The sequence below is a fragment of the Streptomyces sp. NPDC017056 genome (genome assembly GCF_044332485.1).
GTDB lineage: Bacteria > Actinomycetota > Actinomycetes > Streptomycetales > Streptomycetaceae > Streptomyces.
This window is the reverse complement of record NZ_JBIRPD010000025.1, coordinates 56923-114593: the sequence shown is the minus strand read 5'-3', so window position 1 is coordinate 114593 and position 57671 is coordinate 56923. Positions and strand designations below refer to the sequence as shown.

45 protein-coding genes, 10 pseudogenes and 1 riboswitch (1 of these 56 running past the window's edge) are annotated in these 57671 nt (G+C 68.9%); of the genes and pseudogenes, 30 read left to right on the top strand and 25 right to left on the bottom strand.

Features of this window, described 5'->3' with window-relative positions; translation table 11 throughout:
- Together ACH4OW_RS34060 and ACH4OW_RS34055 are read right to left on the bottom strand one after the other, a co-directional pair.
- On the bottom strand, positions 1-1079 hold the 5' portion of the coding sequence (locus ACH4OW_RS34060; RefSeq protein WP_398031856.1) for a DEAD/DEAH box helicase. 412 nt of this gene lie to the left of the window's left edge; the window shows 1079 of its 1491 coding nt (coding positions 1-1079); its start codon is at positions 1077-1079; its stop codon lies off the left edge, out of view.
- A gap of 339 nt (positions 1080-1418) precedes the next feature.
- Positions 1419-1622: a cold-shock protein gene (locus ACH4OW_RS34055; protein WP_003985808.1), complete on the bottom strand. Its 204-nt coding sequence runs from the start codon at positions 1620-1622 to the stop codon at positions 1419-1421.
- A gap of 767 nt (positions 1623-2389) precedes the next feature.
- On the opposite strand from ACH4OW_RS34055, the gene ACH4OW_RS34050 reads away from it, so the two are divergent.
- From ACH4OW_RS34050 to ACH4OW_RS34035, 4 genes and pseudogenes are all read left to right on the top strand, one after another.
- Complete coding sequence (locus ACH4OW_RS34050; RefSeq protein WP_398031853.1) at positions 2390-3709, top strand: MFS transporter; 1320 nt, start codon at positions 2390-2392, stop codon at positions 3707-3709.
- 385 nt (positions 3710-4094) lie between these two features.
- The gene (locus tag ACH4OW_RS34045; protein WP_360136063.1) at positions 4095-4223 is read left to right on the top strand and encodes a hypothetical protein; all 129 of its coding nucleotides are present in this window, start codon (positions 4095-4097) and stop codon (positions 4221-4223) included.
- A complete protein-coding gene (locus tag ACH4OW_RS34040; RefSeq protein ID WP_360136065.1) occupies positions 4216-4467 on the top strand; it encodes a DUF6087 family protein in 252 nt (83 codons plus the stop codon). The genes ACH4OW_RS34045 and ACH4OW_RS34040 overlap by 8 nt, the downstream gene beginning before the upstream one ends.
- Positions 4468-4947: 480 nt before the next feature.
- Positions 4948-5346 (top strand): annotated as a pseudogene (locus ACH4OW_RS34035) (LysR substrate-binding domain-containing protein); the annotation flags it as partial.
- A 103-nt stretch (positions 5347-5449) separates the two neighbouring features.
- Here the strand turns inward: ACH4OW_RS34035 and ACH4OW_RS34030 are convergent.
- From ACH4OW_RS34030 to ACH4OW_RS34010, 5 genes and pseudogenes are all read right to left on the bottom strand, one after another.
- Positions 5450-5715 (bottom strand): annotated as a pseudogene (locus ACH4OW_RS34030) (transposase); the annotation flags it as partial.
- Positions 5716-5927: 212 nt separating this feature from the next.
- Positions 5928-6341, bottom strand: coding sequence for an amidase family protein (locus tag ACH4OW_RS34025; RefSeq protein WP_398031849.1), 414 nt, complete (start codon positions 6339-6341; stop codon positions 5928-5930).
- Between the two features lie 41 nt (positions 6342-6382).
- Positions 6383-7248: pseudogene (locus ACH4OW_RS34020) on the bottom strand (amidase family protein).
- Positions 7249-7354: 106 nt separating this feature from the next.
- Complete coding sequence (locus ACH4OW_RS34015) at positions 7355-7771, bottom strand: Dabb family protein (RefSeq protein ID WP_398031847.1); 417 nt, start codon at positions 7769-7771, stop codon at positions 7355-7357.
- Positions 7772-8224: 453 nt separating this feature from the next.
- The gene (locus ACH4OW_RS34010) at positions 8225-9109 is read right to left on the bottom strand and encodes a helix-turn-helix transcriptional regulator (RefSeq protein ID WP_398031844.1); all 885 of its coding nucleotides are present in this window, start codon (positions 9107-9109) and stop codon (positions 8225-8227) included.
- A gap of 347 nt (positions 9110-9456) precedes the next feature.
- Between ACH4OW_RS34010 and ACH4OW_RS34005 the strand changes: the two genes are divergently transcribed.
- Entirely contained in the window at positions 9457-10155 is a 699-nt protein-coding gene (locus ACH4OW_RS34005; protein ID WP_398031841.1) for a type 1 glutamine amidotransferase domain-containing protein, read from the top strand.
- Between the two features lie 346 nt (positions 10156-10501).
- Here the strand turns inward: ACH4OW_RS34005 and ACH4OW_RS34000 are convergent, their stop codons facing one another.
- From ACH4OW_RS34000 to ACH4OW_RS33990, 3 genes are all read right to left on the bottom strand, one after another.
- The gene (locus tag ACH4OW_RS34000) at positions 10502-11143 is read right to left on the bottom strand and encodes a class I SAM-dependent methyltransferase (protein WP_398031838.1); all 642 of its coding nucleotides are present in this window, start codon (positions 11141-11143) and stop codon (positions 10502-10504) included.
- Between the two features lie 40 nt (positions 11144-11183).
- Positions 11184-13232: a GNAT family N-acetyltransferase gene (locus tag ACH4OW_RS33995; protein WP_398031835.1), complete on the bottom strand. Its 2049-nt coding sequence runs from the start codon at positions 13230-13232 to the stop codon at positions 11184-11186.
- 89 nt (positions 13233-13321) lie between these two features.
- Positions 13322-15133 carry an ABC transporter ATP-binding protein gene (locus tag ACH4OW_RS33990; protein ID WP_398031915.1) on the bottom strand — a complete coding sequence of 604 codons (1812 nt, stop codon included), beginning with the start codon at positions 15131-15133 and terminating at the stop codon, positions 13322-13324.
- An 835-nt stretch (positions 15134-15968) separates the two neighbouring features.
- On the opposite strand from ACH4OW_RS33990, the pseudogene ACH4OW_RS33985 reads away from it, so the two are divergent.
- The 11 genes and pseudogenes from ACH4OW_RS33985 to ACH4OW_RS33935 all read left to right on the top strand — a co-directional run.
- A pseudogene (locus ACH4OW_RS33985) lies at positions 15969-16539 on the top strand (SDR family NAD(P)-dependent oxidoreductase); the annotation flags it as partial.
- 336 nt (positions 16540-16875) lie between these two features.
- Entirely contained in the window at positions 16876-19515 is a 2640-nt protein-coding gene (locus tag ACH4OW_RS33980) for an aldehyde dehydrogenase family protein (RefSeq protein ID WP_398031832.1), read from the top strand.
- A gap of 5 nt (positions 19516-19520) precedes the next feature.
- Positions 19521-21230: a thiamine pyrophosphate-binding protein gene (locus ACH4OW_RS33975; RefSeq protein ID WP_398031829.1), complete on the top strand. Its 1710-nt coding sequence runs from the start codon at positions 19521-19523 to the stop codon at positions 21228-21230.
- Positions 21227-22504 carry a beta-ketoacyl-ACP synthase II gene (gene fabF, locus ACH4OW_RS33970; RefSeq protein ID WP_398031827.1) on the top strand — a complete coding sequence of 426 codons (1278 nt, stop codon included), beginning with the start codon at positions 21227-21229 and terminating at the stop codon, positions 22502-22504. Before ACH4OW_RS33975 ends, fabF begins: the two co-directional genes overlap by 4 nt.
- An 11-nt stretch (positions 22505-22515) precedes the next feature.
- Entirely contained in the window at positions 22516-24507 is a 1992-nt protein-coding gene (locus ACH4OW_RS33965; RefSeq protein ID WP_398031824.1) for a condensation domain-containing protein, read from the top strand.
- A complete protein-coding gene (locus tag ACH4OW_RS33960; protein ID WP_398031821.1) occupies positions 24504-25754 on the top strand; it encodes an aminotransferase class I/II-fold pyridoxal phosphate-dependent enzyme in 1251 nt (416 codons plus the stop codon). The genes ACH4OW_RS33965 and ACH4OW_RS33960 overlap by 4 nt, the downstream gene beginning before the upstream one ends.
- Before the next feature lie 47 nt (positions 25755-25801).
- Positions 25802-26044 carry an acyl carrier protein gene (locus ACH4OW_RS33955; protein WP_360136091.1) on the top strand — a complete coding sequence of 81 codons (243 nt, stop codon included), beginning with the start codon at positions 25802-25804 and terminating at the stop codon, positions 26042-26044.
- 49 nt (positions 26045-26093) lie between these two features.
- Positions 26094-26855 (top strand): SDR family NAD(P)-dependent oxidoreductase, encoded by a 762-nt coding sequence (locus tag ACH4OW_RS33950; RefSeq protein ID WP_398031818.1) that lies wholly within the window; start codon positions 26094-26096, stop codon positions 26853-26855.
- Positions 26856-27339: 484 nt separating this feature from the next.
- Positions 27340-28596: an MFS transporter gene (locus tag ACH4OW_RS33945; protein WP_398031815.1), complete on the top strand. Its 1257-nt coding sequence runs from the start codon at positions 27340-27342 to the stop codon at positions 28594-28596.
- Complete coding sequence (locus ACH4OW_RS33940) at positions 28548-28796, top strand: hypothetical protein (protein WP_398031813.1); 249 nt, start codon at positions 28548-28550, stop codon at positions 28794-28796. The genes ACH4OW_RS33945 and ACH4OW_RS33940 overlap by 49 nt, the downstream gene beginning before the upstream one ends.
- A gap of 258 nt (positions 28797-29054) precedes the next feature.
- Positions 29055-29801 (top strand): DUF5131 family protein, encoded by a 747-nt coding sequence (locus ACH4OW_RS33935; RefSeq protein ID WP_398031810.1) that lies wholly within the window; start codon positions 29055-29057, stop codon positions 29799-29801.
- Here ACH4OW_RS33935 and tcmP read toward each other — a convergent pair.
- Positions 29774-31021 carry a three-Cys-motif partner protein TcmP gene (tcmP, locus tag ACH4OW_RS33930; RefSeq protein WP_398031809.1) on the bottom strand — a complete coding sequence of 416 codons (1248 nt, stop codon included), beginning with the start codon at positions 31019-31021 and terminating at the stop codon, positions 29774-29776. The two genes, ACH4OW_RS33935 and tcmP, sit on opposite strands and share 28 nt — an antisense overlap.
- A 661-nt stretch (positions 31022-31682) precedes the next feature.
- A riboswitch (cobalamin riboswitch) is annotated at positions 31683-31913 on the top strand.
- Between the two features lie 710 nt (positions 31914-32623).
- Between tcmP and ACH4OW_RS33925 the strand changes: the two genes are divergently transcribed.
- The 6 genes from ACH4OW_RS33925 (at position 32624) to ACH4OW_RS33900 (ending at position 38205) form a co-directional block, all read left to right on the top strand.
- On the top strand, positions 32624-33718 hold the full coding sequence (locus ACH4OW_RS33925) for a hypothetical protein (protein WP_398031807.1): 1095 nt from the start codon (positions 32624-32626) through the stop codon (positions 33716-33718).
- A 44-nt stretch (positions 33719-33762) separates the two neighbouring features.
- Positions 33763-34905, top strand: coding sequence for a 3-dehydroquinate synthase family protein (locus ACH4OW_RS33920; RefSeq protein ID WP_398031804.1), 1143 nt, complete (start codon positions 33763-33765; stop codon positions 34903-34905).
- Positions 34895-35809: a hypothetical protein gene (locus ACH4OW_RS33915; protein ID WP_398031801.1), complete on the top strand. Its 915-nt coding sequence runs from the start codon at positions 34895-34897 to the stop codon at positions 35807-35809. Before ACH4OW_RS33920 ends, ACH4OW_RS33915 begins: the two co-directional genes overlap by 11 nt.
- Positions 35806-37014: an MFS transporter gene (locus ACH4OW_RS33910; protein ID WP_398031799.1), complete on the top strand. Its 1209-nt coding sequence runs from the start codon at positions 35806-35808 to the stop codon at positions 37012-37014. The genes ACH4OW_RS33915 and ACH4OW_RS33910 overlap by 4 nt, the downstream gene beginning before the upstream one ends.
- Positions 36995-37537: a flavoprotein gene (locus tag ACH4OW_RS33905; protein WP_398031797.1), complete on the top strand. Its 543-nt coding sequence runs from the start codon at positions 36995-36997 to the stop codon at positions 37535-37537. The genes ACH4OW_RS33910 and ACH4OW_RS33905 overlap by 20 nt, the downstream gene beginning before the upstream one ends.
- A gap of 365 nt (positions 37538-37902) precedes the next feature.
- The gene (locus tag ACH4OW_RS33900) at positions 37903-38205 is read left to right on the top strand and encodes a hypothetical protein (RefSeq protein ID WP_398031796.1); all 303 of its coding nucleotides are present in this window, start codon (positions 37903-37905) and stop codon (positions 38203-38205) included.
- Between the two features lie 221 nt (positions 38206-38426).
- Here ACH4OW_RS33900 and ACH4OW_RS33895 read toward each other — a convergent pair whose 3' ends face one another.
- The 4 genes and pseudogenes from ACH4OW_RS33895 to istA form a co-directional block, all read right to left on the bottom strand.
- Entirely contained in the window at positions 38427-38609 is a 183-nt protein-coding gene (locus ACH4OW_RS33895) for a hypothetical protein (protein WP_398031794.1), read from the bottom strand.
- A 64-nt stretch (positions 38610-38673) separates the two neighbouring features.
- Entirely contained in the window at positions 38674-39468 is a 795-nt protein-coding gene (gene istB, locus ACH4OW_RS33890) for an IS21-like element helper ATPase IstB (RefSeq protein ID WP_398031912.1), read from the bottom strand.
- A gap of 387 nt (positions 39469-39855) precedes the next feature.
- Positions 39856-40152 (bottom strand): annotated as a pseudogene (locus ACH4OW_RS33885) (Mu transposase domain-containing protein); the annotation flags it as partial.
- A gap of 69 nt (positions 40153-40221) precedes the next feature.
- Entirely contained in the window at positions 40222-41019 is a 798-nt protein-coding gene (gene istA, locus ACH4OW_RS33880; protein WP_398031792.1) for an IS21 family transposase, read from the bottom strand.
- Positions 41020-41170: 151 nt separating this feature from the next.
- Between istA and tpg the strand changes: the two are divergent.
- Positions 41171-41482 (top strand): annotated as a pseudogene (gene tpg, locus ACH4OW_RS33875) (telomere-protecting terminal protein Tpg); the annotation flags it as partial.
- A gap of 28 nt (positions 41483-41510) precedes the next feature.
- Here tpg and ACH4OW_RS33870 read toward each other — a convergent pair.
- Positions 41511-42277: pseudogene (locus ACH4OW_RS33870) on the bottom strand (transposase).
- 178 nt (positions 42278-42455) lie between these two features.
- Positions 42456-43520 carry an aldo/keto reductase gene (locus ACH4OW_RS33865; protein ID WP_398031791.1) on the bottom strand — a complete coding sequence of 355 codons (1065 nt, stop codon included), beginning with the start codon at positions 43518-43520 and terminating at the stop codon, positions 42456-42458.
- A 117-nt stretch (positions 43521-43637) separates the two neighbouring features.
- Between ACH4OW_RS33865 and ACH4OW_RS33860 the strand changes: the two genes are divergently transcribed.
- On the top strand, positions 43638-44474 hold the full coding sequence (locus ACH4OW_RS33860) for a helix-turn-helix domain-containing protein (RefSeq protein ID WP_398031790.1): 837 nt from the start codon (positions 43638-43640) through the stop codon (positions 44472-44474).
- 132 nt (positions 44475-44606) lie between these two features.
- On the opposite strand, the pseudogene ACH4OW_RS33855 reads toward ACH4OW_RS33860, so the two are convergent.
- A pseudogene (locus ACH4OW_RS33855) lies at positions 44607-45130 on the bottom strand (hypothetical protein); the annotation flags it as partial.
- Between the two features lie 294 nt (positions 45131-45424).
- Here ACH4OW_RS33855 and ACH4OW_RS33850 point away from each other — a divergent pair.
- Positions 45425-46003 (top strand): hypothetical protein, encoded by a 579-nt coding sequence (locus tag ACH4OW_RS33850; protein ID WP_398031788.1) that lies wholly within the window; start codon positions 45425-45427, stop codon positions 46001-46003.
- An 884-nt stretch (positions 46004-46887) separates the two neighbouring features.
- Here the strand turns inward: ACH4OW_RS33850 and ACH4OW_RS33845 are convergent.
- From ACH4OW_RS33845 to ACH4OW_RS33835, 3 genes and pseudogenes are all read right to left on the bottom strand, one after another.
- Positions 46888-47208: a hypothetical protein gene (locus tag ACH4OW_RS33845; protein ID WP_398031786.1), complete on the bottom strand. Its 321-nt coding sequence runs from the start codon at positions 47206-47208 to the stop codon at positions 46888-46890.
- Between the two features lie 284 nt (positions 47209-47492).
- The gene (locus tag ACH4OW_RS33840; protein ID WP_398031909.1) at positions 47493-47810 is read right to left on the bottom strand and encodes a S8 family serine peptidase; all 318 of its coding nucleotides are present in this window, start codon (positions 47808-47810) and stop codon (positions 47493-47495) included.
- Between the two features lie 29 nt (positions 47811-47839).
- Positions 47840-47980 (bottom strand): annotated as a pseudogene (locus ACH4OW_RS33835) (peptidase M8); the annotation flags it as partial.
- Positions 47981-49133: 1153 nt separating this feature from the next.
- Between ACH4OW_RS33835 and ACH4OW_RS33830 the strand changes: the two are divergent.
- Positions 49134-49960, top strand: a protein-coding gene (locus ACH4OW_RS33830; RefSeq protein ID WP_398031784.1) for an IS5 family transposase whose coding sequence is annotated in 2 segments (ribosomal slippage) — positions 49134-49500 and positions 49500-49960 — 828 coding nt in all. Because the reading frame shifts where the segments join, the coding sequence is not laid out codon by codon here.
- Positions 49961-50526: 566 nt separating this feature from the next.
- Positions 50527-51411 carry a tetratricopeptide repeat protein gene (locus ACH4OW_RS33825; protein WP_398031783.1) on the top strand — a complete coding sequence of 295 codons (885 nt, stop codon included), beginning with the start codon at positions 50527-50529 and terminating at the stop codon, positions 51409-51411.
- A gap of 109 nt (positions 51412-51520) precedes the next feature.
- On the opposite strand, the gene ACH4OW_RS33820 is transcribed toward ACH4OW_RS33825, so the two are convergent.
- Both ACH4OW_RS33820 and ACH4OW_RS33815 read right to left on the bottom strand, forming a co-directional pair.
- Entirely contained in the window at positions 51521-51826 is a 306-nt protein-coding gene (locus tag ACH4OW_RS33820) for a hypothetical protein (protein ID WP_398031781.1), read from the bottom strand.
- A gap of 49 nt (positions 51827-51875) precedes the next feature.
- Positions 51876-52217 carry a DUF5713 family protein gene (locus ACH4OW_RS33815; protein WP_398031779.1) on the bottom strand — a complete coding sequence of 114 codons (342 nt, stop codon included), beginning with the start codon at positions 52215-52217 and terminating at the stop codon, positions 51876-51878.
- 1029 nt (positions 52218-53246) lie between these two features.
- Here ACH4OW_RS33815 and ACH4OW_RS33810 point away from each other — a divergent pair.
- Positions 53247-53552: a hypothetical protein gene (locus tag ACH4OW_RS33810; RefSeq protein WP_398031777.1), complete on the top strand. Its 306-nt coding sequence runs from the start codon at positions 53247-53249 to the stop codon at positions 53550-53552.
- 303 nt (positions 53553-53855) lie between these two features.
- Here the strand turns inward: ACH4OW_RS33810 and ACH4OW_RS33805 are convergent.
- Positions 53856-54124 (bottom strand): annotated as a pseudogene (locus ACH4OW_RS33805) (transposase); the annotation flags it as partial.
- A 763-nt stretch (positions 54125-54887) separates the two neighbouring features.
- Between ACH4OW_RS33805 and ACH4OW_RS33800 the strand changes: the two are divergent.
- Together ACH4OW_RS33800 and ACH4OW_RS33795 are read left to right on the top strand one after the other, a co-directional pair.
- Positions 54888-55373 (top strand): hypothetical protein, encoded by a 486-nt coding sequence (locus ACH4OW_RS33800; RefSeq protein ID WP_398031776.1) that lies wholly within the window; start codon positions 54888-54890, stop codon positions 55371-55373.
- A 275-nt stretch (positions 55374-55648) separates the two neighbouring features.
- On the top strand, positions 55649-56026 hold the full coding sequence (locus tag ACH4OW_RS33795; protein ID WP_398031774.1) for a CHAT domain-containing protein: 378 nt from the start codon (positions 55649-55651) through the stop codon (positions 56024-56026).
- Positions 56027-56572: 546 nt separating this feature from the next.
- Here the strand turns inward: ACH4OW_RS33795 and ACH4OW_RS33790 are convergent.
- Complete coding sequence (locus ACH4OW_RS33790; protein ID WP_398031772.1) at positions 56573-57490, bottom strand: EamA family transporter; 918 nt, start codon at positions 57488-57490, stop codon at positions 56573-56575.
- Positions 57491-57671 lie beyond the last annotated feature (181 nt).

The following is a 57671-nucleotide window of genomic DNA, read 5'->3' as shown; positions in this document are numbered from 1 at the left end:
ACGTTGACGTGCCCCGTCTTGAACTGCGCCAGCGTGCGGGTGCGCTGCGGCTGCGACTTGCCGCCGTGCAGCGCGGCGGCCCGTACCCCGCTGTTGAGCAGGTCCCGGGTGAGCCGGTCGACGGCGTGCTTGGTGTCCAGGAACATGATCACGCGGCCTTCGCGGGCGGCGATCTCCGTGGTGGCGGCGTGCTTGTCGGCGCCGTGAACGTGCAGGACGTGATGCTCCATCGTCGTGACCGCACCGGCCGACGGGTCGACCGAATGCACGACCGGGTCGGTGAGATAGCGGCGCACCAGCAGATCGACGTTGCGGTCCAAGGTGGCGGAGAACAGCATCCGCTGCCCCTCCGGACGCACCTGGTCGAGCAGCGCGGTGACCTGCGGCATGAACCCCATGTCAGCCATCTGGTCGGCCTCGTCCAGCACCGTGATGCCCACGTGGTCCAGCCGGCAGTTGCCACGGTCGATGAGGTCCTTGAGCCGGCCCGGGGTCGCGACGACGATCTCGGCCCCGTCCCGCAACACGCCGGCCTGCCTGCCGATCGACATGCCGCCCACCACCGTGGCCATCCGCAGCTGGACGCAGCGGGCGTACGGCGTGAGCGCATCCGTCACCTGCTGCGCCAGCTCGCGGGTCGGTACGAGGATCAGCCCCAGCGGCTGTCGGGACTCGGCACGCTGGCCGGCGGTGCGGGCGAGCAGCGCGAGGCCGAAGGCGAGGGTCTTGCCGGAACCGGTGCGCCCGCGGCCCAGTACGTCACGGCCCGCCAGGGAGTTCGGCAGCGTCGCGCCCTGGATGGGGAAGGGGGTGCGCACGCCCTGCCTGCCGAGTTCGGTCAGGAGCTGCTCGGGCATGCCGAGATCGGCGAAGCTGTCAACGGCGGGCAGCGCGGCAGTGATCGTCTTGGGCGGTGCGAACTCGCCCTGCACTGCGGCCGGGCGGCGGCCGTGACCGCCGGAACGGTTCGGCCCGCCGGAACGGCGCGGCGTCGAGTCGGAGCGGCCGGAGCTCTTTCCAGCGGCGGTACCGGCCCTGCGGGTGCGGTTAAAACGGTCGTTCGTGCGGGTGCGGTTCATGCGGAACCTTCCTCGATACGGCGCATATCAAGGAATCCCCGCAGCGATGGGCGCCATGGAATTTCAAGTATGGACCGATAGTAAAAACGCATCTGGCCGATGGGAAGACGCGCGGGCGCAGGTGCTGAAATAGGTGACGCGCCGGAATGCGTAAAAATCGGGCGCCGACTTCGGTAGCCTCCTTCAGGGCGCCTCTGCACCTCTGAACGGGGATCCATGCGTGGCGGGGCTACGGATACCTCCGCGTCGCCTCGCCGGTGATGCCGCTGTGAGAATTAAGTGCGACTGGGGCCCGCACCCCGAAGGATGCGGGCCCCAGCTGCAAAGTGTGCGTCAGTGTCAGGCCGGAACGATGTTCTCGGCCGTCGGGCCCTTCTGGCCCTGCGCGATGTCGAAGTTCACCTTCTGGCCTTCGAGCAGCTCACGGAAGCCCTGGGCGGCGATGTTCGAGTAGTGGGCGAACACGTCGGGGCCGCCACCGTCCTGCTCGATGAAGCCGAATCCCTTTTCCGAGTTGAACCACTTCACGGTGCCAGTAGCCATGCCATATCTCCTTCGGGGCAGTACATCGGCATCCGCACTGTGCGGACGCCGTGTCGCCGCAATGATTACCCCGCCCGGAAAATGACCGGCAATACAAAAATGCTCCCGCCGACTGGAGCCGAGCGGGGGCACTTGAAGTTCGGGAACCACAACTGCAACTGAGATCGACAGTAGCACGCCGCAACGGCCCCCGCCGCTTGAATAATCCCACTCCGCTCGCTACGGCAAGAACTCTCACTACACGGCCCGTCAAACTCTCACTTCGCGGGCGCAGATATTGGCCAACCCGGAGTACAACCTCCAGAAAAAGCGAAGATTGCAGCCGCGAGCGGGACTTGTAGGCTGCGCTGCCACCCGGCCCTCCGCTGGACCTCCACCAATCTGCGCTGCGTAAGCTCGTCGCCAGCTGTCCGGGAACGAAACCAGCGCCGATTCCAGGGGCCCGAGCCGGCTGCTGCACCGGTGACACAGGGCGCCTTCTGCGAACTACGTGTTCAGCCTGCTTGGGTTGCGCGAGGGGCGAGCGAAACCGCCTTTCGCGTCGGGCCGCTGACGGCTAGGGTTCCGGCGTAGCAGCGAGTCACCCACGAGGAGCGAAGACATGCCCGGCTTCCCGAGCGCGCGTTGACGTTGTAGGCCGTCACCGGTCTGTCATCGCGTGCTGCCCTTGATGTTGCGGCATAGCGAGCCTTTCCCCTGCCTGAACCGTCGGCGCACCTGCATGCGCTCGGTGGCGGGCCTCGTTGTCGGCAATCCAAGGGGTCTCCGTGCCGTCCGCTTCCTCCGCTGTATCCGATTCCGGTCGACCTGTTCCGTCAAGCCTGTGGCGGGACGCCGACTTCCGCAGACTCTGGGTGGGGCAGACAGCCTCCCAGTTTGGTGAACAAGCAAGCCTGGTGGTTCTGCCGCTCTTCGCCGTCCTGGCGCTCAACGCCAGTGCCGGGCAGTTGGGCGTCCTCCGTGCGGTGGGGCAAGCGCCGATCCTGGTGCTCTCGCTCTTCGTCGGCGCGTGGGTGGACAGGTGGCGGACCCGCACGACGATGGTGCTCACGGACGTCGGTCGGGCCCTGGTCCTGGGCGCTGCCGCCATGGCTGGCTTCCTCGGCTGGCTCGGCTTGCCCGGCCTGCTTGCGCTTGCCTTCGCCGCCGGGTCCCTGTCCGTGTTCTTCGACGTGGCATACCAGACGTCTCTCGTGCGGCTGGTGGAACGCGACCAACTGGTGCCAGGCAACAGCGCGCTCGAAGGCAGCCGGTCCGCGGCGCAGATCGGCGGTCCAGCTCTCGGCGGTGCGCTGGTGTCCCTGCTGTCGGCGCCGATCGCTGCCGCCTCCAGCGCGATGCTTTTCGCGCTGTCGTTCCTGTCGATCCGGCGGATCCGCCAGATCGAATCGATCCCGAAACGCCTGGAACACCACCCTCGGGTGAGGCGGCGGATTCATCAGGGCCTGCGTTTCGTCGCTGGCGATACCTCGCTTCGGACCGTGTGCCTGGCCTCAGCCGCCTTCCAGTTCTTCTTCGCGGCCGTGATGACCGTCTATCTGCTCTTTCTGCCTCGGGAACTGCACCTGTCGGGCACCGTCGTAGGGCTGACGCTTGCGGCGACGGGGCCGGGCGCGCTCCTGGGCTCGGTGCTGGCCGCCCGGCTGCCGAGCCGGTTCGGCTATGGCGCAGTGCTCGTGTGCGCGGCGGCACTCGGCGACGGCGTGTTCCTGGGCGTGCCCACGCTGAGTGACTCCTCTGTGGTGACGGTTCCCGCGCTCCTTGCGGTCAGCTTCGTGTTCGGGCTCGGCGGCCAGTTGGTGAATGTCACGGTCATGGCAGTCCGGCAGGCCGTCACTCCGGACGGGATGCAGGGCCGCGCGGCCGCGACGATCACGTTTGTCGGCATGGGGCTGACCCCGCTCGGTTCTCTGCTCGGCGGATTCCTCGCGGAAGAGTGGGGGCTGCGCCCCAGCCTGCTGGTGACGGCCGCAGGCATGATGCTGTCCCCGGTAGTGATGGCTTTCTCCCCGCTCGCACGCCTGGGACGAGAGCTTCCGGCCTCCCCTGACGCGCCGCCGGCGGCCGCCCACTCCCGGCCAAGCTGATCTCAGGGCCCTCGACCTCGCCGAGCCGGCCCTCGCGCTGAGCTTCGGCGCTCCGATCGGTCAGGTTGTCGCGAATCTCGATCAGCCGGTCTCGCTGGGAGGGCTCGGGCTGGAGGAGCGAGCATCGGACGCAAGCGTGCTCGTGGATGCACGAGGTCCCGAACGCCCTCGCGCAGGTCTCCAGGGAGAGCCTGCGCTTCTCGAAGAGGTAGATAGCGTTGTAGCCATCGTGGTGTTGATGTCGGAGTGCGAAGGATCTTCATCACCGACGCGGTCCGCAGCGGCCTACCTCCCGGCGGCTCGCCGCCCCGCTGCGCGAGGTATCCGCCCCACGCAGTGCGGCGCAAGCATGGCCACGGCCGGGTACGCACAGGACACTGGTGCCATGCCCCGCGAGGACGCCGGCCAGGACGGCGAGGTCACCGAGGCCGAACGGGCCGATATGAGTGACCTGTCCACCATGGACGTCGACGAGCCGGGGAACGAGGGCGGCCAGGAGGACGACGATGAGTGACCGGCGCGCGGAGATCAACCTCAGGTGGGGGCAGCGTCTGCTGGCCCGCACCTACCAGCCTGGCAGGATGCGCGCCGTCACCCTCCGCGAAGGGCCGCCCCGGGCCGCGCACCTGGATCCCGAGCTGCCGCGCGCGGTACTGCGCTGGACCGGCACGAAGTGGCAGCTGGTCAAGGTGGTCGACGATCTGAAGGCGGCGAGGGACCTCATGCGGCCGCAGAAGCCCGGCCCGGAGCCGTGGTGACGCGGTCTCGCCCGGCGTGACCGCAGCGGCCGGGCTGCTGAAAAGGAACGAGATTAACCCCGTGTCTTGCCCCACCCGCCGTCCCGTGATCCTGATCGACGCGCAGGGGCCTCACCTGGCTGTGTCGCTTTCCGGGGGGCTCTGGTCCAGTTCGTGTGGTCGCGTATGCAGCGTGACTGTCGATCTTCTCGTGATGGTGACTGGGATAGCCGAAAATCGCCTGACCGGTGGGTGATCTGGCCGACAGCGCTGTGCCGTGAACGATGTACGGCTGCGACTCGAAGGGGTGCTGTTCTCCTCGCTGGAGAACGTGTTGGTGGAGTCGGTGGAGGTGACCGACATGGTCGTCCGGGTAGAGGCCCTGAGCACTGCCCGGCAGGCGACCTGTCCGGGCTGCGGGTGCCTTTCGGAGCGAATACATGGCTCGCTCCTATCTTCGGTTTTCCCGTGATCCGCTGACGGCGGGACTACGACGAACCCCGGGCACTCGTCGTGCCCGCGTTCCACCGCCTCGCCGGCAAGGAGTCGGTCACCCCGGACGACTTCACCGACGAACCTCTCGTGGCCTGTGCTGGTATGGCCGCGCTGTGGACCGGGTTCTGGCGGCTCGACCCCCGTCCGGACGGCAGCCCGGCTCCACCCGGTCCCATGCTCGTCGATACCTTCGAGGACAAGCTCGAAGTCGTCGTCGACGGCCGGGCCATCGCCCTCGAGCCGGCCGACGACCGGCGCTGCGCACTCCGCCACGACCTCGTCACCATCCCCGTCGAGGGAGTCGAACCCTGCCAGGTGGCGCTCGCCACGCGCATCGCAGACGCCAACCCGCTCGTCGCCCACTTCCGTGAATCCGCGAAGCACCTCCTCGTCCGCGAAGCCTGACGCGCCTGGTCCGGAAGGACATGGCGAGAGCCTCTGTGGCGTCTGACGAAGACGGGCCGGCGGACGTACTGCCATCAGGACACTTCACCTGGCCGTGGACGGCGACACCGTCCCGCTGCCAGCGCCAGCAGGCGAAGTAGTGATAGGTCGTGGGCCAGGGCGGGAAGTTGTGCGGCAGACAGCGCCACGGGATGCCGGTGCGGTCCACGTACAGGACGGCGTTCATGAGCGAGCGCAGATCGTGCTCGGGAGGTCGGCTGATGTCCAGCCGCGCCGACGACGCTCGTCGCGCCAGGCGGTGGGGGCTGGTTCGGTCAACTCCCAGCGGTCGTCGGACAGGTCGCCGGAGTAGCCGCGATGAGTGGCCACGTTCCCGATGTACGGCGCGGTGGTCGGCCCGGCCAGCGAGCGAAACCGTCTGGGGCGGGGCGGGGCGGCTGGGGATGAAATGGGAGGTGCCGGAACGGAACAGCGCTCTCCTGCCACAGCCCAGGCCGACCTGCTCCTCAGGCACCCCCGTCACGGAGCGCCAGGGGTGATGAATGCCTACGTTTCGCCGTGAGACATGGCGAATCGCTCAGTCAGAAGGCGGGGCGGCGGCCGCGGACAGGGCTGATCTCCTCCAGGCTTTCCGCGAGGACGAGGAGGAGGGTCTCGGCCCACCATCGGCTGACCAACTGGACGCCGAGCGGCAGGCCGTCGTCCGTGGCGCCGAAAGAGAGCGCGGCGGCGGGCAGGCCGGTCAGGTTGAACGGTACGGTCGCGCGCATCACCGCGTGTGCCGACAGGGGGACACCGTCCACGTCGAGGCGGCTGCGGCCATGAGGCGGCGCGGGAAGCGGCGTTACTGGGCACAGCAGGACGTCGTGGTCGGCGAACCATGCGGCAAATCGCGTGCGCAGCTGCTCCACCTCGTGTTCGGCGGCGATGCAGTCGGCCAGCAGAACCTCGGCGGACTCCAGCGTGGCCGCGATGACCGGGATGACCGGGTGCAACTCCGTCTCGCGGCCGGAGGTGACGGCGCGCAGGGCTGGCCCTACCTCCGGGGGAAACAGCGTCGCCGACAGCAGGGTGCAGTCCCGCTCGGCGAGCCATGAAAGCTCGCTCTCCCGGACGTCGTGCCCGAACCCGCCAGCGCCGTGGCCGCCGCGGCGACCGTAGCGGCGACCTGTTGATCGACCCGACCGCGCCGAACGCCGCAGCGGTCCAGCCGATGCGCAGCCAGCCCCTGCCGCGGGGGCGGCCCGGGGCGGGCAGCGCCACGGCGTAGGGGACGCTGCCGTCGGGCCCTTCCATGAGGGCGAGAGCCAGGCGCAGATCGCGCACGCTGCGAGCCATGGGGCCAACGTGCCACCAGCGGCGCGGCACGGCGGGAAAGTGGCCGGTCATCGGCAACCTGCCGTGGGGGTTTGATCGAGGCGATCCCCGCGTCGGCGGCGGGCCCGCGCACGGAGATGGCGACATCGCTCCCGATGCCGAGCGGCGAGAGCCCGCTCGCGATGGCCGCCGGCTCACCGCCACTGGAGCCTCCGGGGCCTCCGGGGGTGCGCTGCGGATCGTAGGGGTTCAGGGACTTGCCGGTCAGGCGACTGTCCGTCTCGATCCAGTAGGACATCTCCGGCAGGTTTGTCTTGGCCAGCAGGATGCCGCCGGCCTGCCGAAGGAGTCCTTGACCGTGAAGGGAACTCCGCTGAGCGGGCCGCCGGCCAGTCGTGCTGCGGCGTGCAGGGCCTGCTCACAGAGCACGGTCACGAAGGCGTTCACTCGGTCTGCGATCGCCTCGATCCGGTCGAGATGGGCGGCCACCACCTCGACGGCGTTCACCGTGCCCGCTGAGGCCAGACTCGCGAGGCCGACCGCGTCATGCCATACGAGACCGATCGGCTCCGGGGCCCCTTCCATCGCAACCAATTTCCCGAGCCTGTCTGTTCCATTCACCCTACGGCGAGCAGCTCTGCCATTGCTGGAGCGGCGCATCGCCTGATGACGTTGATGAAACGGACGGACGTCAGGCGGCGTGGGGGCCAGGGGCGGCGCTGCCTTCGTATTGGTTGAGGTTGGAGACGAGTTCGGTGAGGCCGGGATCGGCGTCATAGCGGCGCTGGTGCAGTTCGGCGATCTTTGTGCCGGTCCCGGGGGCCGGGTCGTCGGTGATGTCGAACGACATGAACCTGTCGACCAGCGGCAATCCGATCTCGTCAGTGCGGCGGTGGGCGGGGTGGATGAGGTATTCCCAGTAGCCGTCGAGGTCGTCGATCTGGAAGGTGGCGCCCCACTCGTACACACCGCCGTGGTCGCGGCCGACAAGGAAGGACCGTACGGAGGGGATGACCTCGCCCTGGTTGCGCAGGCTGGCGAGGGCGTCTTCGAGCTGCTCGGGAGTGGTGCCGGGCTTGAAGGTGAAGCGGACGCAGTGGTGGATCATCAAAGGGCTCTCTTTCGGAGTGGATGTGGGTGTGGATGTGGTGATAGGTCCTGTAGCCCGCACGTGCTACTGGCGGTTCAGGCCGGGCCGGAGGCCAGTCAGGGGCGTCCCCCCCCGGCTGTCATTGACGCTCCCGTCCACGTGAATGTGCCCGCGAGGCCGGCCGCATGGATGAGGCTCCACGTCGGTGTACCCGGCGACATGCACGAAGCCGGGCGGAACGTGGAGGGGCACGTCCTGGTGGGCGACTTCGGCGTGAGGGAGGCCGACCTGATGACGTGCGTCGTCGACCAGCATGTCCCGGTCCCACAGAGGCTCCGAACTCCGGGAGGCGCCCTGCCGGAGGAGTTGGCGACGGCCCACGCGGGGAGCGGGCCACTGAAGCTGTGCAGCACCTCTGCTGCACCGGACACATGGGGCACGAGGCCGCCAGACACGGGACGAACACCCGTGTCAGTCGTGCGCTTGGGCCGTTCCGGCCCGGGGCGTTCCGGTGCCGGTGAGGGGCCACATGGCCAGGAGATCGAGTGCTTGTCTGGACGACGATCCGGGTTCCGCGGTGTAGACGAAGACAGTTTTGTCGGGATCTCCCGGCAGCGTCAGCGTCTCGTACTCCACTGTCAGTTCACCGACCAGCGCATGATGGAGACGCTTGGAACCGTGGGTGCGCTGATGGACCCGGTGCTCTTCCCACCAGTGGTCGAATTCCGTGCTCTTTCCGCGCAGCTCCGCGATGAGATCGTTCGTGGCCTGGTCGTCCGCGTCCCGTCCCGCCTCCAGACGCAGGCTTTCCACGGCGGCCCGTGCTTGGTCCTCCCAGTCGACGAACAAGGACCGGGGCTCCTCGCTGAGGAACATCCAGCGTGCGTAGTTGCGGTGCCGGACGGGCATCTGGTCGAAGTCGGTGAACAGCGCCTTGGCCATCCGGTTGGCCGCCAGGACGTCGCTGCGGCGGCCGAGAACCAGGACCGGTTCGCCATCGAGGGCGTCGATGAGCTGGTGAAGGCCAGGGCGGAGCCTCTGGGCGCTTCGGCCGTGCCGCCGTGACGGCGCGGCCGTCACCCCGAGGAGGGTGTGCAGGTACGTGCGTCCCGCCTCGTCAAGGCCCAAAGCGCGGCAGAGTGCGGCTACGACACCGGGCGACGGAGCGATCGGGCGCCCTTGTTCGAGCCGGGCGTAGTAGTCGGCCGACACGCCGGCCAGGCGGGCGACCTCTTCACGGCGCAGGCCCGGCACGCGCCGCACACGGCTGTCCGGCGGTAGACCGGCCTGCTCGGGATCCACTTGGCTGCGCGCCTTCCGCAGGAAGTCGCCCAGCTCACGACTGTTGTTGGCCATGCCACGCAGTATCGCGGGTGCGGGTGTTTCCCGCGTGGGTCTGTGAGTCCTAGTCTGCCGGGTCCGCTGTCTCGCAGGGCCTGATATGGGCGCCTGTGGGGGCTGGTGGCAGGCCATGCTGGATGCACGTCCTCCGGGTGAGTGACAGAGGACGGAATGCGGCATGCGCACGGCAGAAGGGCTGGTCAAGACGTTCCTCGGGGGAGCGGTCGACGAGTGGAACCACGGTCGGCGCTTTTTTGCTCCCCCTCGCCGTTGCGTCGCGCCTGACCGCTGATCTTCCCGGAGCAGGTTGCCGCCTGCTCCGGACGTCTCTTCACATCTCTGCACGGAAAAGGAACTCGTTCATGAACAAGGGCAAGGTTCTCATCGTCATGTCGGCCGCCAGCGTCTGGGAACGCACCGACGGATCGAAGTACCCGACGGGTTACTGGGCGGAGGAACTGGCTGCTCCGCACGAGAAGTTCGTCGAGGCCGGTTACGCGGTCGACTTCGCTTCTCCGGGCGGGGTGTTGCAGTCGCTGGACGAGCACAGCGCCGACCCGGCGGTCGCGGGGGAGGAATGCGGCCGCTACGTGGCACACGCCCGCAAGGCGCTGGAGGAGTTCGGCTCGCTGCTGAAGCTCGACGAGGTCAGCATCGACGACTACGTCGCGGTGGTACTGCCCGGTGGCCACGGCCCGGTCGTCGACCTCTTCCAGGACGCCGACCTGGGCCGTCTACTGGCCGAGGCGGACGAGGAAGGGAAGCTCATCGGTGCGGTCTGCCACGGTCCGGCCGCGCTGCTGAGTGCCAAGGACGCGTACGGCAACTGGCTCTTCGCCGGCCGCAGGATGACGGCGTTCACCGATGAGGAGGAGCAGCTGTTCGGCACCGCCGAGGGGGCGCCGTGGCTGCTTGCTTCCCGTCTGCGGGAGCTGGGCGCGGACCACGTCGGAGGGGCGGCTTACCAGCAGCACAACATCATCGACGGCAACCTCTTCACCGGTCAGAACCCCGCCTCCAGCACCAGGCTGGCCGAGGACATGATTTCCGCGCTGCGCTGACACACCACTATCCACAGATGGGCTGGTTTACGTTCGCTGTTCGCTTCCGGGGGCGAGATACCGGAAGCGAACAGCGAAAGGCAAAAAGCGCGTACGCGCGATGCCCGAGGCCCGGGCGGCGCCCCGGCCTTTTCGTGATCGACCTCGACGTAGCGATGACCCGTGCGATCCCGCCCGATCGGCGCGGCGCGGAGCGTCCCGGTCACAGCAGTGCGAATGTCGAGGAAGCCGGGCCCGGCTTCATGTTGCCCGACACCCCACCTGCCTAATGAACACCGGGCAGTTCCCACCTGCCGCCGGGCAGCTTTCGCCTGTCGCGGGTGGAGCGGCCCAGCGGTTCCCGACCTCAGGTGTTGGTGACCACTGCCGCGACCCCGAACACGGTCTGCGGCTCTGGCCGGTCCTTCTCCTCGGTGCTGAACGCTCCCGGTTCACGCAGGATCAGCACAGCCAGCCCTTCGACGTCGAACCGTTCGGCGCTGTGGAACCCGTCGGCCAGGGCCTCCAGCTCGTCCTCGTCCAGCGCGATGTGCCGCCGCTCGGCGGGCGTATTCGCCACGAGGGGAGTGATGAGGACCAGCGCCCCGCCCTGGCGCAGCCGCGCGGCCAGGTGGCGCAGGACCCGGGCGCGGTCATGGATGAAGGCGATGGACAGCCGCAGTGTGATGAGGTCGTAGCCGTCCTCGGCCAGGTCGGCCAGGTCGTCGTGCTCGATGTCCAGGCAAAGCCAGCGCACCGCCTGCGCCTCGGCACGCTCCGTGCTCGCCCGCGTCAGGGCGCCGTCGGCGAAGTCGGTGCCGTCGACGGCGTACCCGAGCGAGGGCAGAAAGGCGGCCAGTTCCCCGGTGCCGCAGCAGGCGTCCAGCGCCCGGCCCCGTGCGGGCGGCGTGGCGTGCTCGATCAGCAGCGTCTTCTCCTCGTCCCCCAGTGGCCGGAACCCGTGGCCGTCGGTGTAGTGCCGGGACCAGCCCTTGCGGGTGAATCCCACAGAGTGCTCCTCGTCGGTGAAGGCGGGCGCCACGGCGCGGTTACGGCCGCGGGGCGCTTGCGGCCTGGTTCGGGAAGGTGGGCGCTTCGCGTCGTGTCATCCGCATCAGCGCGGGGCTGCCCTCGAAGCCCAGCTCGCGGTAGAGCGGCGCGGCTTCGTCGCTGGCATGGAGGTCGAACAGTGTGACGTGGTCGGCGTGCAGGCGATCGAGCAGTGCGGACACCACGGCCCTGGCGTAGCCGCGGCGCCTGAAGTCCGGATGTGTGGCGACGACGTGCAGGCGGGCGGCCAGGCCCCGGGGGTAGGACGGTGCCGGGAGCACGGGGTGGACGAGGCCGAGAGCGCAGGCCGCGAGCGAGCCGTCCGGGGCATCGATCACGCAGGCCCGCGCGTCCCCCGCCGGTGTCAGCCGCGGGGCGAGTTCGTCGGCGCACCGCCGGATCCACTCCTCGCTCAGAGGCTCGGACAGGACGTAGGCGGAGCGCAGGCGGGTGATGCCTTCGGCGTCGCCGGGCCCGGCCGCACGGACCGTCGCATGTCCGAGGGCGGTCGGCACGAGGCGTAGACGGTCGGCGCCCGGGTCGTAGGCGATCGTGTCGCCGGGCCGTTGGAAGTGGACCGCGAACCGGGCGCCGGCTGCGTAGGCGTCCAGGCCGGCACGGCAATAGGCCACCATCCGTGCGGGCAGAGCATCCAGGGGTGCCCAGTCCATCGCGTCACACAGGTCCGGTTCCGCGATCCGGGGCGTGCCCTTCCACCGCCGCACCTCGAAGAAGAAGCCGGTACGGCATTCCCCGCCGGGGCTGCGATGGTGCACGGTGACGGCAACCCGCACATCCGCCGGGTCGATGACGACGCTGGTCTCCTCCCGGGCCTCACGCACCAGGGCCGTGACGATGTCCTCGTGCGGGCCGTCCAGGTGCCCGGACGGCACATGCCACAGCCCACTGGCGTATACGTTTCCGGCGCGCCGCGACAGCAGGGCCTGCGGACCGTCCTCGGACTGCCGGAGCAGAATCAGGTGGACGTCCAGCGGCTCGGTGTGCCGCTCTACCGCTGCGCGCCGTCGCGGGCGCACTCGGCCGGTCGCTCCGTCGGCCGGAGGGTGCTGGGTCGCGTGCCGGCGGATCAGATCGGCGGTGCCCGGGCTCATGCGCAGCCGGTCCAGCATCTCGGGGGCGAACCAGCGCAGCAGCACGCCTTCCTGCAAACCCACTGCGTCCGGATCGCCGCTCCAGAGGGCGGTGAAGACCTGGACCGGTACCGTCAGCCCCTCGACGCTCGTCGCCTGCTCCAGGACGTACGGCGCCAGGCCCACAGGTTCCAGACCCGGGGTCTCCTCGGCGAGCTCCCTTCGCAGGGTCGCCTCCAAGGACCCGTCGCCCACTTCGCGTTGACCGCCGAGAAGCGAGAAAACGCCTGGCTGCCAGATGCCGTCGAGCTGATCCCGCAGATGCAGCAGATAGCGGCCGTGGCCGTCGTGGAGCACCACGCAGGCGCTGACGGGCTCCGGCCGTCCGTCGAGCCCCTGGGCTTCGGCCGCCAAGAGCTTGGCGCGCAGGGCCGGCGACCCGACGTCTGCGAACGCCAGCCACTGGGCACCGCATACCGCGTCGTCCTGCAGAGCCAGAGGCGGTGGCTGCTCGCCGCTGAGACAGAAGGCGAAACGGAAGTCGAAGTGCCGGTGGGCGCGTTCCCCCTCGGCCGGGCTGGTGCCGAGGTCGTCGATGCCGATGCCGACGTCGATTGGATCACCGAGGAACTGCGGGGTCAGGCACAGGTCGCCGGGACGGATCCCGGTTTTCTCGCACACTTGCCGCAGGGCAGCGGTCAGCAGGGTCGGGCCCTTCTCGACGTGGCCGGGCGCGAGCAGCTTCCCCGATGCCTGGTGCCCGACGTGCAGTACGCGCCGCTCACGGTCGATGACCACCGCACTGCACGTGATGCGGCCGGGCGGCATGGCACGGTGACACGGATCGCCACTGCCGTCGATGACGAACAGCAGGCTGGCCAGAGCGTCTCGCTCACCGGGATGCCGGGCCAGATACGCCTCCACGGCCGCACGGATGGGGGAGTGGGTGGGCCGCACGTGATCACCTCGGGCGGAGTGCTCGCAGAGGGGCGTGGCTGACGACGCGACTGTCTCGGCCGGGCGATGTGCAGCGCCACCGGGACAGCTCATGAGCACCCTCCCCGGCTTGCGTCGTCCGAGCCCGCGGTGACCTGATAGGACAGCAGTTGCTGGAAGAGCCCTCCATCTTGTCGGGCAAGTTCTTGGTAGGTGCCCTCCTGCACGATGCTGCCCTCGTCGAGGACCACGATGCGGTCGGCAACCGCCACGTTGGTGATGCGGTGGGTCACCAACAGCACCACCCGGTCACGGGCCAGGTCCCGCAGCCGCTGGAAGATTCGGTACTCGGCGCGCGGATCGAGGTTCGCGGTCGGCTCGTCGAGCACCAGCAGCCCGGCTTCGCGGAAGAACGCCCGCGCGAGAGCCACACGCTGCCACTGGCCGCCGCTCAACTCCTCCCCGTTGAGCCACTCACGGGCAAGAAGCGTGTCCAGGCCGGCGCCGAGCCGGTCGACGACCTCGTCGGCGCCGGCGGCCTGACACGCCTCACGCACCGCCGCGTCCCCGCGCGCCGTAGGCTGCCCCTGGGTGACGTTCTCGCGCACGGTCAGCGGCCAGTGCGCGTAGTCCTGCGGAACCAGGGCGACCTGCTGCCACAGCTGGTACGGGTCGGCGTCGCAGGTGGGTACGCCATCCCACAGCACCTGCCCGTCCGTGGGCAGGTACAGGCCGCTGACCAGCTTCGACAACGTCGACTTCCCCGAGCCGTTGAAGCCGACCAGGGCAGTGACCTCGCCCCGGCGCAAGGTCAGCGACACCTCGGACAGCGCGTCGCGGTCCTTGCCCGCATAGCGGTGGGTGACCGCCTTGATCTCGATCGACTTCGGCGGCTCGGGCCGGTGTGCGCCCCGGCGCATACGGAACCCGCCCGCCTTGTCGAGAAAGCTTTGCCAGTCGTCCATGTACAGCCCGGTACGTACGGCGCGCGCCCCGATGGCCACCAGCCCACGGACCGACTGGCCCACCGTCTGCAGGGCGAAAACCGCCGTCCCCGCGTGCCCGACGCTGATCCGGTCGGTGGCCAGCAGCCACACGACCGCCGCCCACACCACGGCCGACAGCAGCCCGCCACCCAGCGAGCCGCCCAGGGACATCCGCGCGCCCTTGTCGGCGGCGACCCGGTCCTCGCGGTTGATGCGGGCCACCGTCTGGCGGTAGCGGCCGGACAGGAAGTCGGCCATGGTGCCGGCACGGATCTGGTCGGCCGCCTCACGCGTGAAGATGTGCCACCGCAGCACCGACAGCATCCGATGGTCGCCGTTGCTGCGGGCGTTCGCCAGGTAACGCACCCGAGCGGCGCTGACCTGGGCCAGGGCCTGCGGCAGACTGGCCACCACCAGAAGCGGAAGAAGGACCCAGTGCACTCCGGCCAGCACGATCGCTCCGGCCAGGAAGCTGGCACTGGAGGCGATCAGGTCCTGTCCCTCGTCGATCAGGTCCCCGGTGACCTGCGCCCCGCGCTCGGCGGCCTCGCGGTCCCGGTTGAAGTCGGGCTCGTCGTAGGCGCACAGTTCCACCTCGGCGCAGCCGGTGAGCAGCATCTGCTCGGCTTCGCGGGACATCAGCGGGCCGAGCCGCGAGGACAGCCAGCCGACGGTGATCCCCAGGAGGGCCCGTACGCCGGCGGCACCGGCCAGCAACGCCACGGACGGCCACGCGTGCAGGAGCCGGTCGTAGACCTCGCCGGAAGCGAGCAGGGCGCTGAGCGTGCCGCTGATGGCGACCAGGCCGAGGGCCTGCATCACCCCGGCGGCGGTTTGGCACAGCAGCAGGCCGACGGTTGCTCGGCGGTCGACCCGCCAGGCCAGGGCCAGCGAGCGCCGCACCAGCTGCGGCAGCCGCCGGGCCATGTCGCGCATCCGGATCGAGCGGCCAACTGCCTCCCGGCGGCCGGTCAGGTCGACGTACCGTAGCTGCGGCTCGGTGTCCGGCTGCGTCGCGGCTTGTTGCTTGACATCCGGCCGGTCTTCCTGGGCCTGTGCGTCGGACAGCGCAGTTGGCGGCTGCGGGGCGGTGCGCGGCTCGGGGACGCGGTCGGCTGACGCATCGGTGGGCTCGCTCACGCCACCCACCTCGTATCCGGGCGACCGTTCCGGACGGCGTCGGCAGCGCAGCGGGCGCGCACGGTGGAAGCGGCCCGGGCTCTGGCGGGAGCGACCAGGACGGCAAGGGCAGGAACGGATGCGGCGGTACGGACGGGAAGAGAGTGCATGGCGGTCTCCAGGAAGGGGGCCAGGGATGTCATGGCGTTCAACGAGAGCCCTCGGGCTTCGAACACACGTGTTTCGGACGCAGCGCGCTCCTTGGAAACGCACGGAAGCGCTCCTTTGCCGCATACACGGACCCTTGCCACGGGCGGGTCGTCCTCCGGCACGACCATGGCCGAAACGCCGACCCGCTGTGTTTGGCCTGGAGCCAGGCCAGTTCCTGCACCGCTTCGGTCACGGTGGGATCGCCCTCGACGGACGTGCCCTCGACGTGCGTCGCGCCGAGCGTGGCCTCGTACCGGCGCAGGGTCCCGTCGTGGTGGCAGCGCCACACCCACCGGTGTTCAGATGCAGGACCGTGGCGTGCTTCCTGAGCGCCTTCCGTGCGTACATGGCCGCGCCGTGGGCCGAGTGGAACGACCGGCTGGACGACGTGCCGGTCGACCGGCACGTACTCGAACAGGTCGGCACGTCGGCGCGTCGGCAGGGCGTCCGCCTCGTCCACGGCATCGAGCCCGCTACCGCCCAACGCGCCCTCGACGCGGGAGTGCGGCGGTTCGGCCGTATCGTCACCCTGGTCGACAGCGCGGGGCTCTTCCTCGCCAGGCCCTTCACCGACTACACCCGGGCGGATTTCGACTCGGTGGTCGGTGTGAACGTGACCGGTTTCTTCCACATCACCCGACTGGCTGTCCCGCACATGCTTGCTGTGGGCGGCGGCCACATCATCACCATCACCTCCCGTCTGGTCGGCAACGCCGATGCGCGTGTGCCATCCGTACTGACCCCGCTGACCCAAGGCGGCCTGCAATCCGCTACCAAGTCCCTGGCCATCGAGTACGCCACGCGGGGCATCCGCGTCGACGCCGGTCTCGCCGGGCTTCGTCAAGACGCCCATGCACTCCGAGGAGGATCACGCGGCCCTCAGCGGTCTGCTCCCGGTCGGCCGGATGGGCGAGCCGGCCGACATCGCCGACGCAGTGATCTACCTGGAGAACGCGCCGTTCGTCACGGGCGAGATCCTCCATGCCAATGGCGGCCAGAGCCCGGACAGATAGCCGCCCATCTTGTCGAGAAGGAATATCCCTGGAACGAGGATGTCGATATGTTCCGTCATCGCAGCAAGGACGTCGTCACGCACCGCGTCCGTGTCGCGCATCAGACGCTCAGAATTGGCCACTCGTCGCTTTTCTCTTCTGTCACTGCGTATTCAGCGACACCGCACGTGTCATGGCGTGTTCCTGCCGTACTCGACACCGGTCTGCAACTATGGGATAGTCGCTCGTTGAACAGAAGCAGACGTTATCGCGTGCTCGTGGGTTCACAAACGTGTACGTCCAGGAACTTGAACACGCCCTGGCGTTGAGGAGCACGAGTTGCCCATATTCAGGCGCTTGATATCGCCCGAGGGGCGTATCTGGGAGACGGATGACATCGCGGCCCGATTATCCGGTGCCGTTGAAATTCTCGCACGCCGCGGCATCGAACCCGGTTCGCGGGTGATGCTGAGCCGGGCCAATTCCCCGGAATGGGTCGTTGATCTGCTCGCGCTCATTCACCTCGACGCTTCGGTGGTTCTGGTTGATCATCGAGCTGTCCCGTCACAGCGGGCGCGGATTCGCGTTCACGCGCGCGTCGTGCAGGAGATCAGCGACCGTACGGGCGGCGTCGCGGCGACAGGGCCCGTTTCGAACACGGCGGCCGTGCCTGATGTCGCGGCCTGGTCGCGGCGCCAGGACGCTGCCATCTCGTGGTCGTCGGGCACGACAGGCAGTCCCAAGGGCATTGTCCGCTCCGGCCGTTCGATTCTGGACAACCTCGCACTCAGTGCGGAACGCATGGGGTACCGGCCCGACGACGTCTTCCTGCCCGTGCTGCCCTACTCCCACCAATATGGTCTGTCGCTGGTCCTCTGCTGGTGGCTGGGCGGAGGCACGCTGGTCGTCTACGGGCCCACCACGCGCCTGGACCGCGCCCTCGCGGTCGGCGTGGACCACGGTCTCTCCATCGTGGACGCGGCCCCGTCGACCTATCACAGCCTGCTCAACCTGTTCGACCGCCGTCCCGCCCTCGCCGACGCGCTGGAGTCGGTACGGGCCTGGTGCGTGGGTGGCGCGCCGTTGGGCCGCAACCTGGCGGCCCGGTTTCACGCCCGCACCGGCCGGTACCTGCTCGACGGCTACGGAGCGACCGAGGTGGGCAATATCGCGCTGGCGCCCCCTGCCGATCCGGTCGGGTGCGGCACACCGCTGCCGGGCGTGGTCGTCGAGGTCCACGACGGCCTCGGCAGGCCGCTTCCGCACGGCCGGCTCGGCGAGCTTGTCGTACGCAGTAGCGGCCTGATGATCGGTCACCTGGGCGATGACGGGGAGATTGTTCCGGTTTCCGGTCCCGTGCACCGCACCGGCGACATCGGCCTGCTCGACGACGCCGGCCGCGTCTTCGCCCTCGGGCGCAAGCACGCCGTGCACCGTGACGGCCACACGCTCTACCCCGACCACCTCGCCGAGCGGGCCGAGTCGGCCGGCGCGCAGACGGAGGTCGTCGCCGTCCCCGACGAGCGTCTGGGGTGCCGTCTGGTGTTCGTGATCGCGGACCCGGACGGTCACGAGCCCGCCCATTGGAGGCGGGCGCTGCGCCCGGTGTTCGCCCGGTACGAGCAGCCCGACCACATCGTCGTGCTTCCCGCGTTGCCTCTCACAAGTACCGGAAAGCCCGACCTGGCCGTTCTGGAGAAGATCGCCATGACCTCGTTACCCGCGTCGCACACCACGGCCACCGACGTCTTCGCGTCCGGCTCGGCCGTCGGTGCGACCGATTACCGCATCCCCTTCGGCGACCGTGTCGACGCGCTGCGCGCAGTGCGCCGGTACGTGGCCGCCAACGAAGACGCGGTGCTGGGAATTCTCACCGAAATCTCACCCCACCACACGGCCGGCGCGGAGATTCGTTCGTTCCTCGCCACCCTCGACGGGGCGGAGGAGGAGATCCGCCGGGCCCGTCCCGGCTGCGTGCCCCGGGCCGCGGTCTTCACGCCCTCCAACATCCCACTCTATTCCTACGCGTTATACATGCTCGTGGCGTCCCTTTACACCGACCGGATCACCTTTCGACCGTCCTCTGAGATCAAGAGCCAGATGCAACGCCTGCATGAGCTGCTGGCGCAGGTTCACGGATTGCCCATCGAGATTTTCGAACTCAGTCAACGCAAGTTCGTGACGGGGCCGGTGCGCGAGGCGGACCTCATCGCCTTCACCGGAAACTACTCCCATGCCGAGACTGTCCGAGAAGGGCTGGCGGAAGACCAGCTCTTCCTCTTCTTCGGCCGCGGCATCAATCCCTTCGTGATCGCACCCGACGCCGATCTTACGCGCGCCGTACACGACGTCACGAAGATCCGGCTCTACAATTCCGGCCAGGACTGCTTCGGCCCCGACGTCGTATTCGCGCCGCAGGGCCGCACCGAGGAATTCGTCGACCTCCTGTCCACGCACCTGACGTCGTTGCGTTTTGGGCACAACAGCGACCCTGCCGCCGACTACGGACCGATCCACTACGACTCGGCGCTGGTGAACTGCTCGGACTACCTGGTGCGTCAGGTGAGCCGCATCCGGCACGGCGGACGCATCGATCTGCTGTCCCGCAGGGTCGAACCGACCGTGCTGCTGTGGGAGTTCGACGACAAGATCCCTCTTGACGAGATGTTTGCCCCGGTCTTCAACGTCGTTGCTTACCCCAGTGCGCGGCGATTGCGCGAACGGTTGGCAAGCCCCTATTTCAGTGAACGCGCGCTGGGAGCGATGGTCTACGGAAACGATCCGGAGACGGTGGCGGTACTGTCCAAGCGTCACCACACCTGTGTCGACCACACGCTGCTCGAAGCCGAGGACGGCAACCGCCCGTTCGGCGGATTCGGGATGAGGGCGAACTACCTCTCCTACGGCGGCGAGCGACACGCCGAACCCCTGCTCATGTCGCAGGCCGTGGCGCAGCACCTACCGACTGCCGCCCCTGTCGCGGTGCGTGGGAAGTGACCGGGGTGAGGAAACGATACGCCGACGCGTGGTCCGCGATCGTCGGCCTGCTGGTGGCGAACGGGGTGGACAGCTGCTTCGGGCTGCCCGGTGATGATCTGGAGCTGCTGCGCGCCCTCGACGCGGCCGGCGTGGACCTGGTGCCGTGCCGTGACCAGCGCAACGCGATGTACATGGCGACCGGCTACGCGCTCCAGTCAGGCCGGCTCGCCGTATGCGCACTGGGCAAAGGGCCGGCCGTCACGCACGCGGCCACCGGACTGCTGGAGGCGCGGGAGTCCGGTGCGCCGGTCCTCGTGCTCGCCGCCGGCGCGCCCGAACGGCGCCGGGGCAGCGCCGGATTCCAGGAACTCGACCAGGTCGCCGTGACAGCGCCCCTCGTGCGGTGGGCGCACCGGGTGGGGCACCCGAACCGGGTCGTCCCCGCGACGGTGACCGCGCTGACCCGGGCCCTGGGACCGCCGGCCGGACCCGTGTACCTGGAGGTACCCGATGACGTCCGCACGGCCGAGGTCCGCGTCGCCGGTCCTCCTCCAACACTGCCCGAAACATTGGCCGTTGAGCCCGTTCCCGTGACATCGGGACCGGCCTGGGCGGCGATCCGCGCGAGCCGGCGCCCGGCAGTGCTGGTGGGCGGCGGAATGCGGCACCACAACGACGACGGGGCGGTCGAACGTTTCGCCGAACGCCTCGCCGCGGCACTGTTCACCACCGCCTCCGGCCGCGGTGCCGTCGACGAGCGCCACCCGCTGTTCTGCGGCGTGGCGGGCCTCTACGCCGCGGCCCCCGCCCGTGAGCTGTGGTCCTCCTGTGACCTGGTGATATCGCTCGCCGGGCGACTTGAGGAGACCGTCGTCGAAGGCGGAACGCCGTGGCCCCCGGTCGCGGTCGTGCAGGTCAACGTCGATCCGGGCGGACTGTCGGCCGAGTTCCCCGGCCCGCGCGTGCTCGGCGACGCCCGGCACGCCGTGCTCGGCTGGACACGGGCGCTGGACGAGGCCCGCAAGGCCGAGCATGCAGACGCGACGGGCTCGACGGACGCGACCGAGGCGTGGGCGCACGAGATCGCCTCCGCCCGTGACGCCATGTCCCGCGAGGCGGAAGCGGAATTGGCCCGCGCGGCGGCCCTCCCGGGCATCCGCATCGCCGAACTGCTCGCCGCACTCGACTCCACCGCGGGCGAGCCTCGCGTACTGGTCCAGGAGAACGGACTGCAGGACATGTGGTCCTACTGCTTCCCCTTCCACAGCGGTGGCGGATCCGTCGTGCCGTCGGAGCAGACCCCCTTGGGGTTCGGAGCGGCCGCGGCCATCGGGGTCAAGCGGGCCGCCCCGGATCACGAGGTCACCGCGTTCATCGGGGACGGAGCGTTCCTCGCGGCCCGCGCGGACATCGCCGTCACCGCTCGGGCCCACGGCGGCGTGCTGTACGTGGTGCTGTGCAACGGCGGTTACGGCTGGCTGGACGCCCAACGCGCCCGCCTCGGCCTCGACGCCGAACGCCACCCCTTCACCCGCCCGGACGCCCCGCCGCCTGTGGTGGACGGGGCGGACATCCATTACCGGGTGCTGCGCGACAAGGCCGCACCGGCCAAGGAGATCCTTGCCGCGCGGCAGTTCTGCGCACAGGGAGGCACCGCCGTGCTCATGGTGCCGGTGGCCCCCGACGACATACCCCCGCCCCTCCGCGACGACGCCGGGGTGATTCCCCAGTGACCGACGCGGGAGAGCGAGGTGACGCAAGGCGCGACCGGGCCCGACGCCGGGTGATGGTCACCGGGTACGGGGCAGTGACCCCGCTGGGCCACAGTGTCGACGAGACGTGGACGGCGATGCTGGCCGGGCGCAGCGGCATCGACACCGTGGACGCGTTCGACGTGACCGATCTCGGAGTCCGGATCGGCGGCCAGGTCCGCGGATTCACCCCCGGCCGCTACATGCCCACGATGGTCAGCCGCCGCGCCGACCCGTACGCGCAGTTCGCCCTCGCCGCGGCGCTGGAGGCCGGCGAACACGCCGGACTCGTCGTGGACGACCGCCTGGCGCCGCGGACCGCCGTGATCATCGGCAGTGGCTACGGCCCGGTCGGGTCGATCTACCGCGCGGCGAACATCCTGCGTGACAAAGGCCCCCGGGCCATCGTCCCCACCACCCAGGTCACGACCGCCATGGACAGTGCCGCCGGAGAGATCAGCCTGCGCCTCGGCACCCAAGGGCCCAGCCGTGCCCAGAGCACGGCGTGCGCCAGCGGCGCGGACGCGGTGGGCGCGGGCATGCGCATGATCAGCCATGGGGAGGCCGACATCGTCCTCGCCGGCGGCGCCGACGCCTGCGTCACCGCCGTCGACCTGGCGGGCAGCGGCAACGCCCGCGCGCTGTCCCGACGCAACGACGACCCGGCTGCGGCGTGCCGGCCGTTCGACGCGCAGCGCGACGGGTTCGTGATGAGTGAGGGAGCCGCCGTGGTGGTGCTGGAGGCCGCCGAGGTGGCCGAGAGGCGAGGGGCGACGGCCTTGGCCGAACTCATCGGTTACGGAGCGACTTCCGACGCGCATCACTGGACCGCCCCGCATCCGGACGGGCGGGGCGCGTGCCTGGCTGTCGAGGCGGCGCTGCGCGACGCGGGGATCACTGAGGCGGACGTGGACTACATCAACGCGCACGGCACAGGAACTCTGCTGAACGACGCGGTCGAGACGGCTGTCCTGCGCAAGGTGCTGGGCGATCGTGTCACCCGCATCCCGGTCAGCTCCACCAAGTCGATGACCGGGCACATGATCGGCGCCGCCGGAGCCGTCGAGCTCATGGCGTCGGCCCAGGCCCTGCGTACGGGTGACGTCCCGCCGACGATCAACTGCGACGAGCCGATCGACCCGGACATCAACTTCGTACCGCACCGGGCCCAGCATCACGAGGGCATGCGGATCGCGCTCAGCAACTCGTTCGGCTTCGGCGGCCACAACGCCGCCCTCGTGGTCCGGGCAGTATGAGGTCCCGGGCCGTGCACCACCTTCCGGAACCCACCCCGAGCCCCGCCACCGTCACCCGCAGCGGACCGCTGAACTGGGTCCAGCAGTGGCACTGGTTCGAACGCACCATTCCCGCACCACGGCGAGTGAACCCCACCCCGCTCGCCGACCACTGCCACGTCCCGCCCCCGGCAACCGTCGCCGACGTCCACGCGGCGCTCGCGTCCCTCACCGCCCGCCACGAGGCGCTGCGCAGCACCGTCGACCCGCTCCGTCCCGTACAGCACGTCCACAGCGCGGACTGGGCCCCGCTGCCGGTCGATCACATCGACGTCCCGGCCGCCGATCCCACCACCCTGGAGGCTGCCACGGCGGCGCTGGCTGCCCGCCCGATCGATCCCGAACGAGAACCGCCCTGGCTCGCCAGGGTGCTGCTGGAAGCAGGAAAGCCGCGTGCGGTCCTGGTGGCCGCCCACCACGTTCTCATCGACGGGTGGGGGCTGGCAGTACTGATCAACCAGCTGCACGAACAACTGAGCGGCCACGAAACGCCGTTGGAGACCTATCTGCACCCACTCGACACAGTCGCCGCCCAGCCCTCGGAACGCGCCCGCGCGGCGGAGCGTGAGTGGCTGACGCGTTTGGCCGACAACCCCACCGGCGTACTGGCCCCGTTCGGTGGGAGCGAGAACGGCGAGGGCCGTCACCGCCTCCAGCACCGCTCGGTGGGCGCGTACGACGACCTCGAACGCGTCGCCCGGCGGTATCGGGCCAGCCCGGAGACCGTGATGCTCGCGGTGCTGGCCCACGACGTCGCCAGCCGCACCGGCGAACACCGGTTCCTCGCCTCGGTGGTGGTCTCCAACCGGACCCGGGCCGCCCTGCGCAACAGCGTCGGCGTCCAGGCCCTGACGGTTCCGGTACAGATCGATCTCCGTCCGGGCGCGGCGTTCGGCGAGGTGGTCGCCTCGGTCGCGGCCGCCTCCGCCGCGGCTTACCGGCACGGTCAGTGGCGCCCCGCGGAGCTGGTCGCCGCCCAGGCGCGCATGGACCGTCGCCGCGGCGTCGTGACCGTACCCACCATCGAGTACAACTGCTACTCGTGGCCACGCGACTACCTGGTCCCCGCGTACGGCACTCCGCCGAACGGGCCCGCCACCTGGATCGACAGCGCGCCCGACGAGCCTTGCGAAACCCTCTACGTCGACCTCGGCCGCGACGGGGGCGTCGTCACCCTCGATGTCACCGTCGGGGACCACCTGCTCGACGCCGGGCAGGCCCTGGCATTACCCGTCCGGTTGTGCGGTTTCCTGCGGGCGCTCGCCGACGGTGCCGAGTGCCCGGTGCCGGCCCGCCCGCTCACACCGGCCGCCGCCGGATGGTGGCGCGCCCCACAGGGATGGGTGTGCCTGACCACGGTCGAAGAGGTGCTGCGCGGCCACCCCGGAGTGCTCGATGTGACGGTGGCGCCCAGCGGGGACGCCGTGGTGGAGAACGAGGACGTCGCGGAGGCAGGCGACGGACCGTACCTCGTCGCACACGTCCGCACCACTCCCGGCGTCACCCCCGACGACTTGCACCGCCACGTCCTGGACCACCTCGGCGAAGTGCCCGGCATCGCGGCCCCGGGACGCTACGTCCTGTCCCCGGCCGGCCTCGCATCCGGCCGTCCGTCCGTCCAGTCCAGTACTGCCACCGACAGCACAGGGCCTCTGCAACTCCCGTCGCGCCCGCCTGCGCCGGGCGCCGAACGGGCGCTGGCCGCCGCCGTGGTCGCTGTGGCACCGGACGGTCCGCCGGCCGGCTCCTTGGCCGGCCCTGACGCCGTGGACATGAACCGTTGCCTCGCCGACCACGGAGTCACCCTGGTCGCCGTCCCACGCCTCCTGGCGCTGCTCGACCAGTCCGGCTTCACCGGGATCGCGCCCGACGAGCTGGCCGGAACGGCTTCGCTCGGTCACCTCGCCGCAGCCCTGGAGCCCACGCCGCCCCGCGCCCACCGTGGAGGGGAAACCTTGCCATGACCGCGTCCCGCACCACCCCCGCACCGCCCGTGGACCGCCTTGCCCCATGGGGTTTCGCCGCTTTCGTCGAGGCCAACACGCACGACACGGCATACCGTCCGCCGGTGGTGGACGGTCCCGTCGGGCCGACCATCGTCCGTGGCGGCCGCGAGCTGGTGAACTTCGCGAGCATCAGCTTCCTCGACCTGGAGCGCCACCTCCCGGTCCGGCGCTATTTCGCCGAGGGGGCGCTCGCCCACGGCTTGAGCACCAGCGGGTCCAGGATGACCCAGGGCATCTGCCGTCCGCACCACGTGCTGGAGCAGACGATCGCCCGCCACACCGGCAAGGAGCGGGCCATCAGCTTCGCCACGGGGCTCCTGGCCAACATCGGTTTCGTCCACGCCATGAGCAGCGCCGCACACTTCGACGCCGGGATCGAGGTGCGCAACCGCGACACCGTCTTCGTCGTCGACCGGGACGTCCACTGGAGCATCTGGAAGGGCCTCGAAGGGCTCGGCTACGGCCGCAACGTCCACGCGTTCCGTCATAACGACGTCTCCGACCTGGCACGCGTCCTGGGCCGGGTCCGGGCCCGCAAGACCGTGGTGATCGCCGAGAGCCTCTACTCGGCGGACGGCACCATGGGACCGATCGTGGAGATCCTCGACGCGTGCGACCGGCACGGCGCCATCAGCATGATCGACGATGCGAACGGCTTCATGGTGTACGGGCCCGGGAACCGCCCGTACGCACGGGAGGCGGCCGCCATCCGGGAGCGGGCCGACTTCGTGATGGTGTCCCTGTCGAAAGCCATCGGCCTGGAAGGCGGCGCGATCGCCGGACCGGCGGCGGCCGTCGACGCCTTCGAACTGCTCTCCGGCACCTCCATGTTCACGGCCGCCATCCAGCCGCCCACCGCGTACGCCGCCGAGCGCACGATCAATGTCCTCGCCGGCACACCGGAGATCGTCGACGACTACCTGGCGCACGCCGCACGCCTGCGTCGGCAGATGCACGAGGCCGGTACGCCGACGCTGCCCACCGAGTCGTACATGCTCTCGGTGCCCATCGGGAACGACGCCGTCGCCCTGCAGATGCGGGAGTGGTTCGTCGAGGACGGCTACCTCGTACCCGTCTTCTCCTACCCGGCCGTCGCACGCAACCAAGCGCTCCTGCGCCTGTTCCCGCACGCGGGCCACACCGAGGAGCAACTGGACGGCTTCCTGCGCACCCTCGCCACCTACCGACAGCGCCTCGGGCTCTGACACCCCACCGAGGCGCCCCACCGACCCCATACAAGACGGAGGAACCCGTGGCGAACAACACCGACATTCTCCCCGCCATCGCCAAGATCGTCGAAGAGGTCGCCGGCGTCGACTCCGCCGAGGTGACCACCGAGAAGTCCTTCACCGACGATCTCGACATCGACTCCCTGTCGATGGTGGAGATCACCGTGGTAGCCGAGGACCGGTTCGCGGTGAAGATCCCCGACGACCTGGTCACGGAGTTGCGAACGGTCGGCGACGTGGTGAGCTACATCGCCGACCACCGGTGACCGGGAGACCTGCCGTGCACCGGACGATTCGCCCCAGGGGCAGGCGGCCATGACCGTCCTCGACCGCTTCCGGCTCGACGGCCGCGTCGCCGTGATCACCGGCGCCTCCTCCGGGCTGGGCGTCGCCTTCGCCACCGCGCTGGCCGAGGCCGGCGCCGATGTCGCGCTCGGGGCGCGCCGCGCCGAGAGGCTGGCGGCGGTGCGCACGGCCGTCGAGAAGCTCGGCCGCCGGGCCGTCACCGTACGTACCGATGTCGCCGAGCCGGCGGACTGCCGCGCGCTGGTCGACGCGGCCGTGCACGCATTCGGACGGGTGGACATCCTCGTCAACAACGCCGGGATCAGCAGTGAACACCCCGCGACGGAAGAGACGCCGGAGCAGTTCCGCGAGGTCGTCGACATCAACCTCAACGGCTCCTACTGGATGGCCCAGGCCGCGGGCGCGGTGATGCTCCCCGGCAGTGCCATCGTCAACGTCTCCAGCATCCTCGCGCTGGTCACCGGCGGTCTGCCGCAGGCCGCCTACTCGGCGTCGAAGGCCGGCCTCCTCGGACTCACCCGCGACCTCGCCCAGCAGTGGACCCCCGGCAAGGGCATCCGCGTGAACGCCCTCGCGCCGGGCCTCTTCACCTCCGAGATGACCGACGGCTACGCCGAGGGCTACGTCGAGGCGATGATGCCGCGGGTGCTGTCGGGCCGCATCGGGCAGCCCGAGGAGCTCGCTGCGGCCCTGGTCTTCCTCGTCTCCGACGCCGCGTCCTACATCACCGGCACCACCCTGACGGTCGACGGGGGCACGCACATCGCATAGTGCCACGTGGCGTGGGCTCCATCGGCCATGCTGGTGTGCCGGGCAACGGCCGTGCCGGTGGTCCGACACCAGGCAACGGCCGTGACACGCCCGCGCCCCCGTCGAGCGGCACCACAGTTCCTGTGAGGTACGCAGCGATCTCTGACGAGGAAGGCCCTCGCGGCTGCGATCTCATCTCCTCCGTCCGTGCAGCGCGTCCCCCGAATCCACGAACGGGTGTGTCGATGTTGTCGATCAGCGAGCGATGCGGTCATCTCCGTCTCAGTGCCACCGAGCACACCCAGCGCTGCTTCCGGAGAGACGCGGACCGGGCGGCGCCCCCACCGGACGCGCAACGCCGACGTGGACGCGCACCTCGCCGCGCAGTGGACCCGCGTCCGCCAACGGGTCAGACCGGAAAATCAGGCCCGTCACATGGTTCGCAGCCGAACCGGGGGAGACTTTCACGCGGGCCCGCTTCACCGGGTGCTCCGGGGAGCCGGCCATGACGACGGAGCCGAGCGCCCCCTCCCTTCCCCGCGAGCCGCTCGGCGATCCGCACCTGCGCCGCCTGATCGTGGGCCAAGGGCTGGCCGCCGTGGTCGATGCGCTGTTCCTCATCTGGCTCACGCTCTTCGTACTGGAACTGTCGGAACCGGGAATCGCCACCGGGCTGGTCCTCGTGGCCGTGGCGCTGCCGCGAGCGGCACTCCTGCTTCCTGCCGGCGTACTGGTCGACCGCATCGGTCCCGCCCGTGTCACGGCCGGCGCCTCCTGGCTCCGGGTCGCCGTCCTGCTGGCCCTCGGCGCACTGGTCACCTTCACCCCGCCCTCGGTGACGACGGTCGCCCTGCTCGCCGGGATGCTCGGCGCCGCCGACGCCGCGTACTTCCCGGCGGCCCTGGCGATGCTGCCCGCCGTCGTGCCGACCGAGAAGCTCTCCCGGGCCAACGCGCTGGTGCAGGGCGCGGAGTCGGGGGGCGACCTGGTCGGCCCGGCGGTGGCCGCCGGAGCCATCGCCGCAGTCGGCTTCGAAGCGACACTCGGCGGGATCACGGCGATGGCCGCGGTGGCCGCCGTCGCCCTCAGCACGCTCGTCCGCGTGGTCCGGCGTGGCGAAGGTGCCAGGGACGCCGCCGGAGCGGACACCGTCGACGGTGAGCGGCCCAGCAGCGCACGTGCCCTCGGCGCGGGCTTGAGGTACGCCTGGCGCGAACCGGTGGTGCGCGGGATGCTGGCAGCCGTCGCCCTGATCAACATCGCGGTCGTGGGTCCCGTGCTCGTGGGCGGCGCGGTACTCGCCGATCAACACCTCGGCGGCGCGGGATCTCTGGGCGTCGTGCTCTCCGGATTCGGTGTCGGCTCACTGGCCGGCTCACTGATGGCAGGGTGGCGGCCGCCCGCCCGGCGCGGCTGGACCGTGGTCGGCGGGGTCGCGGCGATCGGCGCCGGCACGGCCGGCCTCGCCGCCGTCACCCAGGTCGTCACCGCGACGGCGGTCGCCTCACTCGTCGGCCTCGGGTCCGCGTTCCTCGGGGTGGTCATCGTGGCCACTTTGCAGGAGCGCGTGCCCGGGCAACTGCTGGGCCGAGTGCTCAGCCTCGTCGTGCTGGCCACGGTCGCGTTCGACCCGTTCTCCTACGTGATCGCCGGCCTCCTGCTCCCGTACGGCACGACGACGCTGTTCCTGGTCTGCGGCAGCGCCGTCCTGGCATGCGCCGTCCTGGTCGCCGCGAGCCCGGCGATCCGTTCCCTGCGCTGACCGCGCCGATCGCCGGTGACTTGCCGGCCACCGGGTCGACCACGCAGGCGGTCCTTGCGGCGGGCGGGATCGAGGGCGGGACGCGCGGCCGCGAGGACATCGTGCGGGAACGCGCCAACGACGTCACCACCGAACCGAAGGCGCTGCGTCGCCTGGCTGGGGGCTGCGGCCACACCTCTGTGGAGTACACCGTCGCGTAGCTGACACCAGTCGTCCGCGCGACCGACCGGTGAATCAGCCGCTACGGCCAGCTGCCGCAGCGGGACTTGGCTGATGCAGCACGCGTACTGGCACGAGACAGGGAACACGGGTTCGATGTCCAGGGCGGTGGCGACGGTGTGGCCGCCGGATGGTTGGATGCCGGTGTCCGGTGGTGCGCAGGTCCGTTGGGGAGAAAGACGGGCCGCAGCCGCACCGTCGGGGACGAGGTTCGGTTCGAGGGGATGGAGGGCCGGCCGGTGAGCGACCGCAGTGCGATCGAGTGGACCGAGGCGACGTGGAACCCGACCACGGGATGCGACCGCGTCTCGGCGGGGTGCGACAACTGCTACGCGCTGACGCTGGCGAAACGGCTGAAGGCGATGGGCTCGCCGAAGTACCAGACGGACGGTGATCCGCGGACCTCCGGGCCCGGGTTCGGGCTGACACTGCACCCGCACGCTCTGCGCGTGCCGTATGGGTGGAAAAGCCCGCGCACCGTATTCGTGAATTCCATGAGCGACTTGTTCCACGCGCGGGTGCCGCTCGACTACGTGCGCCGCGTCTTCGACGTGATCGCCGACACGCCGCAGCACACCTACCAGGTGCTCACCAAGCGGGCGCGGCGCCTACGGCAGGTCGCCGACCGGCTGGAGTGGCCGGCGAACCTGTGGATGGGCGTCTCGGTGGAGAGCGCGAAGGAACTGCCGCGCGTCGACGACCTGCGGCAGGTGCCCGCGGCGGTGAAGTTCCTTTCGTGCGAGCCGCTGCTGGGACCCCTGGACGGGCTGGAGCTGACGGCGATCGACTGGGTCATCGCCGGCGGCGAGTCGGGGCCGATGCACCGACTGCTGGACGAGGCGTGGGTGACACAGATCCGGGACATCTGCCAGGAAGCCGGCGTGGCCTTCTTCTTCAAGCAATGGGGCGGCCGCACGCCGAAGGCCGGCGGCCGCGAGCTGGAAGGCCGCACCTGGGATCAGATGCCGCTGCCCGCGGCGGTCTGACCGGCCGGATCCGCGGGCGGGCCGGGCCGGCGTCCGCCCGGCCGGCCCGTGAGGCATGGGGGGTGGATCGTGATCTCGCGGATCTTCGGCACGCCCACTCCGTCGCTGGGTGTTTTGCCCGCAGCGGCCAGCAGCCGTACCGCCTTGCGCACCGCCGGTTCGGTCACCCGCCCGTAGTGATCGCCGAAGACCTCCAGGGTGCGGTCGACCAGCTTGAAAGGGCGACGGGTGCGCAGCAGCAGTTCCTCCAGGTTCTCTGCGATCTCCGGAGCTGCTCTTTCGGCCACCTCTTCGGGGTCGGGACGCAGGGAGAACAGCGTCAGTTTCCCGCTCTCCTCTTCCCGCGCATCCAGCGTCTTCCACCACTGATCCCGCGCCCGGGCTACGGTGTCACCGAACACCCAGAGCCCGTAGGGGCTGCGGGTGGCGAACACCAGCCGGTAGACGGCGCGTTTGCGCTCATCGTGCGAGACCGGCACCGACTGCACGAGCATGTCGGTACGCCGGGCCAGACGGCGGGCGTATTCGGCGGCCACGGCCTCGATCGCATCTTCGGCCGCGCCCTCCCGGGCCGAGGCGGCTGACGCGTCGGCGAAGTACTCGCGCCACCACGTGCCGCCGCACACGTCGTCGAAGCGCTGCAGCGACCGCTCGTTGCCCTTGGGGGAGCGGACATGCCCGCCCAGGCGCCAGACGGCCATCATGCTGAAGTTCATCAGCAGCTCGGTCGCCGGGTACTTCTGCGGACGCTGCCGCTTCAGCACGTCCACGAGCCGGTCTTGAGGCAGGACCAGCCCGCACGGGTCCAGGAAGAGGAACAAGGGCTGGCGCGCGGCCCGCTGGACCACACTGTCCAGGACGCCGTCGACTTCGCCGCGGTGGGCGTGCGCGCGTACGCCGCCTGCCCGGTAGTGCTCGACCACCTGGGCCAGCCGTTCGAACGACTTATGCTGCGCCTCAGTGAAGAAGCACTCCACCGTGACCCCGTACCGGGCGCGGAAATGAGAGGCGACTCGCAGCGCGATCTCCGCCGACGCCGGCTCACCGCTCTCGTAGCGGCCTTCACCGGCGTACCCGTCCAGGTAGACCACTCGGTTGTCGTGCGACTGGCGCCCCGTCATGCCGCCGAACTGCGGCAAGTAGCGCTTGAGCAGCTCGTGCTTGAAAACACTGGGCAGTGCTTTGTCCGCCCAGTACTTCCCACCCGTTCCCCTGGACATGGCCCCCCACCTCCGCCGCGGTTCAACAAACCGCCTGTAACGCATGGTCGGCCACGGGCCAGGACCCGACAAGAGGCCCGTTGCGCCGCCCACTTGGCTCGGGGACCGGGACCTTCGGATCACACGGGTCACTGAGCCTGACGGCCGCGGATCCCGCGCTGCTGAAAGGTTGTGGCTGAACCTTTGATCCGTTCGCCGCGTGAAGACTAGGCGCGGGCGTGGACCGGCCCGCGGAACCGGAAGCTCGGTGGCGACCGCCTGGACGTGTTCGGCACTTGTTTCTGGCGGTATTTGATCGGGCTGGCAGACTTGACCGGGCTCGATGCGGCCATGCACGCCTACTACTGCGCACCACCCAGCACACCCTCGACGCCCGCCTGGCCCTGAGTTCATGGCTGCCGCGGCGGAGACGCCGAGCCCGGCTGGGCCTTGCTCCACTTGACCGAAACAGTGCCTGGAGCTTCGACAGCGAGCTACCAACAGAACGCGCAGGCCCGGCACCCACCGTGGCCACGGGGCCCTTGCCGCCCGGGCCGGCCTGCGTCATGTCACTGCTTCAGCCACTTCTCGGCAGCCCACCTGCCCCTGAGGTTTCCGGCGCGCGGGGCGGTATCCGGCCAGGGTGGCTTTTAGATCTCTTGACGATCAGGTGAACGAGCTTATACGTTAGCGCGGCACTGGTTCGCCCCTCCTGACGGAGAGCGGCGAGGCAAGAGGGAACCTGGTGAGAATCCAGGACTGCCCCGCAGCGGTAAACGGGAACGACCACCGTCATTGAGCACTCGGCTACGCACGCCGGGTAAGCGACGGCCAGTAGGCCACTCCACCTTCCAGCGTCTGGAAGGTGGACCGCCCGTAAGTCCGAAGACCTGCCAGCGCCTGCGCGGATACGGCGCAGTTGCCTCGCGGCCTCGAGGGGAGGGCGTAGAGAATGAGCACGATTGTGCTCAGTCTTCTGCTCCCCCCATCTCGATGGAAGCATGATCTCGGGGGAAGGTTTTCAGCGTGAGCAGGAAGAAGCGCCGATTACTTCAGCATGTTCGTGTGTCGCGAGGGCGACCGTGCGCAGATCTGGTAGCTCTTTCATCGCCGCAGTAGGCGTGCGCATCGGCGGCACACAGCACCGTGAACCGTTCATTCGTCACCCAAGTCGCATCGAGCGAATTGGGTAATCCCGCATGCCCGAAAATCCTGCCCGCGACAAGTTGGCCGGTGGAAGTCATTCCGCTTCCTTTGCTGAAGTAATCTCTTGTTGTCGGGCGAGGTATCTGCTAAAAAATGATCACACGGTCACCGGAACTCCGATAAATTTCGGATCGGCCTCGGCGTGGACGCAGTCGTCAACTCGGCCGCGGTGACCGGACGTCAATGCGAAACAAAGGGGGTGGAGCATGAAGATCATTCGTAAGCCCAAGCAGCAGAACACGGCGCACCACTGCTGATGACGAATCCTGTGTGGCGACCTCGGGGACATGCAAGACGAGGTCGCCACGCAGCATCTCTTATACTCGCCGGGGGAAGAGCGTGCGCAGTATCGTTCCTGGGGGAGTGGCGACCTGCTCCTGCCGGACTAATGTCCTAGCCATCTCGACAACGAACAATATGCTGGCGCGGCTCGGGGAAGCCGAAGCAGAGGCGTTACGGAATCCCGAAAATGCCCGAGGGGTGGTGCGGGAAGCGCTTCACAGTGTGGGTTTTCTCGTAGAAGAATCCAGGATCCCGCACGGTGAACTCCAAGCAGTTTACGTCCACAAGTTCCTCGCTCGCGGCCTGTCGGTGCAGGTTCAAGGAGCCGCCCTGCAAGGGGCGACCTGTCAAACGGTGTTCGACCGCCTGGCAGACCTGGGGGACAGCGCTCCGGGCGGTCCGGCTCTCTCCTGCGTGACCCTGGCCCTTACAGATGGGCCGTGGGATACAAATCTCCAGCAGGCAGTTGAGCGATTTGCCTGCAGGGCGAACAGCGTACGCCTGCGTGCCTCCGTCAAGGTTTCTGGCGAGATATCGGCCGGGCCGGCGCTTCGTCCGGTAGATGTCGTCACGCTGGATCTAGCCGACCCGGGCAGCGGTGTTTGCGCCCGTGACCGGTTCAGCCGTATCGCTTCCCTGTTCAACGGTGCTGCCCGCTTCAACCTGCGCCCTCATGTCCCGTTCACTCCCGAATGGGGCGAGTTCATTGAGGCCGCTGCTGCCGAATATGAACTGCGGTTGCTGCACCACTACGGGCCGGGGGCGCTCAGCAGCGCCGAACGGCTCCACTGGAGAGTCGCCGCAGAGCGTTCAGGTATGCCCACCGAAAACGTCATCACGAGCGATCAGGAACGGCCGTTCGCTTGCCCGGCTTCTGACCCGTATGCCTTCGTGATCAGTCACGGAGACATCCTGAGCAAGTGCGCTTCGGACCCGCTCGGAAGCGTCGTCGGCCGTTTGGCGGAGGCCGGAATCGACCTTGACGAGCCCGAGCAAGCACGGTGGTCCACCGCGGGGTGGTTCGCCGCCGGCGACTCCCGTTGTGGGGCCTGCGCACTGACACCCAAGTGCTTCGGCGAAGTGTGCCCGAAGGCAAGCCTCGACCAGGAGCCGCCTCTGTGCCCGGTGGAGGACCAGGCGTCGGTGCCCCTGGAGCTCGAGCCCTGTCAGGCGGCCGGCCTCGACGACGACGGCCGCCAACCTGCCTGGTTTCCCGCGTGCGGTTCCTGAACTGCCCGATCTCTCCAGCCAAACGACAACGGAAAAGAGACACCATGCAACCGCCGGTGAACACTCCGGCCGCAAGCGACGAAGGGCTGCACGTCAGCACCGCCGGGAACACGCTGCACGTCGACGTCGTACGCAAAGATCACACCGAGCTGACCGCTCACCCCGGCAGCTTGGAAACCCTGGTGCCTTTGCTGGCTGGCCCCGACACGTTCTTCCTCGTCGATGAGGGGCTCTTGGACAGCCGTCCTGACCTGCAGCAAGCCTTGCCACGGGGCAGGTACCTCTCCATGCCCTCGGGTGAGGAGAACAAGACCCTCACCCGAGCCGAAGAGACTATCGACGCCCTTCATCGGCGACGAGTGCACCGCAGATCGACCTTGATCGGTATGGGTGGCGGCGTTCTCACCGATACGGCCGGGCTGATCGCCAACCTCTACTTCCGAGGGGTACGCCTTGCCTACGTCCCCACCACTCTGCTCGCCATGATTGATTCATCGGTCGGCGGCAAGGTAGCCGTGAACCACCCACGGCAGAAGAACCTCATCGGGTCCTTTTACCACCCTGCAGCGATCCATCTGTGCATGGAGTCGCTGCGCACACTTCCGGAACGAGAGATCAGCTCGGCAGTCGGCGAAGCCATGAAGGTTGCCATTGTCGGGTCCCCAGAGCTGTTCACCGAACTGGAACAACTGCCGAGCCTTTCCTGGAAAGACCCTCAGCTCGAGAACATCGTGCTGCAGTGCATGGAGCTCAAGCTCCGCCTGCTGGGAGCGAACTGCTTCGAGCGTTCATTGGAACGTTCCCTCAACTTCGGACACTCCATCGCTCACCCCCTGGAAGATATAACGAACTTCCGGCTCCGCCACGGTGAGGCCGTGGGCATTGGCATTGCCGTCGCCAGCCACATCTCATGGCAGAGGAAGATACTCAGTACCACCGATCTGCGACGCATCATTGCCCTGGCGGTTCGCCTCGGCCTGCCCCTGGCCGACCGCGATTTCGACGTGCATGTCCTGCTCCACCATGTCGACCGTCTGGTGATGCAGCGCGGCGGCCGGTCTCTGCACTACGTCATCCCCGAAAGCATCGGGCGGGTGCGCATCATCGACGCCGTCTCCCGTACAGAGATCCGTACGGCCCTCGACGCCGTGGCACAGATCTCGAAGGAATACCACGATGCTTGCTGACACTGTTATCACCTGCCTCAGCAAGACGCCGCCGGTTGAGGCGGCTGCTCTGTGCGGTTCGTTCCGCCAGGGAACGGAAGACCAGTTCTCGGACATGGATGTCTGGATGTTCCTCGAAGTCGGCACCGACATCAGCGCCCGCTTCTGCATTGAGGACCTGCTGCCGGCAGAAGCCCAGGAACTGGTGATCGAGGAAGGGCGCGACGACTCTGAGGTCGACTATGTCGTGCTGAACCTCAGATGCGCGGACAGGATCCTCAACCTGAAGTTCCTCAGGATCGAGCAAGTGGCGGACTTCTCGGCCCGCAAACCCAGCCTGGACGTCGGATACCTCGACGACCTCGAGAACTACTGGACCATGCGTATCCTGCACGACCGCGAGGGCCGCCTGGAGCAGCTCAAGGGACACCTTGAACTGCACGCCATCCGCATCATCGGCGATGATCTCTATCCCGAGATGCTGCTTCGCTACGCCTCCTTCTACTGGCGCTCAGTATTCCAAGGGGTCCTGCGCAACGAGACCAACGCCTGGCGCTCGCTCATGCTTTACATGATTGAGCTCCTCGTCGGTGTGGCCCACCTTCGCAATGACCGGTTGCCGCCCCCCAAGAAGTGGCTGTTGTCGAACGCTTCCCTCCGGTCAACCGGTGCCGCAGAGCCGCATCTGGCGGCCGCGCTGCAACAGGTCTGGCAGGCCGAAGAAGGAAACGCGCACTCGCTTCTGCAGGGGTACCGACATCTGTCATACGCAGAGGCAGAGATCCTCGACCCCGAATACCTGCCCCAGGGCTTCTGGTGGCGCCGGGTATTCACCGAGCGACTTCACAACATCCCCACCGACCCAGATGTCCAACATGCCGTCGACGACGTTCTGCGCGGCTTCCTGATGGAGAGGATGCGTTGAACGCCTACCGGAAATTCGTCAACTACTGCCTGCTGTACGCCAACACCTCCGTCTCGGCCGGCATGGCAGGCATCGCCCTCTCCTACTGCATCTTTGGCGCCAGCCAGTCCACCTTGCTCCTGTCGCTGCAGCTCGGGCTCTACACCATCCCAGTGCTCCTGATGCCGCTGGCCGGCTCGCTGGTCGACCGCTACTCCACCGCCAGAGTCCTGACGGCCTCGCTCCTGAGCCGCACCGTGCTGCTTGCCGTCTTCGCCTTGCTCGCGACCCACGACGATCCGCCGATCCCCCTGCTCCTGGCCATCTCCTTCCTGGTCGGAGTCATCCGTCAGCCGCATCCGGGCGCTCTGCGCAAGGTGTTCTCGGCCACCATCCCCGACGGCGAGTACGTCAAGGCCAACGGGTACATCAACGTCGTCGGCCCTGTCGGCGGTGCCGTGGGCGCCTTGCTGGCAGGCTTCCTCATCTCTCAGATCGGTGCTCCCAACACCGTCCTGATCGCTGCGGCCATGTTCACGACGCAGGTCCTCACCTTGCCGTTCGTACCGAACGTGCAACCCGCCCAGCACAGCGTGAAGATCAGTTTCGACTGGTCGGGCATCAGGCTCATCCGCCGCGCCAGCATCGACACAGGACTGGCCGTCGCGCTCGCCGTCATGGCGATAGCCACCGCCCCGTTCCAGATCCTGCTGCCCGGCCGCATGGCCGAGTGGGGGCACGGCTCCGGTGGCTACGGCATCGCCATGGCTTCTTCGACCGTCGGCATCACCGTCGGCGGCCTGTTCGTCGCCTGGGCAGGACGCCGGCTCTCCCTGGGACAAGGTGTGGTGCCCGGTGTCATCGCCGTGGGAGCATCCGTTGCCTTCATCCCCCAGGTCGGCGGCTCACTGCCGATTGTCGCCGGGCTGATCGTGGTCTCCGGCATCGGTGGTGCCATAGCCGAAAGCTTCATCTTCGCGCGCTTCCACGCCACCGTGGCCCCCGACCTCCAAGGACGCGTCTTCTCGGCCCTCTCCGGCCTGGAATCGCTGGCTGCCACCATCGGCTTCCTCGCCGCCGGCGCCCTGGCCGTTGTCACCGGACCGAACGCCGTCTTCTGGGTCGCCGGCGCCATCACGGTCCTGGCTGCCTGGTTCACACTCAGAGCCTCACTCAAAGCACCCGCCACCGAGCAGCAGGAAGCACATGCGACCGCCGCTTCGTAACGTCCTTCTCGCCATCACCGGTTCCAGCGGCGCCCGCGAAGCGGACCGACTCATCGGTGCCTTCACCGACGAAAACATCAACGTCACGGCGGTCCTCACACCGCGGGCACAGGCATTCGTTCCACCCCTGGAAGTCGAGACCTTCACCGATAGCCGCTGGACCACCGAACCCTGGCACATCACCCTCCCAGAGCGATCCGATGCCTTCGTCGTAGCACCCGCCACCTGCAACACGCTCGCCAAGGCCAGCCACGGATTCACCGACAATCTCGCCTTGGCCTGCATGGCATCGTGGGAGGGCGAGATCCTCTTCTTCCCCGGTATGAATCGCCGCATGTGGCAGTACCAGGCCACAGCCCACAACGTCAGCAAGCTCGAAAAGCTAGGACACTTCGTTGCCCCACCACTGAGCGCGGTAGCCGAAAGCAGCCAGATGGACGGAGATGCAGTGGGGTGGTCCCCCGAATATGTCGTAGGAACCGTATTGCACAGACGACACCTACAGATGTCTCACCCCAGATGAAAGGCCCGGCCGACGATGACCCCTCCGCGGCGGCTGTAACGAGCTTGACTCGCGGGTGGGTCCCGGGCTGGCTATGTAGGGGTCTGCGGGAGGCGTTTGTCGCCGACTTCGGGAGGCGGCTGGCGGGGCGTGAGGTGCTGAATGTCGGCGAGTTTTGAAGTCGCTCGTGTGTGCGTGAGGGGATTGGCGAGGCCCGATCCTTGATCTCGGTTCTCTCACTCCTCCGGCTCGGGAAGGAGGAGTTGGCGTGGTCCCGTCTTCACGCAGCGGCAGTGTGGTGGCACGCTCAGTGCCGATCGCCGTTGTTGGCCTTGCGAGGCTGCGCGGGCAGGTTTCTGGAAGACCGTCCGGCGAAGGGATGTGTCATGGCGGAGTTGAAGGAAGGCTCGAAGGTCAAGGCGAAGCGGGATCTGGTTCGGGGCGACCACAAAATCCTCAAAGGGGACCAGGGCACGGTCAAGCACGTGGTGGGCACCCCGCCGGTGCCGATCGAGGTCAAACAGGACACCACACACGAGGAGCCCTTGGGCAAGGGCGCCGTGGAGGTCGTGCACGACACCAAGCCGGGCGTGATCCCGGCCGGGGTCAAGTACGACGTGACCTTCCCGGCGGCCGGCGGCGACTGGGAGTTCGTCGGTCTGTCCTCGGAGGACATCGAAGCCGTCTGACACGACGGCGAGAGGCGCACTGCTGGGTGGCGGTCGGCATACCGCGCTGAATGTTCCGCTGCCCGGCAGGACAGCGGAGGCCAGACGCCGCAGCGGCACCGGCTACGCCCCGCCCCTGGGACAGGCGTCCTCAAGGGAACGGACACCCTCTTCACCGACCTGCCCGAACACACCCGCCATGCCTGACAGGGGGCGGTCTTTGCCCGGGCAGAGCGAGGGGATCACTCACGTGTCCGCTGCTGCCCGGCCAGACGAGCACGCTGGCGTCGGAGCCGGTAGTTCTCGTCGAGCAGCCGCCAGTTCTCCTCCACCAGCACATGTTTTCTTCCCCGCAGTTCGCGGGCACACTCGCGCGCATCGTCCAGCCGCTCCCGCAGGATGCTCCACCGCGATTCCACCGCCATGAACACCGGCTTCCCCGTTTCGGCGCTGTCAGCCCTGGGGCCAGGCGGTCAGGTGTGCCCGGGCTCATCCTGTGTCGGTGCGTTCGGCCTGGGCCTTGGTCTGGGCGAGCCGGTAGGAGTCGGTGCCGGTTTCGATGATGTTGCCGCCGAAGGTCAGGCGGTCGACGATGGCCGCGCAGAGGCGGGGGTCGGTGAAGGTCTTGGTCCAGCCGCCGAACGACTCGTTCGAGGCGATCGCCACCGAGTTCTTCTCCTCCCGCTCGGTCAGCACCTGGAACAGCAGCTCGGCGCCGCGTCGGTCGAGTTCCATGTAGCCGAGTTCGTCGATTGCCAGGAGGTCGACGCGTCCGTAGCGGGCGATGGTCTTGGCCAGCTGCTCGTCGTCGGCGGCTTCGACGAGTTCGTTGACGAGCTTGGTGGCCAGGACGTACGTGACCCGGTAGCCCTTCATCGCGGCTTCGGTGCCCAGGGCGATCAGCAGATGGGACTTGCCGGTGCCGGAGTCGCCGATCAGGCAGAGCCGATGGCCTTTGCGGACCCATTCGCAGGAGGCGAGGGTGTTGATGACCGCGGCGTCGATGCTGGGGTTCGCGTCGTAGTCGAACGCGCGCAGCGACTTCTCCCGGGGAAAGCCGGCGGCCTTGATGCGGCGCTCGGAGCGGCGCCGGGCCCGGTCGTCGCACTCGGCCAGCAGCAGCTCGGCGAGGAAGCCCCGGTAGGACATCTGTTCACGGGTCGCGGCCTGGGCCAGGTCGGGGAACTGGTTGCGGATGGTGGGCAGCCGCAGCAGGCGGCACGCCTGGTCGATGGCGGTGGTCGCGGCTTCCTCGGTCATCCCGCGGTTGCGTTTGGCGCTCATGTTGCTTCTCCCTCGCCCGGGGCGCATGGGGGCCGGTGGCGCAGGGGCGGGGGTGGGGTGGCCGGGGATGTCGCCGTCGGCGGCCTTGCGGGCCTCCAGGGCGACCGCGTCCGCGGTCAGGGCGCCGGCCCGCAGGGCGACCGCGAGGCCGGTCATCAGGTGTTCGTGGCGGATGTGCCGGGCCAGCAGCAGCACCTGGATCAGGGCCTGGGTGACTTCCATGTCGCCATGGGCCGCGCGGGCCGCGTCCCACCACGCGTCATGGACAGAGGTGAACCGGCCGGCCGCGCGGGCCTGTTCCAGCGCGGTCGAGCCGGGGAAGGCGCCGGGCTTGCGGACCAGGGCCTCCAGATAGTGGTCCAGGACCAGGCGGGAGCCGCCCTGCGTGCTCAGCCGCTCGTGCCGGGCCACCTCCCGGCCCTCGTCGAAGACCACCAGCTCGGAGGCGTGCAGCAGCACCCGCACCGTCTTGCCGATCAGGCGCACCGGCACCGAGTACCGGTTGGTGCGGACCGTGACCTGCGCATAGCGGTCGACCCGCGGGGTGAACCAGCGCCCCGTCTCGAACGGCTCGACGGGCAGCGGCTTGAGCAGAGGCTGTTCGACGGCGAAGTACTCGCCGACCGTCCCGGGGCGGGCGCGGATGCGCCGGGCGTCGTCCTCCCGGTCCCACCGGTCGACCATCTCGTTGAGCTCGGCCAGCGTTTTGACCTCGGGGACCGGCACGAAGTGGTTGCGCCGGAAGTAGCCGATCTACCCCTCCACCCCGCCCTTCTTGTGGGCACCCTCGATGCCCGGGCGGCAGTAAAAGCTCTCGATCCCCCAGTGCGAACGGAAGGCGACCCAGCGTTCGGTCTCCTGGCGCTGCCGGGAAAAGCCCAGCACCTGGGCGACCGCCGCCTTCAGGTTGTCGTAGCGGATCTTGCCGCGTGGCACCCCGCCCAGCACGGACAGAGCGTGCACATGCCCTTCAAAGAATGCCTCCTGTCCGCAGGAGGCGGAGACCCGGTGCACCGCCTTGCCGGAGTACGACAGCCGCAGCGAGAACAGGTAACAGCGGGTGGGCACCCCCGCCAGCACGATGTGCACGTCCCCGAAGTCGACCTCCGCCTCACTCCCCGGCATGTGGGACTGCGGGACGAACACCTCCGCGGGCCCGCGGCCGGCCTCCCACCGGATCTCCTTGCGCCGCACCGCCACATAGGCACGGACCATCTGGTACGAGATGCTGGCTGCCGCGTGCTCGTCCAGCAGCCGCTCGAAGATCCGCTTGACGGTGTGCTTCTGCTTCGGCGGCGCATCCAGGTCCGCCTCCAGCAGGCCGTCGATCACCGGCTTGTACGGATCCAGCCTCGACGCCCGCGGCGCCTGCTTCTTGCGCGGCTCCGGCCAGCGCGAATCCAGCGCCTTGCGGACCGTGCGCCAGGTCACCCCGTACTTGCGCTCCAGCGCACGCCCCGACAGGCCGTCACGGTGGTCACGGCGGATCGCCGCGTACAGATCGACCTTGACCAGCGAGATGCGCATCCGGACCCCCAACGGGAGAAGCACACCAAGCCTCCCACCGCAAGCCTTCAACTGCCGTCAAAACTGGGGAACATCGCCCCTCACGGCACGAAGCCGCCTCCCGCACCTAGCGACAAACGCCTCCCCGACTCACCAACAAAGCCACCCGGCCGGACGACTGGCCTGTCCTGGCAAACTGCGCAAGCGCCGGCAGCACCAGGCTGCCGCCACGGGCGCGATCACGGTGGAGACCAGGGCGCGGTTCGGCTACACCGTGCCGGTCGGCACGACCGACGACGGACGGTTTCGGCGACTGATCGTGCACCTCCCGCCGGAGTACGCCCGCCGCCTCTTCGACACCCGCGACGCGGGAGCCAGCGACCAGCAGATGCGCGGAATCATCGCCGAAGGGCTCAAAGGAGTGTGTTTCCAGGACGGCGACGGCCGCGCCACGGGACTGCCGGACGTGGAAATCAACGACGTTGATTACCTTGACCTGGATTACTGACTAGAGGTTGTCCCGTATGGGGTGTGAGTTATCCCGTGAGGGCCAGTTTGTGCAACCGGGCGATGCCGAGCATGGCCTGGTGAACTCCGTCGCCCTTGAGTCGGCAGTCCCGAAGGATCTTCCGGTTCTTCAGCCGCGACAGGGCGTGTTCGACCCGTGCTCGGGCCTGGCGATGGACGGCGTTCTCTGCTTCCTGCTGTGGGCTGAGGTGGCTTTGGCCTCGTCGTTTGCGGTGTGGGATGAGGAGGCCGGTGCCTTGGTAGCCGCCGTCGGCGGGGGTCGGGGCTCCGCGGCAGGCCCGGTCGACGCCGGTCTCGGTGAAGGCCCGGCAGTCGTTGCGGCTGCCGGGCAGCGGCAGGCCGACCGTCACCACCAGGCGGCTGTTGGCGTCGATGACGACCTGTAGGTTGGTCGAGTACCGGTAGTTCTTGCTCGGGGACGCGAGGGTGCGGTCGCGGGTGGGTACCAGGGTTTTGTCGACGATGGAGACGGTGTCCTTGTGTGGCCGGCGGGCCGGGGAGATGGCCAGCAGCGGGGCGAGGTGGTCGAGGATCCTGTCGGCCGCGGATTTCGAGACCCGAACAACGGCGCCACCTGTCGCAACGTGAGGTTCGTGCGCCAGTACGTCGCCACCAGCAGCACCCGGTCCTCGAGCGGCAGCCGCCACGGGCGGCCACGCTGAACCTCACCACCGCGACGCCGCACCAGTGCCACCAGCCTGGCGAACTGCACCTCGGTCAGACCAGCAAACGGCTCGATCCGCTTCGGATCACCTGCCGAGATCACCCCACCCATGCCCAACCAACGCGCCAACCGCACCACTGGTTACGGGACAACCTTTAGGAACGCAAAGCGTGACCACCGAAGCTCCGCCTTTCGACGGAGTCCGGCGGCGGAAGCGATCCGGACGTGGCTCGCCCGGACGGGGAACCGACCGCGGCTCCGGGCCCCGGCCCCTGCAGCTGACGGCCGGTCAGTGGCGGGTCTCGATCCGCAGGCCGCCCGTGGTTACCTGGCGGATGTGGTCGCTCGCCAGCACGTCGTGCGGCTGGCCGAGCTCGATCGCGCTCGCCGCGTCCAGGCGGGCCAGCTGGGCGGCCGTGAACTCGACCTCCAGGGCACCCAGGTTCTCCTCCAACTGGGCGGAGGTGCGTGCCCCGATCAGTGTGGTCGCCACGCCCGGGTTGCGCAGGGTCCAGGCCAGCGCGACCTGGGCCGGGGCGCGGCCCAGGTCGGCGGCGAGATCCCGGGCGACCTCGGCCACGGCCAGGTTGCGTTCGGTGAGCGTGCCCAGGGCGAGGTTGTGGCTCCTGCGGGTGCCGTCGCCGGTGCCGTCGCCCGTCGCGGTCACGTCGTGCTGGCCGTACTTGCCGCTGAGCACCCCGCCGCCCAGCGGTGAGTACGGGACCACACCCAAGCCCAGTTCCCGGGCCATCGGGATCAGGTCGCGCTCCGCGGTGCGTTCGATCAGGCTGTACTCGATTTGCAGCGCGACCAGCGGCGACCAGCCGCGCAGGTCGGCGATCGCCTGCATCCGGGACACCTGCCAGGCCGGGGTGTTGGAGATCGCCACGTACAGCACCTTGCCCTGCCGGACCAGGTCGTCCAGGCCGCGCAGGACCTCCTCGACCGGCGTGCGGAAGTCCCAGACGTGCAGGTACAGCAGGTCGATGTAGTCGGTGGCCAGCCGCCGCAGGCTTCCCTCCACCGAACCGAACAGGGCCTTGCGGTGACCGCCCCCGGAATTGGGGTCACCGTGGCGGCGCAGCGTCGAGTACTTGGTCGCCAGCACCAGGCGTTCGCGCTCCTCGCGGGCGAACTCGCCCAGCAGGCGCTCGGAGCTGCCGTCGGTGTAGGTGTCGGCGGTGTCCAGGAGGTTGCCGCCGAGCCCGACGTAGTGGTCGAACAGCTTGCGGGCCTCGGCCCGGTCGGCGCCCCAGCCCCACTCGGTGCCGAAGGTCGCCGTCCCCAGGGCCAGCGGTGAGACCCGCAGGCCCGAGCGGCCCAGCAGCCGGTAGGTGTCGAGGGTCAGTGCCATCAGGTTCTCCTGTGCTCGTGGTCCGTTGCCGGAACCGAGTCTGTGGCGGTGGCGGACCGGGGGTAAGGGATGGCGCTTCCTGGGAAGACCGGTCCCACCCTGGCGGTTGGACCGGTCATGACGACCCGGACCATGGACACCGCCCAGGAGTTGGCCGCCTTCCTGCGGAGCAGGCGCGAAGGCCTCGACCCCGACCGGCTGGGCCTGCCGTCACGTCGGCGGCCCCGGCGGACGCCGGGGCTGCGCCGAGAGGAGGTCGCCGAACTGGCCGGGGTCAGCACCGACTACGTGGTCCGGCTGGAGCAGGGCCGCGGGCTGCGGCCCTCGGCAGAGGTGCTGGCGGCGCTGGCCCGGGCCCTGTGCCTGGATTCGAGCGAACGCGACTACCTGTTCGACCTGGCCGGACGCCGCCGCCCCGGCACCACCGGTGGGCCGGCCGCCGGTGCGGCGCCATCGCTGGCCCGCCTGGTCGACGACCTCTCGCCGCTGCCGGCCATGCTGCTGGACCACCGCTACGACATCCTCGCCTGGAACCCCGAGATGGCACGGCTGCTACCGGATTTCGAGGCCGTACCGCCGTCACGGCGCAACGCGATGTGGCTGTGCCTGCTGCACCCGGCGATGCGCGGCTTCTACGCCGACCGGGAGCAGACGCTGCGGGACGGGATCGCCCACCTGCGCGCGGCGTGGGCCGCGCACCCGCAAGACCGGGAACTGTCCAACCTCATCGCCGAATTCGCCACGCAGGACGAGGACTTCGCCCGCCTGTGGTCGGAACGGGAGGTCGGCGTCAACGGGCGCGGCCGGAAGGCGCTGCGGCATCCGGTCGCCGGTGCGATCACCGTCGACTTCGAAGTCCTGCTGCCGCTCCAGGACCCGCAACTGCGCCTGCTGGTCTACCGCCCCGCCGACGAGGAGAGCCGAGCGTCCCTGGACCGGCTGTGCGCGCGGTGACTGGGCCAAGAGAACTGACAACTCACGGTTGGTCGCAAAAAGCGTGACCCATTGGTGCCGACAAGCATGTCCCGTGGACCAGGGGACACATAGCTCACCGACCCGCACTGGTTTCCAACTGGTTCCCACTAATCAGCTGTTAGCGGTTCCGGTCAGGACCTCGTCCCGGACCGGAACCGCTAACAGCTGATTAGGAACGGGAGATGGCGCCGGGCGGCCCGGACGCGGCCTCCCTGCGGGTGGCCTCCCTCGCCGTGCCGGACCTGGCCGAGCGGGTCCGGCGCGAGGACCTGAAAACCGGTGGCGCTGGGCGAGGTCGGTGACGATCTGGCGGATGGCGGGTCGGTCGCGGACTTCGCCGCGCGAGGATCGTACGGCGTGCAGCAGTGCGTCGGCGGTCGGTTCCGGCCTGGATGCTTGCCACCAGACGCGCGCCATAGCCGTGTGCATCCGGGCCTTGCGCTCAGGCGTCGGGAACTGGCCCTCGTGCAGGCCGGCACCGGCTTCCAGGGCAGTACCGGCGTCGCCGAGACCCCAGTGGATGCCGACGGCGTATAGGGCGGCGGCCGCCGGGGTTGGCGGGACAGGCGCTCGCGCGGGGCCTGCTCGGGCAGGAGACGGGCGGTGCGCCGGGCTTCGCCGATCGTGGCCGGGGCCGCACTGGATCAGCCCGCCTCTGTCCCGGCCGGGGCGACACGGGGCGAGACGGCGAAATGGGCTCGGGTGACGGGGGCTACCGAGTCCGGGTGCGGCAGAAGTAGGGAGATCCGCTCGCGACACGAGCGCTAGTGGAACGTTGTCCGCTTCCTGGCTGAAAGCGTGCTGCACGATTATTGGACAGGTTTTGCTCGACGGGTTCCGTATGTGGGCGGTCTCGGCAAGATGTCTGTTGTCTCCGCTGGGCGTGGCCCGGCCGTCCGCGCACCTGTCACCCACCGAGGAGCGAGCCGATGGCGAACGAGCTCAAGTACGGCGATCAGGTCCACCTGCAGAACGGCTACAGCGGCTGGCAGGGCGGCTACCTGGACACCAATGGCCACAGCAGTGCGTCGGGTGGCAAGTACCAGGTCTCGACCGCCGATACTCCCTCGCGCGGCAAAGGCACCGGCACGTGGGAGATCCTCTCCGCCTCCGGCAAGGCAACCGGACAGCCCGTGGTGAGCGGCGACGTGGTCTACCTGCGTAATCTCTATGGTGGCGACGGTGGTTACCTGGACACCAACGGCCATGCTTCCGACGTACAGAAGACGGCGGGAGCCAAGTTCGACGTCGCGACCTCGGAGACCAGGGACCGCGCGCAGGGCACCGGGCGGTGGCGCATCTTCGCCCAGACCTCCTCGCCCGCCGACCAGAACGTCAGGGTGGGCGACGTGGTCCACCTGTGGAACCTCTACGGAGACAACGGCGGCTTCCTGGAAACCAACAACCACAGCACGGCCTCCGGCGGCAAATACGACCTGTGCACCAACGCCTACTTCAACCGCAGCTCCAACGTCGCGGACTGGAAGATCCACCGCGCCCAAAGCTGATCTCTGGCCGACCGCGGGCCCTGTCGGCCACTGGCCCTCGGGGCCCGACGGCTTGACCGGAACATTGAGATGCCCCACCAACCTGACGGGCTGGTGGGGCCTTTACGTCTGCTCTCGTCGCGGGTCTTCCATACCTTCCTGCGCGCCACGGTGCTCGGCGACGGGCCCTCCGCTTCTGCGGGGGCGGGGACATTACGCCGATCGCTCCTGTCACTACGGGCGCGTAGGGTTCAGCGCGTTGCGGAGGGCCTCCGTGAGCAGTCCATGCATCTGGCGCGAACCTGCCTGCCTCGGCGTGCTGCCGTCCTGGCCAGGGCTGCGGGACGCTATGGTTGCACGGCCCGCCTTGCCCGGCCGGCCGCCTGACGAAGCTGACAGTCAACGCCTCCCGCATACGGGCCCTCGTCCACTCCTTGTGCAGCCGAGCGACATCGCGGTCGCCCCACGAGGGCGTGCAGGGTACGGCGCAGGTCAGGACGGGGAAGGCGGCGACGGGACTGGTCGAGGACCAGCCGTAGATGGTGTGGGGAACCAGGGCTGGGCCGCCGTCGGCGTGTGCGGCGCTGTGGTGCGTCTTCTCGCCACCTGAGCGAGGCATGGAAGAGGCCGCGAGCCGAGTCCCGAGGAAGTGCAGCGCCGCGTGCGATGGGTGATGCGGAGCAAACACCGCAACGTCTACGGTGCGTCCGTGAGCCGAGGGCCGGGAAAGACGCAGCGCGCCGTCCACGACCTGCTCGCCGTCGCGTGGACCGTCGAGTCGTGGCCGGTATGCAGGTCCGCGGTCGGGCTCGCACGGCTGGTCTGCCGCACCCAGTCGCCGAGCGCCGCTCAGGTGGAATCCGTCCGCCGGGCTTGCCGGACGTCTCCCGCCGTGGAGCGGGACGTCAGCTTGGTAGCCCGCTCGCCCCGACCACGTAGGGCTGGGCCCGTACTTCGTCGCCCCGGACACGGTGCCCGGCACATGCCCCTGCTGCCGCCGGCCGGTCGTCCCCGCCGAATGGGGCATCGTCCGTTCCCCGGACGATGACGAGGGCCAGGACGGCCAGGCCGCCCAGTGCGATGCCGCCGACGGCCGCCATGTTCAGGTTGCCCCACCCCGTCTTCTTCTTGGCTGGCGGCGGTGGGCTGGTGTTCGTGTTCTCGTAGGGGGCATCGGGCACCTGCAGCGCGCCGTTCTTGGGTCCGGCCGGGATGTCGTTCCGCAAGGCCCATAGCGGGCGGATGAAGCCATGGCCGTTGTACGGGTCGGGGAGTTGGGCGCCCTCCGTGCCTGGGGGGAGGCCGGCGGTCTTCACCAGCCGGTTGGCGATCTGCCCGGCGGTCAGGTCGGGGGCGGGGTACTTCGACGCAGCAGGGGGGCGGCGCCGGAGACGTAGGCGGTGGCATCGGAGGTTCCCGGCGCCTGCCTGTAGGGGTCGTGCGCGCCGGCCGTTCTGATGTGTACTCCCGGCGCGGTGAGCAGGGTTCGGGGCCCGTAGTTGGACTTGTCCTAGACTTTCCCGTCCTGCCCCACGGCTCCCACCGCGACGATGCCCGGGGAGGTGGCCAGGCCGGCCAGCGGCGCACCGTCGTCGCCGGTGCCCGCCACCACCAGGACGTCCTTCTCGTACGCGTAGGCGCTCTGCGCCCGGTCGAAGGTGGGCATCTCCTCGACGCCGAGCGAGAGGTTGATGACCTTGGCGCCCGCGCCGACGGCGTAGCGGATCGCCTCGCCGAGCCGGGCGGTGCCGAAGCCGCCGATCTCTTCCTTGTCGTACGAGGGGTACTTGACGGGGATGTTTTTGGCGTCGGGTGCCAGTCCCTTGATGCCGCCCCTGCCCCGGGGCCGTCCCCATGCCCCGCGATCAGTGACGCCATCGCCGTACTGTGGTCACTGGCTTGGCCGGGGTTGACCTCGACGAAGCTCTTGCCTGGCGCGATGTTGCCCTCCAGGGCCGGGTGATCGGCCTTGACGGCGCCGTCGATGACTGCGACTTTGACACCTTTGCCGGTGGACTTCTGTCACGCGCTCTCGGCTTCGAAGGACGTCAGCGGCTGTTGCACCTCCCGGTGTTCATCGGCCGCCGCAACGGGCGCCGTGCCCAAGAGCACCGCCCCGCCACCGCGGTACCGCCTATGGCCTGCCCGATGCATCTGACGCTCACCCCCTGGCGCCCTCCCCGTTCTATGGGACCGGGCCGCGATGGGTTCGGTCCCCACCTACGCTCGCTGCTACCTCGGCCGCGGATGCTGCTCGCGACCATGGTCGTCAAACCCGGCCCTGCCAGCCCCCCCGCGGCCTCTCCGTGTTCTCGGAAGCGGTGCCGGAAGGCGCCTGCGAGACGGGGGGACTCCTCCATGACCCCCGACAGGCTCCTCGGCCGGGTGAGACGCCGGACCATCAGAATGAGTATCTCGCCGTGTGAGTCTGCACGTGTAGGGGCGTGCAGGCCAGAGCGGTTCTCGATCGCCCCCCGCAGGTTCGGGGATGAAGTATGCGCCCCACCGGGTCTTACCGGTTCCTGAGCGCGTTCGGTGAGGGTGAAGGCGACGGTGAGGCCGGCCTCTCCGCCGAGGCGCGGCCGCGCGGGGATGCCGAGGGTGGTCAGGCGGCGGGCGTCGTCCGGCTCGCAGCGCAAGGTGACCATGTCCTCGGGGTGTCCGGCCCACAGCGCGCCGGGGTGGATTTTCAGCCGGCGGCCGAAGGTGAGCAGCAGCCTCCGGCTCGCTGCCTGGCGGCCAGTCCCCGGTGCGGTGCCGCATGCAGTCGCTGTGCGAGGTGAGCACCGGCTTCGAGGTGTAGGAGTGGCAGCGTTCCGCGGCGCCCGTCGCCCAACCGATGAGCTTGACTCGCCTTGACTTGGTGTTGGACAAAAACACCCCGAGTTTGACCTCGGTGCCGTCCTCCAGCCGCCCTACGTGGGCTCTGGGAGCCGTCACGGAGCTGGTGCGGGCTGTGTCCGCGCCAGGCTGCGATGCCCCGCTCGAATGCCCCTGAGACTTTCTCGGGGGCGTCGCGGATGTGTTGCTGCTCCACTGCGTGATCCTGGACCGGGCTACCCCCGCACCTGAAATCAGCTCGTCCCGCTTAGAGCTCCTAACGCAACGTTAGTAGCCGTGTCCTTCGGATGGCTGCGTCGGTTGCTGGGGTGTGAGTAAGCGAAGTGCTCGACCATGGCTGGTGGACGATGAGTTGTGGTCCAGAATCGAGCCGCTGCTGCCGTCGCCGCCAGCGGGGCGCCGGCGGCCCGGCCGCAAGCCGGTGCTGGAGGACCGCAAGGTGCTGTGCGGCATCCTGTTCGTCCTCTACACCGGCATCCAGTGGGAATGGCTGCCCCAGGAACTCGGGTTCGGATCGGGCATGACCTGCTGGCGGCGGCTGCGGGACTGGAACAACGCCGGGGTGTGGCAGCGGCTGCACGAGGTGCTGCTGGACGAACTGCGGGCCGCCGACCGCCTGGACTTGTCGCGGGCGGTGATCGACAGCTCCCACGTCCGGGCGCTCAAGGGCGGCCCAAAACCGGGCGGAGCCCGGTCGACCGGGGCCGGTCGGGCTCCAAACACCACGTGATCTGCGATGCCACCGGCATCCCGCCGGCCGTCACCCTGACCGGCGGCAACCGCAACGACGTCACCCAGCTGATGCCGCTGCTGGCGGCGGTGCCGCGCATCCGCGGCAAACGCGGCCGGCCCCGCCAGCGGCCGCAAGAGGTCTACGCCGACCGCGGCTACGACCACGACTGCTACCGCCGCCAGGTCTGGACCAAGGGCATCAAGCCGCTCATCGCCCGCCGGGGCACCGCCCACGGCTCCGGGCTGGGAACCAAGTGGTGGGTCGTCGAGCAGACCATCGCCCTGCTGCACTGGTTCAGCCGCCTGCGCATCCGCTGGGAAACCCGCGACGACATCCACGAAGCATTCCTGAAACTCGCCTGCTCACTCATCTGCTGGCGACGCCTGCGTCCCACATTGCGTTAGGAGCTCTTATCGCCCCGGCCCCGACGAGCAGCGTGACCTGGGCTGCGTCCACTGCGGCCACGTCGTCCAGGACGGAACGGCGCCTCCCGCGAGACGCAGGTGCTACTGCGCTTCAGCCAGAGGCTTCGGGGAGGCGGGCGTCCAGCGCGGGAGAACACGAGACGGACTGGCGGGCGGGGACTGGCCGACGCAGGCGCGTTACTACACCGGTCTCGCCAGCCTTGGCGGCGCGGCGCTGACCAAGCACCAGGAGGAGCTTGCGGCGGCGGTCCTCGAAGTCGTGCTGAAGGCGGGATTGCGGCCGTACAGTATTCGAGCTGGTCGTCGGCGGGACGGCGCAGGGCCCAGCCGGGGACAGTCCGCCGGTCGGCGAAGCTCGCGGAAAACGCTGCAGGCATCAGAACAGGGCCCCTCCGCTTGGAGTACGGTCGGGCCGCCTGGAGTTCGGTCGGGTTGCTGCCCGGAAGTCTGGCGACGGGCGTCTTCCGCTGTTCGGACAGCGCCTGGCAGGTAGTTCGTCGGGTAGTCCGTGGGGCGGGCATTCGCGGCCTTCCTATGATTTGAGGATGAATCTCCTCCAATGGTGTGGCCGAGGCGACGCACAGCGGCAGAAGAAACGCTCTCGCGCGGCCTTGGCCCCGGCCCGGGCTTTGGATCGGGACGGGCGCCATGCCGAGGCGGAGGCCGAGGCGCGGTCCGTCGCCGTGGCTCGCTCCCGGCGGCGTGACAAGGCGGGTGCGGCGCTGGCGTTGGGCCTGGCCGCGAGAGCGGTGAACTCCCAAGGCCGTCACGCTGAGGCTCTCACGGAGTTCGACGCGGTACTGCCGGTCTTCGTTGAGGTGTTCGGTGCCGACGACTTCGATACCTTGAACCTGCGTGTGCAGCGCGCTCATGCGCTGGCCTTGGTCACCCGGTACGCCGAATCCGAGGCGGAATGCGCAGCCGTCGCCCGCATCGCGGACCGCGGCCGCAGCGTGGATCCGGCGATGACAATACTGGCCGGTACTGCCCGGCACGGCCTGATCTACGCTCTGTGCGGGCAGGAACGCTACGCGGAAGCCGAGGTTCTCGCCTGCGAGACGCTCGCGTTCCGCGCATTCAGATACGGGGCCCTGGCCGACCTCGGCGTCATGGAAGAGCTCCAGGAGATGCTGCGGCTCGGACTTGCGCGCAGCCTCAATGGCCAAGGACGCCACGAACAGGCTCTCACTGAGGTGGTGCGTGCCGAAGCAGCGCGCCGGGGCCTGCCTGGCGGTCCGGGCAATACCGGGAGCGGCGCGGGTGCGCTGATCGAGGCCACCGCCCTTCTGGCCCTGGGCCGTCGGAACGAGGCCCGTGCCCGGGCCACGGCTGCTCACGACGCGGCTCTGGCCGCCTTCGGCTCGCATTACTTCCGCGTCGCGGAGGCCCGCGTGCTGCTCGCCCGTATAGACGGTGAGCCGCCGCGTTGATCACGGCTCGGGCGGTTCGGTGCGGGCGGGCGCGCGCTGTGCGTGCTCCGTCCTGGTGATGGGGCCGCTGGGACGGTCGCGGGGACCGCGCCTGACTCGACATCGGCGGTCAGCCGAGGTCGGGTTCGTAGCCGCCGGCCGCGCCGTCGTGCGGGTCGTCGGGTGACTCCGGAACGGTCCTGGTGCCGGCGCCGGTGCCGCCGCAGCGCTGGCACAGCACGGTGGTCTCGGTGCCGTCGGCGGCCCGTACGGTGATCTGTCCGCCCTGGTACGAGCCGCAGGTGGACACGGTGTCCCCGCGGCCCTCGTGCTGCCGTTCACGCTCGCGAAGGAGATGGAGTGGCACGTTGATCATGCGGCCGTAGGGGCTGTCCTCGCGCAGCAGGTGCGCGTATTGCGGATCCACCCAGCCCATGGCGGCCTCCTGGTGGTGCGCTGCGGGTAGGTGGCGAGCGCGATCCGGCTCACCACTCCCGTGTGGCGATCAGCTCTTCCACGTCCGCCTCGGTGAAACCGTAGGCGCGGGCGATGAACCAGAAGTCCTCGGCTATCTCGTCGCGGGCCATGGACTCGATCTCGCTGTCGGCGGCTTCGAACTCGGCTTCCAGGTCGTTGAACTCCTCGGTGGCGGCCTGGGCCAGGGCGTAGAGCGCGGTCAGGCCGACGGGCGGGTGCGCCTCAATGTTCTCGCACAGCCGGAGCAAGATCGCTTTTCCCCGGTCCACCACGTGATCGGGGTAGTAGTCGTCTTCGTACAGCCCTCGGAGAAAGGAGTGCGCGGTCACTTGCTGGTTGTTGATGGGCATGCTGCTTCCCACTTTTGCTCGGGTGAATGATGTGGCACCTTGATCGTGCACCATGCCACTGACAGTGGCGCCGGGGCGGCAAGGGAGGGGCTGAGCTGAGAGGACGTCGGCCGGAGCTGTGTGCGGGGCTGCTCACCTTTACTGTGGCGGTGGAGGAGGGGTGGCGGATGGGCTCGTTGTTCGAGGAGCTGGAGGCCCGGGAAGCCGTTCGCCCGGGGGTGGGTGGGGGGTAACTGGAGTCCGGTCTAGCCGAGTTGAGTGGCCGACTTGAGGAGGCCCGGGGAAGTCTGGAACGGTTGCGGCTCGCGCGCGAAACGGTCGCCGAGGTGCTGTCCGAGATGGGTGCCGTTCCTCTGGAGTGATGCTCAAGGTCGGCATCCGCGACCGCGAGAGTTGCCTGCTGGCCAGACTCGGTGGCTGTTCGGCCCGGCTCTGCATACGTGCAGCTGCATGGCTGACGACTGCTTCGCGCATTCACGGCTCGTCACGACCTACGATCCGCTCGTCTCCGAACGCAGCGACCTCGAACGCAGCGGTCCTCGATGCGTACCTGCGTCGTACGTCGTTCGTGGACCAGTGCTGCACCGCCACGCACTCAGGCCGAGGTGAGTAGCCGGTCTCAGGCGGGGGCCGCGTCGCGCCTCTACGCTCCCCACCATGCCCCTTCCCCACCACTGCGGCCAGCGTGTTCACCATGCCGCCTGTGCCGCCGCATTCGAGCAGAACAGCGGATGACGGCCAGACGACGTTTCCTGCCTCCGGTGCTGGTCCTTGCTGGCGCGCTCCTTGTTGCCGCCGCGTCCGGGGCCGCACTGTGGCTGTGGAACGGGACACCGCGACCCGTACCGCAACGTCAGCCTCGACAGCCGCCAGCCCAGCACGGAGAAGGCCGAAGGCAAGCAGAACATACGGATCGTGCGACCCCACCCGGACTGGCACTGATGACTACGAACCAGGAAACACCGACCCATTCGGAGCGTGCCGCAATTTGGGTTCCGGCCCTGGTGCTCCTCGGCGTGCTCGCGAGCTGTGTGTGCCCAGTACTCCGCCAGGAAAGCCCACGAGAAAGCCGAATGGGCCCACTGCGGGGATCTGCCCCTGACCTGGCAGATGTACGTCTTCGCCTACGGAGCGCTGCTGTGCAGACTGGGCGCTGTCGCCGCCTATGTCCAACTGTCGAGGCGTGCTCACCGCACGCCGGCCATTCTCAGGCGCTGGCGCGGCACGCTGGCGTTGGTGTCCATGCTGCTGGGCATCTTCCCGCTGCTGGGAGAAGCCTTCATCGTGTGGACCCTGTACCAGCCTGCCCCAGGCGGCTCCATCACCTGCGTCTGAATCCGCTGATCACGTGCGCAGGGCACGCAGGCACCACCTCGGCTAAAGAGCTTGTGACGGATCTCCGCGGCATTGCGTCGCCGGCACGCATCCTCGCCGCACGGTGTGAAGCGACAGGCGGTAGCTCCGCCACACGACCCTTCACACCGCGCCCCCGAAGCTCTCGAGCAGAGAGAGCCCATGCGCAGCAACCGAACGCCACTCCGTCCTCCGCCAGGACTCATCAGAAATGCCCTTGGAGGACACAGCGCAAGCAGTTGCGGCCGACCCGAAGCTCGACGGCCGGGTCCGCTCACGGAGCTGGGCGTCGGGGCGGAGCCAGTTGCTGACGTCGACCGCCAGGACCAGGCGACCATCGGCGGCCTGCGGCATGGGCAGGCCAGCCAACACCTGCCGCAACCGGGGCACGTCCACGCTCCCGTTGTTCAGCGCGTCGTACATGGCGCCGTGCCCGCGCCGGTGCTCGGCCAGCAGTGTCACGTCCACCGGGGCCCTCACCGGCCCGCGCGCACACAGCACGCATCCACCAGCTCGAACAGCTCGTCCCCGCGCGTAGTCAGGCAGTCGAACAGGACATCTCTGAAGCGTGACGCCTTCGCGAACGCATGCCGCGATTGGGGTCAGGAGATGTCCATTCGAACCGTTGGATGGGGCCGGGCTGGCGGGCTGCACTCGTGGCCCTCAGCTGATGCCTGGACGCCGGTTGGGCCGTAACCACCCCCGCGCAGACCAGGGAGGCTGCCGTTCTTCGGTGCTGGTGGCCCCGGTACCGGCCCCATCGCCAGCACTCTAGACGGTGGCTCTGACATCCCAGCCGAACCTCAAAGAACGCGCTCAGCGCAGACGCCCGAGGTGGATGACGCTGACGCGGACCTGCCGGCCGCTGATCTCGTACAGCACTCGGTAGGCCCCACGCGGATGCGCAGTACGTCGGTGCTGCCGAACGCGCCCTCGGGCCTCGGATGGTTGGCGAAGCGGTTAACGGCGATGGATGCCTGCCGTACGCCCTGCGGGTCGTCCTGGGCGAACCGCTCGGCCTGGGCGAGGCCTCAGGCCCCCAGAGGACCTCGTAGCTCACGCGGCGGTGCTGCCGAAGGCGCGGCGTCACGCCTCGTCGTACGGCACGACGGCGTTCTCGCTGCGGGCCTGGCGGGCGCGATGGGCGGCCAGGACCCGCATATCCTGCACTGCACGAGCAGGTCGCCGCCCAGCCCGAGCCCGCAGCGGCCTCACTGTGGAAGGACCGGCTGCTAACGAACCGGCAGCTCAGCGCTTCCCCTTGCTGCAGAGCAGCTGAACCTTAATCAGTTGACTGTGTGAGCTGGTACTGAATAGATGCTGCTCATGCGAAACGATGAAGATGAGGACGAGGACCTGACCGCGGAAGCGGAAGTCAGCCCTCCGACACCGGAAGAGTTGGCAGAGATGCAGGAGCTGATGCACGACCTGTTCGGGATGATGGTGTCGGTGACCATCGAGAACGACAGGCCCGTCCCTGGCATGGCCGAGCAACTGGCCCAGCAGATCCGCGTCGGAATCGGTGAACCGGAATGTCGCATTCAGATCGATGACGGCAGCCAGACTGCGGTCGTCGGGCCGACCGGACTCAACGCCGACGATCCGCAGAGCGCTCTGGACCTCGCCATGAGGGCACTCGGCGGCACGTGGGAAGGCCCCGTCATTACCGACACCTTTATGGGGCCGGTACTGCACACCAGCCGACCAGGCGATGGGAGCACCGACAAGATGCGGGCCACGCGAGTCCATCTGTGGACCGGGAAAGCTTTCGCGCTGATCAAATATGCCGAGAAGCACGCCTGACAGTTTTGACTGCGGACGCTGCCGTCGGTGCCTGACGGCGAGCCCGCCGTGGCTGCCCGAGCCAGTCGGTGAGGTTCTGGGCTTGGCCGCTGCCGACGCGCCCGGATGCGATGCCGGTCGCGAGGACGGACACACCGACTGAACCACCCCAAAGCGCCCCGGGGCCCGAGCCTGCAGACCGTGCTGGCCACCCTGGAGTGGCTGTGGGACACGGTCGCTGCCCCCGTTTTGAACTCCCCACAGTTGACCATCCCGCCGGACCGGCGCCTCTGGTGGTGCCCCACCGGACCGCTGGCGCTGCTCCCGGTGCACTGTCCGACCTGGCCCGCCTCGACCTGCCGTCGGCCGAACTGGCCGTACTGTCCGCCTGCCAGACCGCCCTGGGCGGTAAGGAACTGCCCAACGAGGCCATCCATCTGGCAGGGGCGCTGCTCCTGAGCAATGTCCGGCATGTCGTCTTCACCATATGGAAAGTGGAAGACAACAACGCCCACCAGATTACCGACGAGGTCTACACGAACTTGGCCGACCCGGACCTCGGCATCAATGCGTCGCGGGTGGCATACGCACTGCACGAGACAGACGACCGTGCTCGCCGCCAGTACCCGTACCACCCCCTTTACTGGGCGCCATACGTGCACTTCGGCCCCTGACGCGACCGTTTCCACACCCGCCCTACCACCCGTGCGATGCGCCGAAAGCAACTCAACCCCCGCGCCACTCTTATGAGCGCAACCAGCTCCTCAAGCACGCGCTTGCTTCGCACCCGTGCAACCTCGCCCAAGACGAAACCGCGACGGCCGCGGTGTTCACCTGGCCCAGTCGAGCCCAAGATCGGCCAGGACTTCGCGCCGTTCGCTCCCCAGCTTGGCGCGCCTGCGCCTGGTGTTGTGCAGCCATGCACCCAAGAGCACAGTCACCTCCTCACCATCCCCGCCGACCGCAGGATTTCGAGGTGCTTGCGGGACACCGTGACGGTGATCTCACGAGTCCGGTACTGCGTCAGCGCCGCGATACCACGTTCGAAGGCGTTCATGCCGGCCACAAGCGTCAACGCATGGCCAGACCCACAGCAACCACTGGCCAGGCCACCCGTGTAGGGGTCTTCCACATCAGGTTCTGACTTCACCCCCATTCCGCATTCCGCGGTAGGCGAGCGGCAGTCGTGCTTTCCCGGCACGCCTGCATGCGCGGCATGCTCACCGCTTCGGTTTCTGCTTGCGCGGTGTGTACACGGCGCCGACCGACGCGGCGACCACACAGCCGATGGCCAGCCACTGCACCCCGGTGAGGATCTCGCCCAGCACCACCATGGCGGCCAGGCCCGCGACCGCCGGCTCCAGGCTCTCCAGCACGGCCACGGTCCGCGGTGGCAGACGGCGCAGGGCCGCCATGTCCAGGGTGTAGGGAATGGCGGCCGACAGCAGCGCGACACCGAGCCCCGCCGCCAGCACCCATGGTTCGAGCAGCGCCGTACCGCCCTCCCAGACACCGGTCGGCAACGAAAGAACCGCCGCCCACGCGACGGCGTACGCCAGATAGCTGCCGTCGGACGTCTTCGCCCCGGCCCGCTTGTTCAGCACGACATAGGTCGCCATGGAAGCGCCGGACACCAGGGCGAAGACCGTCCCGGCCAGGGTGAGCCCGCCTCCGCCGCCGGGGTTCGCGAACAGGAACACCCCGACCCAGGCCAGCACGGCCCACAGGAAGTCCAGTAGCCGCCGGGAGCCGATCAGGGCCAAGACCAACGGCCCCAGGAACTGCAACGTGACGGCCACGCCCACGTCGAGCCGCTCGAGCGCCAGGTAGATGACGTTCATGCCGGCGATCGCGGTGCCCAGCGCCAGGATCAGCCCCCTGTCCCGCCAGCTCTTGGGCAAGGCTGGCCGCCACACCAGGCCCAGCACCACCGCGGTCAGGGCCAGTCTGAGGAAGACGACCCCCAAGGCCCCCACGGCCCCGAACAGGTGCTTGCCGAATGCCTGCCCGACCTGGACGCTCACCACACTGCCCACCACGAGGAGCGGGGCGGGAACCCGTGCGGTGATGGCCTGTTTCTGCCGTGCTGCCTGCGCCGGGTGTTCGCGATGTTGGTCGAGTGCTGTGTGTGTGCCCATACCGGGCGCTTCCCCGTCGGGCGGTCTAAGCAATCTCTGACGTCTATGCATGGAATCATTTAGTTCTTGCCGCATGATCCTGCTGGAACGGTCTCCGTTCGGCTGTACGGAGCTGGAGCCGGAGTTGCCGGATGCACGGGGCCGCCCTGCTGGGCACTGGGCCGAGAGGGGAGGGGGCCGG

What these genes read in the sequence shown, in the direction of transcription:
- ACH4OW_RS34055 (WP_003985808.1), bottom strand. Translation starts at nt 1,622, where the DNA reads ATGGCTACTGGCACCGTGAAGTGGTTCAACTCGGAAAAGGGATTCGGC.
- ACH4OW_RS34045 (WP_360136063.1), top strand. Translation starts at nt 4,095, where the DNA reads ATGCCCCGCGAGGACGCCGGCCAGGACGGCGAGGTCACCGAGGCCGAA.
- ACH4OW_RS34040 (WP_360136065.1), top strand. Translation starts at nt 4,216, where the DNA reads ATGAGTGACCGGCGCGCGGAGATCAACCTCAGGTGGGGGCAGCGTCTG.
- ACH4OW_RS34015 (WP_398031847.1), bottom strand. Translation starts at nt 7,771, where the DNA reads ATGATCCACCACTGCGTCCGCTTCACCTTCAAGCCCGGCACCACTCCC.
- ACH4OW_RS34010 (WP_398031844.1), bottom strand. Translation starts at nt 9,109, where the DNA reads ATGGCCAACAACAGTCGTGAGCTGGGCGACTTCCTGCGGAAGGCGCGC.
- ACH4OW_RS34005 (WP_398031841.1), top strand. Translation starts at nt 9,457, where the DNA reads ATGAACAAGGGCAAGGTTCTCATCGTCATGTCGGCCGCCAGCGTCTGG.
- ACH4OW_RS33990 (WP_398031915.1), bottom strand. Translation starts at nt 15,133, where the DNA reads ATGCGCGACATGGCCCGGCGGCTGCCGCAGCTGGTGCGGCGCTCGCTG.
- ACH4OW_RS33960 (WP_398031821.1), top strand. Translation starts at nt 24,504, where the DNA reads ATGACCGCGTCCCGCACCACCCCCGCACCGCCCGTGGACCGCCTTGCC.
- ACH4OW_RS33950 (WP_398031818.1), top strand. Translation starts at nt 26,094, where the DNA reads ATGACCGTCCTCGACCGCTTCCGGCTCGACGGCCGCGTCGCCGTGATC.
- ACH4OW_RS33945 (WP_398031815.1), top strand. Translation starts at nt 27,340, where the DNA reads ATGACGACGGAGCCGAGCGCCCCCTCCCTTCCCCGCGAGCCGCTCGGC.
- ACH4OW_RS33940 (WP_398031813.1), top strand. Translation starts at nt 28,548, where the DNA reads ATGCGCCGTCCTGGTCGCCGCGAGCCCGGCGATCCGTTCCCTGCGCTG.
- tcmP (WP_398031809.1), bottom strand. Translation starts at nt 31,021, where the DNA reads ATGTCCAGGGGAACGGGTGGGAAGTACTGGGCGGACAAAGCACTGCCC.
- ACH4OW_RS33925 (WP_398031807.1), top strand. Translation starts at nt 32,624, where the DNA reads ATGCTGGCGCGGCTCGGGGAAGCCGAAGCAGAGGCGTTACGGAATCCC.
- ACH4OW_RS33920 (WP_398031804.1), top strand. Translation starts at nt 33,763, where the DNA reads ATGCAACCGCCGGTGAACACTCCGGCCGCAAGCGACGAAGGGCTGCAC.
- ACH4OW_RS33915 (WP_398031801.1), top strand. Translation starts at nt 34,895, where the DNA reads ATGCTTGCTGACACTGTTATCACCTGCCTCAGCAAGACGCCGCCGGTT.
- ACH4OW_RS33905 (WP_398031797.1), top strand. Translation starts at nt 36,995, where the DNA reads ATGCGACCGCCGCTTCGTAACGTCCTTCTCGCCATCACCGGTTCCAGC.
- ACH4OW_RS33900 (WP_398031796.1), top strand. Translation starts at nt 37,903, where the DNA reads ATGGCGGAGTTGAAGGAAGGCTCGAAGGTCAAGGCGAAGCGGGATCTG.
- ACH4OW_RS33895 (WP_398031794.1), bottom strand. Translation starts at nt 38,609, where the DNA reads ATGGCGGTGGAATCGCGGTGGAGCATCCTGCGGGAGCGGCTGGACGAT.
- istB (WP_398031912.1), bottom strand. Translation starts at nt 39,468, where the DNA reads ATGAGCGCCAAACGCAACCGCGGGATGACCGAGGAAGCCGCGACCACC.
- ACH4OW_RS33865 (WP_398031791.1), bottom strand. Translation starts at nt 43,520, where the DNA reads ATGGCACTGACCCTCGACACCTACCGGCTGCTGGGCCGCTCGGGCCTG.
- ACH4OW_RS33860 (WP_398031790.1), top strand. Translation starts at nt 43,638, where the DNA reads ATGACGACCCGGACCATGGACACCGCCCAGGAGTTGGCCGCCTTCCTG.
- ACH4OW_RS33850 (WP_398031788.1), top strand. Translation starts at nt 45,425, where the DNA reads ATGGCGAACGAGCTCAAGTACGGCGATCAGGTCCACCTGCAGAACGGC.
- ACH4OW_RS33825 (WP_398031783.1), top strand. Translation starts at nt 50,527, where the DNA reads ATGAATCTCCTCCAATGGTGTGGCCGAGGCGACGCACAGCGGCAGAAG.
- ACH4OW_RS33820 (WP_398031781.1), bottom strand. Translation starts at nt 51,826, where the DNA reads ATGGGCTGGGTGGATCCGCAATACGCGCACCTGCTGCGCGAGGACAGC.
- ACH4OW_RS33815 (WP_398031779.1), bottom strand. Translation starts at nt 52,217, where the DNA reads ATGCCCATCAACAACCAGCAAGTGACCGCGCACTCCTTTCTCCGAGGG.
- ACH4OW_RS33800 (WP_398031776.1), top strand. Translation starts at nt 54,888, where the DNA reads ATGCTGCTCATGCGAAACGATGAAGATGAGGACGAGGACCTGACCGCG.
- ACH4OW_RS33790 (WP_398031772.1), bottom strand. Translation starts at nt 57,490, where the DNA reads ATGGGCACACACACAGCACTCGACCAACATCGCGAACACCCGGCGCAG.